Source organism: Actinomadura sp., from assembly GCF_044508335.1.
GTDB lineage: Bacteria > Actinomycetota > Actinomycetes > Streptosporangiales > Streptosporangiaceae > Spirillospora.
In genome coordinates this window covers 73,470-128,276 of the sequence record NZ_JBIQHY010000001.1, presented here as the reverse complement: position 1 = coordinate 128,276, position 54,807 = coordinate 73,470, and the positions used below count along the sequence as shown (strand labels likewise).

General features: G+C 72.6%; 55 protein-coding genes and 1 pseudogene (2 of these 56 running past the window's edge). 34 read left to right on the top strand and 22 right to left on the bottom strand.

Annotated features, from left to right (window positions below):
• Positions 1-582, bottom strand: the 5' portion of a protein-coding gene (gene pdhA / locus ACIWVC_RS00615) for a pyruvate dehydrogenase (acetyl-transferring) E1 component subunit alpha (RefSeq protein ID WP_396445317.1). Its footprint begins 528 nt before the window's first position; 582 of the gene's 1,110 nt are visible here — the first part of the coding sequence; the start codon lies at positions 580-582; its stop codon lies off the left edge, out of view.
• Between the two features lie 151 nt (positions 583-733).
• Here pdhA and ACIWVC_RS00610 point away from each other — a divergent pair, with 151 nt between their 5' ends.
• Positions 734-1,363, top strand: coding sequence for a GntR family transcriptional regulator (locus tag ACIWVC_RS00610; RefSeq protein WP_396445318.1), 630 nt, complete (start codon positions 734-736; stop codon positions 1,361-1,363).
• A 23-nt stretch (positions 1,364-1,386) separates the two neighbouring features.
• On the opposite strand, the gene ACIWVC_RS00605 is transcribed toward ACIWVC_RS00610, so the two are convergent.
• Complete coding sequence (locus ACIWVC_RS00605) at positions 1,387-2,076, bottom strand: GntR family transcriptional regulator (RefSeq protein WP_396445319.1); 690 nt, start codon at positions 2,074-2,076, stop codon at positions 1,387-1,389.
• A 130-nt stretch (positions 2,077-2,206) separates the two neighbouring features.
• Between ACIWVC_RS00605 and ACIWVC_RS00600 the strand changes: the two genes are divergently transcribed.
• The 13 genes from ACIWVC_RS00600 to ACIWVC_RS00540 all read left to right on the top strand — a co-directional run bounded on the left by ACIWVC_RS00600 (position 2,207) and on the right by ACIWVC_RS00540 (position 19,468).
• Entirely contained in the window at positions 2,207-3,436 is a 1,230-nt protein-coding gene (locus ACIWVC_RS00600; protein WP_396445320.1) for an NRAMP family divalent metal transporter, read from the top strand.
• Positions 3,437-3,439: 3 nt separating this feature from the next.
• Positions 3,440-4,039 carry an allophanate hydrolase subunit 1 gene (locus tag ACIWVC_RS00595; RefSeq protein ID WP_396445321.1) on the top strand — a complete coding sequence of 200 codons (600 nt, stop codon included), beginning with the start codon at positions 3,440-3,442 and terminating at the stop codon, positions 4,037-4,039.
• Positions 4,036-4,926, top strand: a complete 891-nt coding sequence (locus ACIWVC_RS00590; protein WP_396445322.1) for a biotin-dependent carboxyltransferase family protein — start codon at positions 4,036-4,038, stop codon at positions 4,924-4,926. The genes ACIWVC_RS00595 and ACIWVC_RS00590 overlap by 4 nt, the downstream gene beginning before the upstream one ends.
• Complete coding sequence (locus tag ACIWVC_RS00585; RefSeq protein WP_396445323.1) at positions 4,923-5,714, top strand: putative hydro-lyase; 792 nt, start codon at positions 4,923-4,925, stop codon at positions 5,712-5,714. The genes ACIWVC_RS00590 and ACIWVC_RS00585 overlap by 4 nt, the downstream gene beginning before the upstream one ends.
• Before the next feature lie 21 nt (positions 5,715-5,735).
• A complete protein-coding gene (locus ACIWVC_RS00580; RefSeq protein WP_396445324.1) occupies positions 5,736-7,241 on the top strand; it encodes a cellulose binding domain-containing protein in 1,506 nt (501 codons plus the stop codon).
• A 168-nt stretch (positions 7,242-7,409) separates the two neighbouring features.
• The gene (locus tag ACIWVC_RS00575) at positions 7,410-8,699 is read left to right on the top strand and encodes an ABC transporter substrate-binding protein (protein ID WP_396445325.1); all 1,290 of its coding nucleotides are present in this window, start codon (positions 7,410-7,412) and stop codon (positions 8,697-8,699) included.
• A complete protein-coding gene (locus ACIWVC_RS00570) occupies positions 8,696-9,613 on the top strand; it encodes a carbohydrate ABC transporter permease (RefSeq protein WP_396445326.1) in 918 nt (305 codons plus the stop codon). Before ACIWVC_RS00575 ends, ACIWVC_RS00570 begins: the two co-directional genes overlap by 4 nt.
• Positions 9,610-10,500 (top strand): carbohydrate ABC transporter permease, encoded by an 891-nt coding sequence (locus ACIWVC_RS00565; RefSeq protein ID WP_396445327.1) that lies wholly within the window; start codon positions 9,610-9,612, stop codon positions 10,498-10,500. The genes ACIWVC_RS00570 and ACIWVC_RS00565 overlap by 4 nt, the downstream gene beginning before the upstream one ends.
• Positions 10,500-12,791, top strand: a complete 2,292-nt coding sequence (gene yicI, locus ACIWVC_RS00560; RefSeq protein ID WP_396445328.1) for an alpha-xylosidase — start codon at positions 10,500-10,502, stop codon at positions 12,789-12,791. The genes ACIWVC_RS00565 and yicI overlap by 1 nt, the downstream gene beginning before the upstream one ends.
• Positions 12,791-14,158: a GH1 family beta-glucosidase gene (locus tag ACIWVC_RS00555; protein WP_396445329.1), complete on the top strand. Its 1,368-nt coding sequence runs from the start codon at positions 12,791-12,793 to the stop codon at positions 14,156-14,158. Before yicI ends, ACIWVC_RS00555 begins: the two co-directional genes overlap by 1 nt.
• Positions 14,155-15,387, top strand: a complete 1,233-nt coding sequence (locus ACIWVC_RS00550) for an MFS transporter (RefSeq protein ID WP_396445330.1) — start codon at positions 14,155-14,157, stop codon at positions 15,385-15,387. The genes ACIWVC_RS00555 and ACIWVC_RS00550 overlap by 4 nt, the downstream gene beginning before the upstream one ends.
• Positions 15,371-16,378, top strand: coding sequence for a LacI family DNA-binding transcriptional regulator (locus ACIWVC_RS00545; RefSeq protein WP_396445331.1), 1,008 nt, complete (start codon positions 15,371-15,373; stop codon positions 16,376-16,378). The genes ACIWVC_RS00550 and ACIWVC_RS00545 overlap by 17 nt, the downstream gene beginning before the upstream one ends.
• Before the next feature lie 102 nt (positions 16,379-16,480).
• Entirely contained in the window at positions 16,481-19,468 is a 2,988-nt protein-coding gene (locus ACIWVC_RS00540) for a glycoside hydrolase family 3 C-terminal domain-containing protein (protein ID WP_396445332.1), read from the top strand.
• A gap of 42 nt (positions 19,469-19,510) precedes the next feature.
• On the opposite strand, the gene ACIWVC_RS00535 is transcribed toward ACIWVC_RS00540, so the two are convergent.
• Positions 19,511-20,185 (bottom strand): anti-sigma factor family protein, encoded by a 675-nt coding sequence (locus tag ACIWVC_RS00535; RefSeq protein ID WP_396445333.1) that lies wholly within the window; start codon positions 20,183-20,185, stop codon positions 19,511-19,513.
• Positions 20,178-20,723, bottom strand: coding sequence for an RNA polymerase sigma factor (locus ACIWVC_RS00530; RefSeq protein ID WP_396445334.1), 546 nt, complete (start codon positions 20,721-20,723; stop codon positions 20,178-20,180). Before ACIWVC_RS00530 ends, ACIWVC_RS00535 begins: the two co-directional genes overlap by 8 nt.
• Before the next feature lie 79 nt (positions 20,724-20,802).
• Here ACIWVC_RS00530 and ACIWVC_RS00525 point away from each other — a divergent pair, with 79 nt between their 5' ends.
• The 5 genes from ACIWVC_RS00525 (at position 20,803) to ACIWVC_RS00505 (ending at position 23,349) form a co-directional block, all read left to right on the top strand.
• Positions 20,803-21,297, top strand: coding sequence for an Ig-like domain-containing protein (locus ACIWVC_RS00525; RefSeq protein WP_396445335.1), 495 nt, complete (start codon positions 20,803-20,805; stop codon positions 21,295-21,297).
• 37 nt (positions 21,298-21,334) lie between these two features.
• Positions 21,335-21,997, top strand: coding sequence for a cytochrome b/b6 domain-containing protein (locus ACIWVC_RS00520; protein WP_396445336.1), 663 nt, complete (start codon positions 21,335-21,337; stop codon positions 21,995-21,997).
• Positions 21,994-22,191: an anti-sigma factor family protein gene (locus ACIWVC_RS00515; RefSeq protein ID WP_396445337.1), complete on the top strand. Its 198-nt coding sequence runs from the start codon at positions 21,994-21,996 to the stop codon at positions 22,189-22,191. Before ACIWVC_RS00520 ends, ACIWVC_RS00515 begins: the two co-directional genes overlap by 4 nt.
• A gap of 367 nt (positions 22,192-22,558) precedes the next feature.
• Positions 22,559-22,951, top strand: coding sequence for an SSI family serine proteinase inhibitor (locus tag ACIWVC_RS00510; protein ID WP_396445338.1), 393 nt, complete (start codon positions 22,559-22,561; stop codon positions 22,949-22,951).
• Positions 22,952-23,025: 74 nt separating this feature from the next.
• Positions 23,026-23,349 (top strand): hypothetical protein, encoded by a 324-nt coding sequence (locus tag ACIWVC_RS00505; RefSeq protein ID WP_396445339.1) that lies wholly within the window; start codon positions 23,026-23,028, stop codon positions 23,347-23,349.
• Positions 23,350-23,364: 15 nt separating this feature from the next.
• On the opposite strand, the gene ACIWVC_RS00500 is transcribed toward ACIWVC_RS00505, so the two are convergent.
• From ACIWVC_RS00500 to ACIWVC_RS00450, 11 genes are all read right to left on the bottom strand, one after another.
• Positions 23,365-23,847 (bottom strand): nucleoside deaminase, encoded by a 483-nt coding sequence (locus tag ACIWVC_RS00500; RefSeq protein ID WP_396445340.1) that lies wholly within the window; start codon positions 23,845-23,847, stop codon positions 23,365-23,367.
• Positions 23,848-23,861: 14 nt separating this feature from the next.
• Positions 23,862-24,872, bottom strand: a complete 1,011-nt coding sequence (locus ACIWVC_RS00495) for a LacI family DNA-binding transcriptional regulator (protein WP_396445341.1) — start codon at positions 24,870-24,872, stop codon at positions 23,862-23,864.
• Positions 24,873-24,909: 37 nt separating this feature from the next.
• Entirely contained in the window at positions 24,910-26,334 is a 1,425-nt protein-coding gene (locus ACIWVC_RS00490) for a GH1 family beta-glucosidase (RefSeq protein WP_396445342.1), read from the bottom strand.
• Entirely contained in the window at positions 26,331-27,230 is a 900-nt protein-coding gene (locus ACIWVC_RS00485) for a carbohydrate ABC transporter permease (protein ID WP_396445343.1), read from the bottom strand. The genes ACIWVC_RS00490 and ACIWVC_RS00485 overlap by 4 nt, the downstream gene beginning before the upstream one ends.
• Positions 27,227-28,216: a carbohydrate ABC transporter permease gene (locus ACIWVC_RS00480; protein ID WP_396445344.1), complete on the bottom strand. Its 990-nt coding sequence runs from the start codon at positions 28,214-28,216 to the stop codon at positions 27,227-27,229. Before ACIWVC_RS00480 ends, ACIWVC_RS00485 begins: the two co-directional genes overlap by 4 nt.
• Positions 28,217-28,331: 115 nt before the next feature.
• Positions 28,332-29,630: an ABC transporter substrate-binding protein gene (locus ACIWVC_RS00475; protein WP_396445345.1), complete on the bottom strand. Its 1,299-nt coding sequence runs from the start codon at positions 29,628-29,630 to the stop codon at positions 28,332-28,334.
• A gap of 176 nt (positions 29,631-29,806) precedes the next feature.
• The gene (locus ACIWVC_RS00470) at positions 29,807-30,853 is read right to left on the bottom strand and encodes a LacI family DNA-binding transcriptional regulator (RefSeq protein ID WP_396445346.1); all 1,047 of its coding nucleotides are present in this window, start codon (positions 30,851-30,853) and stop codon (positions 29,807-29,809) included.
• A gap of 10 nt (positions 30,854-30,863) precedes the next feature.
• Positions 30,864-32,489: a glycoside hydrolase family 13 protein gene (locus ACIWVC_RS00465; protein ID WP_396445347.1), complete on the bottom strand. Its 1,626-nt coding sequence runs from the start codon at positions 32,487-32,489 to the stop codon at positions 30,864-30,866.
• 34 nt (positions 32,490-32,523) lie between these two features.
• A complete protein-coding gene (locus ACIWVC_RS00460) occupies positions 32,524-33,348 on the bottom strand; it encodes a carbohydrate ABC transporter permease (RefSeq protein ID WP_396445348.1) in 825 nt (274 codons plus the stop codon).
• On the bottom strand, positions 33,345-34,358 hold the full coding sequence (locus ACIWVC_RS00455; protein WP_396445349.1) for a carbohydrate ABC transporter permease: 1,014 nt from the start codon (positions 34,356-34,358) through the stop codon (positions 33,345-33,347). The genes ACIWVC_RS00460 and ACIWVC_RS00455 overlap by 4 nt, the downstream gene beginning before the upstream one ends.
• 5 nt (positions 34,359-34,363) lie before the next feature.
• A complete protein-coding gene (locus ACIWVC_RS00450; RefSeq protein ID WP_396445350.1) occupies positions 34,364-35,665 on the bottom strand; it encodes an ABC transporter substrate-binding protein in 1,302 nt (433 codons plus the stop codon).
• Positions 35,666-35,874: 209 nt separating this feature from the next.
• Here ACIWVC_RS00450 and ACIWVC_RS00445 point away from each other — a divergent pair, with 209 nt between their 5' ends.
• The 9 genes and pseudogenes from ACIWVC_RS00445 to ACIWVC_RS00405 all read left to right on the top strand — a co-directional run.
• A complete protein-coding gene (locus ACIWVC_RS00445) occupies positions 35,875-36,576 on the top strand; it encodes a DNA polymerase beta superfamily protein (protein WP_396453707.1) in 702 nt (233 codons plus the stop codon).
• Positions 36,573-37,319, top strand: coding sequence for a DNA polymerase beta superfamily protein (locus ACIWVC_RS00440; RefSeq protein WP_396453706.1), 747 nt, complete (start codon positions 36,573-36,575; stop codon positions 37,317-37,319). The genes ACIWVC_RS00445 and ACIWVC_RS00440 overlap by 4 nt, the downstream gene beginning before the upstream one ends.
• A 123-nt stretch (positions 37,320-37,442) precedes the next feature.
• Positions 37,443-38,105 carry a GTP cyclohydrolase II gene (gene ribA / locus ACIWVC_RS00435; RefSeq protein ID WP_396445353.1) on the top strand — a complete coding sequence of 221 codons (663 nt, stop codon included), beginning with the start codon at positions 37,443-37,445 and terminating at the stop codon, positions 38,103-38,105.
• On the top strand, positions 38,105-38,911 hold the full coding sequence (locus tag ACIWVC_RS00430; protein ID WP_396445354.1) for a CDP-alcohol phosphatidyltransferase family protein: 807 nt from the start codon (positions 38,105-38,107) through the stop codon (positions 38,909-38,911). The genes ribA and ACIWVC_RS00430 overlap by 1 nt, the downstream gene beginning before the upstream one ends.
• Positions 38,868-39,839 carry a zinc-binding alcohol dehydrogenase gene (locus ACIWVC_RS00425; RefSeq protein WP_396445355.1) on the top strand — a complete coding sequence of 324 codons (972 nt, stop codon included), beginning with the start codon at positions 38,868-38,870 and terminating at the stop codon, positions 39,837-39,839. Before ACIWVC_RS00430 ends, ACIWVC_RS00425 begins: the two co-directional genes overlap by 44 nt.
• A 40-nt stretch (positions 39,840-39,879) precedes the next feature.
• The gene (locus ACIWVC_RS00420; RefSeq protein WP_396445356.1) at positions 39,880-40,278 is read left to right on the top strand and encodes a 6-pyruvoyl trahydropterin synthase family protein; all 399 of its coding nucleotides are present in this window, start codon (positions 39,880-39,882) and stop codon (positions 40,276-40,278) included.
• Positions 40,275-41,348, top strand: coding sequence for a glycosyltransferase family 4 protein (locus ACIWVC_RS00415; RefSeq protein ID WP_396445357.1), 1,074 nt, complete (start codon positions 40,275-40,277; stop codon positions 41,346-41,348). The genes ACIWVC_RS00420 and ACIWVC_RS00415 overlap by 4 nt, the downstream gene beginning before the upstream one ends.
• Positions 41,345-42,139: an SAM-dependent methyltransferase gene (locus tag ACIWVC_RS00410; RefSeq protein ID WP_396445358.1), complete on the top strand. Its 795-nt coding sequence runs from the start codon at positions 41,345-41,347 to the stop codon at positions 42,137-42,139. The genes ACIWVC_RS00415 and ACIWVC_RS00410 overlap by 4 nt, the downstream gene beginning before the upstream one ends.
• A pseudogene (locus ACIWVC_RS00405) lies at positions 42,136-42,900 on the top strand (lysylphosphatidylglycerol synthase transmembrane domain-containing protein); the annotation flags it as partial. The gene ACIWVC_RS00410 and the pseudogene ACIWVC_RS00405, both read left to right, overlap by 4 nt.
• Positions 42,901-42,903: 3 nt before the next feature.
• On the opposite strand, the gene ACIWVC_RS00400 reads toward ACIWVC_RS00405, so the two are convergent.
• The 4 genes from ACIWVC_RS00400 to ACIWVC_RS00385 form a co-directional block, all read right to left on the bottom strand.
• Positions 42,904-43,665: a creatininase family protein gene (locus ACIWVC_RS00400; protein ID WP_396445359.1), complete on the bottom strand. Its 762-nt coding sequence runs from the start codon at positions 43,663-43,665 to the stop codon at positions 42,904-42,906.
• A 40-nt stretch (positions 43,666-43,705) separates the two neighbouring features.
• A complete protein-coding gene (locus tag ACIWVC_RS00395; protein ID WP_396445452.1) occupies positions 43,706-44,854 on the bottom strand; it encodes a homoserine O-acetyltransferase in 1,149 nt (382 codons plus the stop codon).
• Between the two features lie 2 nt (positions 44,855-44,856).
• On the bottom strand, positions 44,857-46,185 hold the full coding sequence (locus tag ACIWVC_RS00390; RefSeq protein WP_396453705.1) for a bifunctional o-acetylhomoserine/o-acetylserine sulfhydrylase: 1,329 nt from the start codon (positions 46,183-46,185) through the stop codon (positions 44,857-44,859).
• Positions 46,186-46,519: 334 nt separating this feature from the next.
• A complete protein-coding gene (locus ACIWVC_RS00385) occupies positions 46,520-47,308 on the bottom strand; it encodes a phosphatase PAP2 family protein (RefSeq protein ID WP_396445361.1) in 789 nt (262 codons plus the stop codon).
• Between the two features lie 148 nt (positions 47,309-47,456).
• Here ACIWVC_RS00385 and ACIWVC_RS00380 point away from each other — a divergent pair, with 148 nt between their 5' ends.
• Genes ACIWVC_RS00380 through ACIWVC_RS00370 form a run of 3 tightly spaced genes read left to right on the top strand, consistent with a single transcriptional unit; the run spans position 47,457 to position 49,468 of the window.
• Positions 47,457-48,020 (top strand): DUF1349 domain-containing protein, encoded by a 564-nt coding sequence (locus tag ACIWVC_RS00380; RefSeq protein WP_396445362.1) that lies wholly within the window; start codon positions 47,457-47,459, stop codon positions 48,018-48,020.
• A gap of 55 nt (positions 48,021-48,075) precedes the next feature.
• Complete coding sequence (locus ACIWVC_RS00375; RefSeq protein WP_396445363.1) at positions 48,076-49,041, top strand: alpha/beta hydrolase; 966 nt, start codon at positions 48,076-48,078, stop codon at positions 49,039-49,041.
• Between the two features lie 43 nt (positions 49,042-49,084).
• Positions 49,085-49,468, top strand: a complete 384-nt coding sequence (locus tag ACIWVC_RS00370) for a VOC family protein (protein ID WP_396445364.1) — start codon at positions 49,085-49,087, stop codon at positions 49,466-49,468.
• 42 nt (positions 49,469-49,510) lie between these two features.
• Here ACIWVC_RS00370 and ACIWVC_RS00365 read toward each other — a convergent pair whose 3' ends face one another.
• Both ACIWVC_RS00365 and ACIWVC_RS00360 read right to left on the bottom strand, forming a co-directional pair.
• Entirely contained in the window at positions 49,511-50,038 is a 528-nt protein-coding gene (locus ACIWVC_RS00365; RefSeq protein WP_396445365.1) for a hypothetical protein, read from the bottom strand.
• A complete protein-coding gene (locus ACIWVC_RS00360; protein ID WP_396445366.1) occupies positions 50,035-50,298 on the bottom strand; it encodes a YbaB/EbfC family nucleoid-associated protein in 264 nt (87 codons plus the stop codon). Before ACIWVC_RS00360 ends, ACIWVC_RS00365 begins: the two co-directional genes overlap by 4 nt.
• A 154-nt stretch (positions 50,299-50,452) precedes the next feature.
• On the opposite strand from ACIWVC_RS00360, the gene ACIWVC_RS00355 reads away from it, so the two are divergent.
• Positions 50,453-50,875: a hypothetical protein gene (locus ACIWVC_RS00355; protein ID WP_396445367.1), complete on the top strand. Its 423-nt coding sequence runs from the start codon at positions 50,453-50,455 to the stop codon at positions 50,873-50,875.
• 70 nt (positions 50,876-50,945) lie between these two features.
• On the opposite strand, the gene ACIWVC_RS00350 is transcribed toward ACIWVC_RS00355, so the two are convergent.
• The gene (locus ACIWVC_RS00350) at positions 50,946-52,067 is read right to left on the bottom strand and encodes an ROK family protein (protein ID WP_396445368.1); all 1,122 of its coding nucleotides are present in this window, start codon (positions 52,065-52,067) and stop codon (positions 50,946-50,948) included.
• Positions 52,068-52,215: 148 nt separating this feature from the next.
• Here ACIWVC_RS00350 and edd point away from each other — a divergent pair, with 148 nt between their 5' ends.
• Positions 52,216-54,027 carry a phosphogluconate dehydratase gene (gene edd, locus ACIWVC_RS00345; RefSeq protein WP_396445369.1) on the top strand — a complete coding sequence of 604 codons (1,812 nt, stop codon included), beginning with the start codon at positions 52,216-52,218 and terminating at the stop codon, positions 54,025-54,027.
• A gap of 31 nt (positions 54,028-54,058) precedes the next feature.
• Positions 54,059-54,807, top strand: partial view of a glucokinase gene (gene glk, locus ACIWVC_RS00340; RefSeq protein WP_396445370.1) — the 5' portion only. The gene runs 229 nt beyond the window's last position; 749 of the gene's 978 nt are visible here — the first part of the coding sequence; the start codon lies at positions 54,059-54,061; its stop codon lies off the right edge, out of view.

Sequence of the window (54,807 nt, the reverse complement as noted above, 5' to 3'; positions counted from 1 at the left end):
CAGGCCCGCGATGTTCAGCGACTCGTGGAACGCACCGATCGCGGCCGTCCCGTCGCCCATCTGGCACATGACGACCTCGTCGCCGCCCTTGTAGGAGACGGCGAGCGCCGCGCCGGTCGCGAGCGGCAGCTGGCCGCCGACGATGCCGTACCCGCCGAGCAGCCGCGTCTCGGTGTCGAACAGGTGCATCGACCCGCCCCACCCCTTGGACACGCCGGTGGACCGCCCGTACAGCTCGGCCATGACGCGGTCGGCGCCGATGCCCTTGGCGATCGCGTAGCCGTGCTCGCGGTAGTTCGCGAACAGGTAGTCGGTGGGGCGCAGCGCGGCCAGCAGCCCGACGACCGTGGCCTCCTCACCGAGGTTCAGGTGGCAGTAGCCGCCGATCTTCGCCTCGGTGTACGCGCGGGCGGCCCGCTCCTCGAACCGCCTGATCAGCAGCATCTGCCGGTAGTAGCCGACGAGCGTCTCGGCGTCCTCCGCCGGGACCTTCGGCGGCGCCGCGGCGGCCTCGGGCTCGGCGCCCTTGCCGCCGCGCGTTCTCCGGCCTCGCGCCGGAGCGGCCTTGACGGTCTCAGCCATCGGCGACCCTTCCTCTGTCCGGGGCAGCGCCGTAGGATCGCCACAGCACTCCCGATCATCGTTGATCTATGATCGATCATATTCCACGGAGTCAGGATTCGCCTACCCCATCACGAGGTACTTACCCATCGTGGCGCTACGATCGAGTTTCGTGAACCCGCCCGCCCAGCTGCTGCGCACCGGACTCGCCGACCAGATCCGGGAGTTCATCGTGGAGGGCATCAGCTCGGGCCGGTGGGAGCCGGGCGAACGCGTCGTCGAGCGCCGCATCGCCGCCGAGCTGGGGGTCAGCCAGGGGCCGGTCCGCGAGGCGCTGCGCCAGCTGGAGGCGCAGCGGCTGATCGAGTCGCTGCCGAACCGCGGCGCCCGCGTCCGCGACTTCACCGAACGCGACCTCGCCGAGATCTTCCCCGTCCGCGCCGGGCTGGAGCGGACCGCCGTGGAGCTGGCGCTGCCCAGCCTGGCCGGCTGCGTGGACGCCCTGGAGGAGCGCAACGACCGGCTGGCCCGCGCCGCGCGGGACGGCGACCTGCAGGAGCAGCTGCGGCTGAGCATCGCGTTCCATCGCGAGATCGTCGAGTCGGCCGGGAACCGGCTGCTCGTCTCGGTGTGGGAGGGCCTCGGCATCGAGCTGTGGACGACCCTGTCCCTGCGCCTCCACCACACGGAGATCTACTCCAAGTCGGCGGAGCACGCGGAGCTGATCGAGGCGTTCCGCCGCGGCGACCCGGAGGCGCCGCAGCTCCTGCACGACCACGTGATGAACTACGCGCCCCAGTGATCGGACGCCGGTAGCGGGCGCGGTCACTCCGCCGCGCGGTACGCCTTCGTGAGCTGCGCCTCCGCGTCGTCCAGGTAGGAGCGCAGCTCGCGCTCGGCCGCCGCGGTGTCGCCCCGCGCGATCAGCTCGCAGAGGGACCGGTTGCGGGCGAGGTACGGCTCGTGGAACTCGCGCGGCGAGCCCATCTCGTGGAAGACGAGCCGCATCTCGGCGAGCAGGTGCCGGATCATCTCGTCCACCCGGGGGCTGCCCACCAGCGCGGCGAGGGCCTGGTGGAAGCGGATGTCGGCGGTGCCCACGTCGGCCCAGCGGCCCGCCGCGGCGGCGCGCTCGCCGTCCAGCACCGCCGCCTCCAGCCGGGCGAGGGCCTCGCGCGGCGCGTCCGGGGCGCAGCGCACCCCCTCGCACTCCAGGATCCGCCGGACGCGGTACAGGTCGGCGAGGCCGTCGGCCGTGACGCGGCGCACGAACACGCCGCGGTTGAACTCGTGGACGAGCAGCCGCTCCTGGACGAGCAGCCGGAACGCCTCGCGCATCGTGTTGCGGGACACCTTCACGGCGCGGCACAGGTCCTCCTCGGGGAGCCGCGCGCCGGGCACCAGGCGCCCGTCGGTGATCTGCTCGCGGAGCAGGTCGGCGACCCGCGCCGCGGTGCTCGACCGGTCCAGGCCGTGCCGCGCCGCCGCGATCTCGTCCAGCCAGGACTCCGCCATCGACCGCCCTCCCGCAGGTGTGAGGGCCAGGGTATCCCATCGCGCGGAAAATCTCTCAACAAGGGGATTGATGGATTGTTGAACAATCTCTACTCTGACGGAAATGCCGACCCCCGGAAGGGCCACCTCCATGACGGACCGGACCACCCTCGACACGACCCCGGCACCACCCGTCACCTCCCGCCGCGGCGCGCTGATCGGCGCCATGTTCCTGATGGCCACCAGCGCCATCGGCCCCGGCTTCATCACCCAGACCACCGTGTTCACCGCCCAGATCGGCGCCGCGTTCGCGTTCGCGATCGTCGTGTCCGTGCTGGTGGACATCGCGATCCAGCTGAACGTGTGGCGCGTCGTCGGCGTGTCCGGGATGCGGGCCCAGGAGCTCGGCAACCGCGTGCTGCCCGGCGCCGGCTACGGCCTCGCCGCCCTCGACGTCTTCGGCGGGCTCGTCTTCAACATCGGCAACATCGCCGGCACCGCGCTCGGGCTGAACGCACTCCTCGGCCTGGACGTCAAGATCGGCGGCGGGCTGTCCGCGCTGGTCGCCATCGCGATCTTCCTGATCCGCCGCGCGGGCGTCGCGATGGACCGGATCGTCGTCGTGCTCGGCGGCGCGATGATCCTGCTGACGCTGTACGTGGCGATCGTGTCCGACCCGCCGCTCGGCGACGCGCTGAAGCAGAGCGTCGCGCCCGAGACCCTCGACTTCCTGATCATCACCACCCTCATCGGCGGGACGGTCGGCGGCTACATCACCTACGCGGGCGCCCACCGGATGATCGAGTCGGGGCTGACCGGCGCCGGGCACGTCCGGGAGATCAACCGCAGCGCCGTCACCGGCATCCTCGTCACCGGCGTCATGCGGGTGCTGCTGTTCCTCGCCGTCCTCGGCGTCGTCGCCGGCGGGTTCACGCTCGCCAAGGAGAACGCCCCGGCGTCGGCGTTCGAGCACGCCGCCGGCGAGGCCGGGCTGCGCGTCTTCGGGCTGATCATGTGGTCGGCCGCGATCACCTCGGTGATCGGCGCGTCCTACACCTCGGTGTCGTTCCTGGTCTCGTTCTCCTCGTTCGTCGAACGGCACCGCAACCGCCTGGTCGTGGCGTTCATCCTCGTCTCCGCGAGCATCTACCTCGCGATCGGCACCGCGCCGGCCAAGCTGCTCATCCTCGCGGGCGCGCTCAACGGGCTGATCCTGCCGTTCGGCCTCGCGGTGCTGCTGTGGGCCGCCGGGCGCCGCCGCGACCTGCTCGGCGGCTACCGGTACCCGGCCTGGCTGCTCGCCCTCGGCGCCGCCGCCTGGCTGCTGTCCCTCTACCTGGGCTGGAACTCGCTGTCCGAACTCGGCGACCTGTGGAGCTGACGGGTGCGGATCCTCCCGAACGGCGACGCGGCGCTGCTGGTCGAACCACCGGACCCGGCGGGCCTGTACGCGGCGCTGGCCGCGTCCCCGCCGCCCGGCGTCGCCGACGTCGTCCCGGCGGCCCGCACGCTGACGCTGCTGCTCGACCCGTCCGCCGACCCGGCCGCGGTCGCCGCCGCCGTGCGCGCCGCCCGGCCGGGCACGGCGGGCGGCGGCGCCGGCGCCGTCGAGATCCCCGTCGTCTACGACGGGGCGGACCTCGCGGAGGTCGCCGGCCGCACCGGGCTCACCCCGGCGGAGGTCGTCGCCGCGCACACCGGGGCCCCGTGGCGGGTCGCGTTCACCGGGTTCGCGCCCGGCTTCGGCTACCTGGAGGGCGGCGACCCGCGGCTGGACGTCCCGCGCCGCGCCGTCCCGCGCGTCCGCGTCCCGGCGGGCGCGGTCGGCCTCGCCGGACGCTTCAGCGGCGTCTACCCGGCCGAGTCCCCGGGCGGCTGGCAGCTCATAGGGCGCACGGAGGCCGTCCTATGGGACCTCGACCGCGACCCGCCGGCCCTGCTCCGCCCCGGAATCTCGGTTCGTTTCGTCGAGCGGGAACCATGAAGCGGGGATTGGACGTTCTCAGCACAGGGCCCCTGGCGACAGTCCAGGATCTGGGCCGACCGGGTCACGCGGCGCTCGGCGTGGGGGTGTCGGGCGCCGCGGACCCGGTTTCACTTCGCCTCGCCAACCGCGCCGTGGGCAACCCCGCCGGCGCCGCCGCGATCGAGGTCACCTTCGGCGGGCTGCGCGTCCGCTGCCGCGGCGCGATCTTCGCCGCGGTCACCGGAGCGCCCGCCCCGCTGCTGGTGGACGGGCGTCCCGAGGCGCCCTACTCGGTGCTCCGCCTCCCGGACGGCGCCGAACTCCGCATGGGCGTGCCGCCGTCCGGCCTGCGCAGCTACCTGGCGGTGCGCGGCGGGGTCGCCGTCCCGCCCGTCCTCGGCTCCCGCTCCACCGACACGCTCGCCGGCCTCGGCCCCGGCCCGCTCAAGCCCGGCGACCTGCTCCCGGTCGGCCCGCCGCCCCGCGCGGCCCCGCTGCTGGACGTCCTGCCCGTCCGCCCGCCGCCGTCCGGCGACCTCGAACTCCGCGCGGTGCCCGGCCCGCGCGCCGACTGGTTCGCGCCCGGCGCGCCGGGCACGCTCTTCACCGCCGCCTACACGGTGACCAGCGACGTCGACCGCGTCGGCATGCGCCTCGACGGCCCGGTCCTGGCCCGCGCGGAGCACGGCGAGCTGCCCAGCGAGGGGACGGTCACCGGGGCGCTCCAGGTGCCGCCGTCCGGGCGGCCCGTGCTGTTCCTCGCCGACCACCCGCTGACCGGCGGGTATCCCGTCATCGCGGTGGTCGCGTCCGCCGACATCGGGCGCGCCGCCCAGGCCCGGCCCGGCCAGCGGCTCCGCTTCCGGCCGCACCCGGCCCCGACCCTCGGAAAGGACCTGCCATGACCGCACCCATCGACCCGGGCCCGCTCAGCCCCGGCCAGGCCAGGGCGCTGTTCCGGGCCGGCCTCCGCGTCCCCACCTCCGGCTGGTGCGCGGGCTGGACGCAGGCGAACCTGATCAGCGTCCCCCGCGAGTACGCCTACGACCTGCTGCTGTTCGCCCAGCGCAACCCCAAGCCGTGCCCGGTCCTGGACGTCACCGAACCCGGCGGGACGTCCGCCTCCCTGTTCGCCGGCGACCTGCGCACCGACCTGCCCGGCTACGTCGTCTACGAGCACGGCGAGCCGGTCGCGGAGGCGGCCGACGTGACCCGGTACTGGCGCGACGACCTCGTCTCGTTCCTCATCGGCTGCAGCTTCACGTTCGAGGACGCGCTGCGGGAGGCCGGCGTCCCCGTCCGGCACATCGAGCAGAACCGCAACGTCCCGATGTACCGGACGAACCGGATGTGCCGCCGCGCCGGCGAGTTCGGCGGCCCGCTCGTGGTGTCGATGCGCCCGATCCCCGCCGCGCAGGTGGCGGACGCCGTGCGGGTGACGGCCCGGTACCCGTCCGTGCACGGCGCGCCCGTGCACGTCGGCGACCCCGTCGAGCTCGGCATCGACGACCTGGACGCGCCCGACTTCGGCGATCCGGTCGATGTCCGGGTGGACGAGATCCCGGTGTTCTGGGCGTGCGGCGTGACCCCGCAGGCGGCGGTGATGGCGTCCCGCCCGAAGCTCGCCATCGGGCACGCGCCCGGCCACATGGCGATCACCGACGCCCGCGACACCCGGTACCTGGTTCCGTGACTCCGGCATAGGCTGCGTCCTATGCCCGAGACCGTCGCCCCCGGCGACCGCCTGGGGGACCGCTACCGCCTGGAGCGCCCCCTCGGCGCCGGCGGCATGGCGACCGTCTGGCGCGCGGTCGACCTCGTGCTCGACCGCGCCGTCGCCGTCAAGGTGCCCAAGGAGGGCTGGCCCGAGGAGTTCACGCGGCGGCTGCGCCAGGAGGCCAAGGCCGCCGCCGGGCTCACCCACCCCAGCATCACCGGCGTCTACGACTACGGCGAGCACCGGGCCGACCCGGAGCAGGAGCCGTCTGACGGGGCGCCCTCCCAGGAGGAGCAGGGTTCGGTGCCGTATGTGGTCATGGAGCTGCTGGACGGGGAGAGCCTCGCCGCGCGCCTGGCCCGCGGCCCCCTGCCCTGGGGCGAGGCGGCCGGAGTCTGCGCCCGCGTCGCCGACGCGCTGGCCGCCGCGCACGCCGCCGGCGTCGTCCACCGCGACATCAAGCCCGCGAACATCTTCCTCGCCTCGGTCGGCGTGAAGGTCCTCGACTTCGGCATCGCCTTCACCGGCCCGTCCACGGCCGGCGGCCCCGTCCTCGGCACGCCCGCGTACGTCGCGCCGGAGCTCATGACCGGCGCGCCGCCGACCCCGGCCGCCGACATGTACTCGCTGGGCGTCGTCCTCCGCGAATGCCTGCCCGACGACGCCGAAGTGCCGGACGAGGTCGCCGCCCTCACCCGGGACTGCCTGCACGAAGACCCGGAGACGCGGCCCACCGCCCGCGAGGCGGCCCGTGTTCTGGCCGACGCGGCCGGAGTCCAGCTGGTCCGGCCCCCTTCGTCCGGCGCCGCCGGCCTGCCCGCCGACCAGGGCCGCTGGGTGCTCGGGCGGCCGCAGGGCGGGGATGCGCCGGCCGCTGAGCAGGCGCGCGCCGGGGCAGCGGACGAGCCCGCCCCGGCCGGCGCTCCGCCCGGCGGGACGGCGGGGCCGCAGCCGACGCGCGTCCTGGACGAACCGCTGCCCGCCGAGCCGCCGCCCGCCGAGCCGCCGTCCGCGGACCCGGCGGTGTCCGCGCGGAAGCCGCTGATCATCGCGGGGGCCGCGGTCGGGGCGGTGGCGCTGGCGGCCGTGCTGCTGGCCGCGCTCGCGCCCGGTTCGCCCCGGGAGACCGCCGCGCGGCCGTCCGCGAACCCGTCCGAGAGCCCGTCCGGGAAGCAGCCCGCGGCGGTGGCGTGCTCGGTGTCCTACCGGGTCGACGGGACGTGGCCGCAGGGCTTCCAGGCGACGGTGCGCATCACGAACCTCGGCGACGGCGAGATCGACGGCTGGCGGCTCGGCTTCGAGTTCCCGGACGGCCAGGCGATCACGCAGCTGTGGAACGGCAGCCAGTTGCAGGACGGCTCCTCCGTGACGGTGACGGCGGCCGACTGGAACCGGTCGATCCCGCCGCACGGCACCGCCGAGTTCGGCTTCCTCGGCCGCCAGGACGGGGCGAACGGCGCACCCGAGAGGTTCACCCTGAACGGCGGCGAGTGCAGCGGCTGAGCCCCCACTGGGAGCGCTCCCAGATCGTTCGCGCAGGTCAGCGCCGATTTCTCCGAATTGATGCCGGGCGACCTATTGTGTCGCCCCTGGTCGAGGACTTAGCATCCGGATCAATCGAAGCGCTTCGACAATTCGACAGCCACGGCGGTCCCACCCCGGAGGAATCCCATGATCAAGGCAGGCAGGAGCGCGGCCGTCCTCGCCGCCCTCGCCGCGGCGGCGCTCTCGCTCACCGCGTGCGGCGGCGACGACGACGGCGGCGGCTCCGGCGGCAAGGAACTGAAGCTCTGGCACTACGAGTCCCCGGACAGCGCCATGGGCAAGGCGTGGAACGAGGCCATCAAGGAGTTCGAGGCCACCCACCCCGGCGTGAAGGTCAAGTTCGAGGAGAAGGGCTTCGAGCAGATCCAGAAGACCGCGCCGATGGTCCTCAACTCCAAGGACGCCCCCGACATCATGGAGTACAACAAGGGCAACGCGACCGCCGGCCTGCTGTCCAAGCAGGGCCTGCTGACCGATCTCACGTCCGAGGTCACCAAGCGCGGCTGGGACAAGCTGATCAGCCCCAACGTCCAGGTCACCGCCAAGTACGACGCCAAGGGCACGATGGGCGGCGACAAGTGGTTCGGGGTCCCGAACTACGCCGAGTACCTGCAGGTCTACTACAACAAGGACCTGTTCAAGAAGTACGACGTCGAGATCCCGACGACGTTCGACGAGCTGACCGCGGCGATGGACAAGTTCGTCGCGAAGGGCGTCACGCCGCTGACCAACGCGGGCGCCGAGTACATGGCCCACCAGTTCGTCTACCAGCTCGCCCTCGACAAGGCCGACCAGAACTGGGTGAGCGCCTACCAGCGCTACACCGGCAAGGTCGACTTCCACGACGCCGCCTGGACGTACGGGGCGAGCACCTTCGCCGACTGGGTGAAGAAGGGCTACATCGCCAAGAACTCGGTCAGCCTCAAGGCGGAGGACGCGGGCGTCGCGTTCATGAGCGGCAAGTTCCCGATGATGTTCTCGGGCAGCTGGTGGTTCGGCCGGGTCGCGGCCGAGGCGAAGTTCGACTGGGAGACCGCCGTGTGGCCCGGCGCGAAGATGACGCTCGGCTCGGGCGGGAACCTGTGGGTCGTCCCGAAGGGCTCGGAGAACAAGCAGCTCGCCTACGACTTCATCGACATCACGATGAAGAAGAAGGTGCAGAACATCCTCGGCAACGCGGGCGGCATCCCGGTCGCGGCGGACCCGTCCGCGATCACCGAGCCGAAGGCCGAGAAGCTCATCGAGGACTTCGACGGGCTCGCGCAGTCCGGCGGCCTCGCCTACTACCCGGACTGGCCCGTCGCCGGCTTCTACGACGTGTGGGTGTCGCAGACGCAGAAGCTGATGAACGGCGAGTCGCCGAGCAAGGTCCTGGGCAACGTCCAGAAGGAGTACGAGGAGGGCCTGCCCAAGTGACGGCGCAGGGCCGCGGCCGGTCGCGGGAGCAGTGGGGCTACCTGCTCTACCTGCTCCCCGGCCTGCTCCTCTTCACCGCCGTCATCGGCGTGCCGTTCCTGATGAACATCGGGACGAGCTTCACCGAGTGGACGGGCGTCGGAACCCCGTCCTGGATCGGCCTCGGCAACTACCGGGAGCTGGTGAAGGACGAGCAGTTCTGGGCGTCCTTCGGGCACAACGCGCTGATCATCCTGGGGATGGCGGTCATCCCGACGATGATCGGCCTGGTGCTCGCGGCCGCGCTGACCGACCTGATCGGCCGGCACTTCGGGCCGCGGACGGCGAGCGTCCTGCGCGCCTGCGTCTACCTGCCGCAGGTGCTGCCGATCGTCATCGCGGGCGTCGTGTGGAGCTGGCTGCTGGCGCCCGAGGACGGCGCGGTGAACGCGCTGCTCGGCAAGCTCGGCCTCGGCTCGCTGGCGCACGACTGGCTCGGCGACCCGGCGACCGCGCTGTGGAGCGTCATCGGGGTGATGGTGTGGATCCAGATCGGGTTCCCGCTGGTCATCTTCATGTCGGGGCTGCAGCGGGTCGACCCGTCGCTGTACGAGGCGGCGGAGATCGACGGCGCAACCTGGGGCCGGCGGTTCTGGCACATCACGGTCCCGCAGATCCGGCCGGAGATCTTCGTCGTGCTGCTGTGGACGACGATCGCCGCGCTGAAGGCGTTCGCGCAGATCTTCGTCTTGACGAAGGGCGGTCCGGGCGGCGCGACGAACGTCCCGTCGTACTACTCCTGGGTCAACTTCTTCGAGAAGTCGGACGTGGGCTACGGCTCGGCGATCGCGACCGTGCTGACGCTCGTCATCATCGCGCTGACCGTCGTCTTCCTCCGCATGCAGGGGCGCGATCTGGAGGAGGCCCCCCGATGACGGCGACGCTGACAGAGAAGGCGGGCGCGCCGCCGCGCACCGGGCGGGGCAAGGCGCGCCGCCGCCGGCGGGGTCCGTCCGCCTACGCGGTGCTGGTGGCGCTGACCGCGTTCGCCGGCGTGATGCTGATCCCGTTCGTGGTGGTGCTCTTCAACGCGCTGAAGACGCCGCAGGAGTACTCCACCGAAGGACCGCTGTCACCGCCGGACGGGTTCAACCTGGACGCCGTCCGCGCGTTCTGGGAGCGGACCGACTTCGGCAACGTCCTGCTGAACAGCGTGCTGATCAGCGGCTCCGTCGCCGTCCTCGCCGTCCTGCTGTCGGTGCTGAACGCCTACGCGCTCGGCATCGGCCGGATCAAGGGGCGGATGTGGGTCCTGGTCCTGCTGCTGATGGCGAACACCGTGCCGCAGGAGGCGCTCGTCTACCCGCTGTACTACCTCTCCAAGCAGGTCGGCCTCTACGACACGAAGCTCAGCGTGATCATCGTGTTCACGGTGATCCAGTCCGCGTTCGGCACCTACCTGCTCTCGTCGGTGCTGTCGGCGTTCCCGCGCCCGCTGCTGGAGGCGGCCCGCATCGACGGCGCCGGCCGCCGGCAGATCCTGTGGCGGGTGGTCGTCCCGGTCGTGCGGCCGACGCTGTCGGTGCTGCTCGTCTTCTTCTTCGTGTGGACCTGGAACGAGTTCCTCATCCCCATGACCTTCCTGATCTCCAATGAGAACCAGACGGTCTCGGTCGCGCTCGGCGTGCTGCAGGGCCAGCGGCTCATGGACGCCACCATGTCCAGCGCCGCGTCACTGCTCGGCCTTCTCCCGACCGTCGTCTTCTTCCTCATCTTCCAGCGCACCCTTGCGCGCGGACTCACTGCGGGGGCCATCAAATAATGAAGTTCAGCGACGGCTACTGGATGATGCGCGAGGGTGTGCACGCCTTTCATCCGGTGGAGGTCCTCGACGTCGACGCCGGGCCGAACTCGTTCACGGTGTACGCGCCCGTCCACCGCATCCGGCACCGGGGCGATCTGCTCAAGGGACCGGTGGTGACGGTGACGTGCGAGTCGCCGATGCCGGACGTCATCGGCGTCACCCTCACGCATTTCGCGGGGGAGAGGCGGCGCGGCCCGGATTTCGAGCTGGCCGCCGACCCGGCCGGGGAGGTGTCCGTCGACGGTGACGCGGCGACCCTCACATCCGGCGCGCTGTCGGTGCGCGTCGGGCGCGGGGAGGAATGGTGCGTCGACTTCCTCGCGGACGGGCGCCGGCTGACCGGCAGCTCGCCCAAGGCGCAGGCCGTCATCGACACCGACGACGGACGCCACTATGTGCGGGAGCAGCTCGACCTGGGCGTCGACCACTTCGTGTACGGGCTCGGCGAGCGGTTCGGGCCGCTGGTGAAGAACGGCCAGTCCGTGGACGTGTGGAACGCCGACGGCGGGACGGCCAGCGAGCAGGCGTACAAGAACGTGCCGTTCTACCTGACCAACGCGGGATACGGCGTGTTCGTCGACCATCCCGGGCGGGTGTCGTTCGAGGTGGCCTCGGAGGCCGTGGCCCGGACGCAGTTCAGCGTCGAGGGCCAGTCGATGCGGTACTTCGTCATCTACGGGCCGTCGCCGAAGGAGATCCTGCGCAAGTACACCGCGCTCACCGGCCGGCCCGCGCGGGTCCCGGACTGGTCGTTCGGGCTGTGGCTGTCCACCTCGTTCACCACGGACTACGACGAGGAGACCGTCACCTCGTTCATCGACGGGATGGCGTCGCGGAGGCTGCCGCTGAGCGTGTTCCATTTCGACTGCTTCTGGATGCGCGAGTTCCAGTGGTGCGACTTCGAGTGGGATCCGCGGGTGTTCCCCGACCCGGAGGGGATGCTGCGGCGGCTGCGCGAGCGCGGGCTGCGGATCTGCGTGTGGATCAACCCGTACATCGGGCAGCGGTCGCCCCTGTTCGAGGAGGGGCGCGCGCACGGCTACCTGCTGAAGCGTCCGAACGGCGACGTGTGGCAATGGGACAAGTGGCAGCCGGGACTCGCCGTCGTCGACTTCACCAACCCCGAGGCGCGGGAATGGTACGCGGGCAAGCTCGAAGCGCTCCTCGACATGGGCGTGGACTGCTTCAAGACCGACTTCGGCGAGCGCATCCCCACGGACGTCGTCTACCACGACGGCTCCGACCCGGAACGCGCCCACAACTACTACACCTATCTCTACAACCAGACCGTCTTCGATCTGCTGCGCAAGAAGCGGGGAGAGGGCGAGGCCGTGGTCTTCGCCCGGTCCGCCACGGCCGGGGGGCAGCGTTTCCCCGTGCACTGGGGCGGCGACTGCGAGTCGACGTTCGAGGCGATGGGGGAGAGCCTGCGCGGCGGCCTGTCCCTGGGCATGTCGGGCTTCGGGTACTGGAGCCACGACATCGGCGGTTTCGAGGGGACGCCCGATCCGGCGCTGTTCAAGCGGTGGATCGCGTTCGGCATGCTGTCCTCGCACAGCCGGCTGCACGGAAGCCACTCCTACCGGGTGCCGTGGCTGTTCGACGAGGAGTCGGTGGACGTCCTGCGCGACTTCACCCGGTTGAAGATGCGGCTCATGCCCTACCTGGCCGGCGCCGCCCGGCAGGCGTCCGAGGAAGGGCTGCCGATGATGCGGGCGATGGTCGTCGAGTTCCCGGACGACCCCGCCTGCACGCACCTGGAACGCCAGTACATGCTCGGCGACGACCTCCTCGTCGCACCGGTGTTCTCCTCGGACGGCGACGTCTCCTACTACGTGCCGGAGGGAGTCTGGACGCACTACCTCACCGGCGAACGCGTCGAGGGAGGCCGATGGGTTCGCGAACGGCACGGCTTCGGTAGTGTTCCCCTGCTCGTCCGTCCGGGTGCGGTCATCCCCGAGGGCGCGGTGGAGGACCGTCCCGAGTACGACTTCGCGCACGGCGTCACGCTGCGCGTCTATGAGCCGGCCGATGGGGCCGCCGTCGTCGTCCGGGCCGGCGACGCCGCGTTCACCGTGGTGAGAAACGGTGAAAACGTGCGCGTGACGGGCGAGGGAGCCTGGAACGTCCTTCTCGTCAACGCACGCGTGGCGGCCGTGCAGGGCGGCGAGCCTTCGGAGCATCCGCACGGTGTTCTCATCAAAGCGGCCGGCGGCGAGCTGGTCATGACTCTGGAAGAGGAGAACTGATGGGGTTCCCGGAAGGGTTCCTGTGGGGTGCGGCCACCGCCGCCTACCAGATCGAGGGAGCGGCACAAGAGGACGGCAGGGCGCCGTCCATCTGGGACACGTTCAGCCACACGCCGGGCAAGGTCCTCAACGGGGACACCGGCGACGTCGCGACCGACCACTACCACCGGTGGCAGGAGGACGTCGCGACGATGGCCGCGCTCGGCCTCGGCGCCTACCGGTTCTCGATCTCCTGGTCGCGCGTCCTGCCGGACGGCACGCCCAACCAGAAGGGCCTCGACTTCTACTCCCGCCTGGTCGACGAGCTGCTCGACCACGGCATCGCCCCGGTCGCGACCCTCTACCACTGGGACCTCCCGCAGGACCTGGAGGACGCGGGCGGCTGGCCGGAGCGCGACACCGCCCGCCGGTTCGCCGACTACGCCGAGCGGATCGGGCGCGTGCTCGGCGACCGCGTCCACACCTGGACGACGCTGAACGAGCCGTGGTGCTCGGCGTTCCTCGGCTACGCGGCCGGGGTGCACGCCCCCGGCCGCGTCGACCCGGCGGCCGCGCTCGCCGCCGCCCACCACCTCAACCTCGCGCACGGCCTGGCCGTGCGGGCGCTGCGCGGCGTGACCTCGCCGACCGCGCGGCACTCCGTCACCCTCAACCTGCACCACCTGCGCGGCGACGCCGAGGCCGTCCGCCAGGTGGACGCCGTCGCCAACCGCGTGTTCCTGGACCCGATGCTCGGCAACGGCTACCCCGCCGACCTGCTGGACGACACGGCCTCCATCACCGACTGGGGCTTCGTCCGGGACGGCGACGAGGCGATCATCGCCGCGCCCCTCGACGTGCTCGGCGTCAACTACTACTCGCCGACCCTCGTCCGGGTGTGGGACGGGACGTCGCCGCGCGAGCACGCCGACGGGCACCGGCAGGGCGCGGCGACGCCGTTCGTCGGCTGCGACCGCGTCGAGTTCGCCGAGCAGCCCGGCCCCTACACGGAGATGGGCTGGCCGATCGACGCGGCCGGCATGGAGGAGCTGCTGCTGCGGCTGCACCGCGAGTACCCGCACGTCCCGCTGATGGTCACCGAGAACGGCGCCGCCTTCGCCGACGAGGTGGAGGACGGCCGGGTCCGCGACCAGCGGCGCATCGCCTACCTGCGCGACCACATCGCGGCGGTGGAGCGGGCCTGCGCGGCCGGCGCCGACGTCCGCGGCTACTTCGCCTGGTCGCTGCTGGACAACTTCGAATGGGCCTACGGCTACTCCAAGCGGTTCGGCCTCGTCCACGTCGACTACGCGACCGGGAAACGCACGTGGAAGGACAGCGCCCACTGGTACCGGGACACCATCGCCACCCATCGCGGGAGCCCATGAACCGGACACGCGCGCGGACCGCGGTGCTGGCCCTGTCCCTCGCCGCGTTCTGCTTCGTCACGACCGAGAGCCTGCCGATCGGGCTGCTCCGCCTCATCGCGGACGACCTGGACGTCACGCCCTCGGCCGTCGGGATGCTCGTCACCGGCTACGGCGTCGTCATCGCCGTCGTCTCCGTCCCGCTCGTCCGGATGACGTCCCGGGTGGGACGGCGGCGCCTGCTCACCGGCGTGATGCTGCTGTTCGTCGTGATGTCGTTCGCGTCGGCGGCGGCCCCCGGCTACGGCGCGCTGATGGGCGCCCGCGTGGCCACCGCACTCGCCCAGGCGGTGTTCTGGCCGGTCGCCGCCGTCGCGGCGGCCGGGCTGTTCCCGCCGGAGCTGCGCGGGCGCGCCGCCGTCTACGTGTTCGCGGGCGGGTCGCTCGCCGTCGTCATCGGCGTCCCGCTCGGCACCTGGCTCGGCCGCGTCGCGGGCTGGCGGCCGTCGTTCGCCGCGCTCGGCGCGCTCTGCCTGCTGTCGCTCGCGGCCGTCGCCGCGCTGCTGCCCGGCGGCGACGCGGGCGGCGCGCACGCCGTCCCCGCGGCCCGCCCGGACGCGCGCCGCTTCCGGCTGCTGCTGGCGACGGTCGTGCTGGCCGTCGGCGGCGTGTTCACCTGCTTCACCTACATCACCGAGTTCCTCACCGGGGTCAGCGGCTTCCCCGGCTCGGCGATCAGCCCGCTGCTGCTCGCCAACGGCCTCGCCGACATCACCGGGCTGGCCATCGCCGGCGCCGTGGTGGACCGCGGCCCGCGCGCCCTGCTCGCCGCGGCGGCCGGCGTGCTCGCGGGCGGGATGCTGCTGCTGTTCCTGCTCGGCACGGCCGCGGTCCCGGCGGTCGGCGGGCTCGTCCTGCTCGGGCTCGGCCTGCCCGCCTTCGTGACCGCCATGCAGGCCCGCGTGCTGGAGTCGGCGCCCGGCGACACCGGCGTGGCCTCGGCCTGGACGGCGGCGGCGTTCAACGTCGGCATCGCCGGGGGCGCCCTGCTCGGCGGCGGGCTGCTGCCGCTGACCGGGGTGCGCGGCACGGCGCTCGCCGGCGGGCTGCTGGCGGCCGCGGCGATCGCCGTGATCGGCCTGGAGCGGCCGTCCCGGACGGCGGTCCGGCCGCCGCCGCCCGCGGCTAGCATCGAACCCGCTTTGAATCGCTTCGACGCTGACGGGACGGTCCGTGGTCAAGATCACTGATGTGGCGCGGCACGCGGGAGTGTCGCCGAGCACGGTCTCCTACGTGCTGAGCGGCAAGCGCTCGATCTCCGAGGAGACGCGCCGCCGCGTCCGGGAGAGCATCCGCGAGCTGGGCTACCGCCCGCACGCCGGCGCCCGCGCGCTCGCCAGCAGCCGCTCCAACGTGCTCGCGCTGATGATCCCGCTGCGCTCGGGCATCGCGGTGCCCGTCGTGATGCAGTTCGCGGTGTCCGTGGTGACCGCCGCGCGCCGGCACGACCACGACGTCCTGCTGCTCACCCAGGAGGAGGGCGAGGACGGCCTGCGCCGCGTCGCCGACAGCGCGCTCGTCGACGCGCTGATCGTCATGGACGTCCAGATGAAGGATCCGCGGCTGCCGCTGCTGCGCTCCCTGGACCGGCCGAGCGTGCTCATCGGCTTCCCCGCCGACGCCGACGACCTGACCTGCATCGACCTCGACTTCCACGCCGCCGGCGCCGTCTGCGTCGAGCACCTGGCCGAGCTGGGGCACCGCGAGATCGCGCTGATCGGGTCGCCGCCCGAGGTGTACGCGCGGCAGACCGGCTACGCGCAGCGCGTCGCGGACGGGTTCGCCGAGGCGGTGCGCGCGCACGGGCTGAGCGGGGACGTCCACCCGTGCGAGGCGACCGCGGACGCCGCCCGGGAGCTGGTCGGACGTTTGCTCGCCGAGCGTCCCGGGCTGACCGGCGTCCTGGTCCACAACGAGCCGGTCGTCGGCACGGTGGTCCGGGCGCTGCGCGCGGCGGGGCGGCGCGTCCCCGAGGACGTGTCCGTCGTCGCGATGTGCCCGGACGAGATGGCCGAGCACGCCGAGCCGCCGCTGTCGTCCGTCGCGATCCCGGCCGAGGAGGTCGGCGGCCGCGCCGTCGACCTGCTGATGGCCAAGCTGGAGGGCGCTCCCGTCCCCGCGGCGACCCTGCTCCCGCCGACCCTGACCCGGCGCGCCAGCAGCGCGCCCGCCGCTCACTGACCACGACCCGACACCGACGAAAAGGAGGGCACAGGGCCTTTCGCGGTCCGTTATCGAAGCGCTTCGATTAGTCACTCGGGGGCCGAGCCAAGAGGAGAATCGGTGCACAGACCCCATCGAAATCCCCGTACCCCCGGCCGGCGCAGCCGGTCGCTGACCCTCGTCCTGGCCGCCGTGCTGGCGGCGCCCGTCGCGTGGGCGGCGCCCGCCGCCGCCCGCGAGACCTACCCGTTCCGCGATCCCGGGCTGCCGGTGGACGCCCGGGTGGCCGACCTGCTCGGCCGGCTCACGCTCGACGAGAAGATCTCCCTGCTGCACCAGTACCAGCCCGCCGTCCCGCGCCTCGGCATCGGCCGGTTCAAGACCGGGACGGAGGCGCTGCACGGCGTCGCGTGGTCCACCGACGTCCACGACAGCGGCGCGGTGGTGACCGCGAAGGGCACCGTGTTCCCGCAGTCGGTGGGGCTCGGCGCCACCTGGGACCCGGCGCTGCTGAAGAAGATCGGCTCCGCCGTCGGGGACGAGGCCCGCGGCTACAACAGCGAGAACCCCGACGTGTGGGGGCTGCAGCTGTGGGCGCCCGTCGTCAACCTGCTGCGCGACCCGCGCTGGGGCCGCAACGAGGAGGGCTACTCCGAGGACCCGCTGCTCACCGGCCTGCTCGCCGCCGCCTACGGGCACGGCATGGAAGGCGACGACCCCGACCGCCTCAAGGCCGCGCCGGTGCTCAAGCACTACCTGGCGAACAACAACGAGATCCGCCGCGACCAGACCTCGTCCAGCCTGCGGCCCCGGGTGAAGAAGGAGTACGACGAGGTCCCGTTCAAGATCCCGATCTCGCGGGACGCGGCCACCGGGATCATGACGGCCTACAACCTGGTCAACGGCCGTCCCGCGACGGTCACGCCGGACGCCGGCGGCCTCGTCCGCTCGTGGACCGACCGGACGCTGTTCAACGTCACCGACGCCGGCGCGCCCAACAACATCGTCAACTCGCAGCAGTACTACCCCGACCTGGCCACCGGCGACGCGGCGATCGTGAAGGCGGGCGTGGACAGCTTCACCACCGACGACACGAACTCCTCCATCACCGTCAACGCGATCAAGGACGCGCTGTCGCGGGGGCTGCTGGCGGAGGCCGACGTCGACCGCGCCGTGCGGCACATCCTCAGCATCCGGGTGCGGCTCGGCGAGTTCGACCCGGGCGGCGGCCCCTACGGGAAGATCACCAAGGACGTGGTGGACAGCCCCGCGCACCGCGCCCTCGCCCGCAAGGCCGCGGCCGAGCAGATGGTGCTGCTGAAGAACGAGGGAAGGACGCTGCCGCTGTCGTCCGGCAAGGTCGCGGTCGTCGGGCAGCTGTCCGACACCCTCTACACCGACTGGTACTCCGGCTCGCTGCCGTACAAGGTCACACCGCTGGACGGCATCAAGAAGCGGGCCGGGTCGGTGACGTCCAGCGAGGGCGTCGACCGGATCGCCCTGAAGGACGTCTCCACCGGCAAGTACATCGCGGGCGGGACGGGCTCGGGCGCCGTCCTGAAGACCGGGCCGACCTCGGCCTCGGACGTGACGGCCCAGTTCGACGTATTCGACTGGGGCCAGGGCATCGTGACGCTGCGCAGCGCCGCCAACGGCAAGACCGTCGGGCGCTACAACTGGGGCGACACGTTCGCCAACGACCAGGACCAGCCGAACGGATGGTTCGTCCAGCAGATGTTCAAGCTGGAGAAGCAGGACGGCGGCGACTACCTGCTCCGGTACGCCGGGTACGAGAAGGCGTACGACTGGGCCGAGCCGGCCAAGACGTACGTGAAGGCGCAGGACGACGGGACGCTCGTCCTCACCACGAAGGACGACGCCTCCCGGTTCGCCAGGGACGTCGTCAGCAGCGGCATCGACTCCGCGGTGAAGGCGGCCGCCGGCGCGGACACCGCCGTCGTCGTGGTCGGCAGCATGCCGTTCATCAACGGCCGCGAGGACCACGACCGGACGACGATGGCGCTGGCCGAAGGGCAGTCGGAGCTCATCAAGGCCGTCCGGAAGGCGAACCCGAACACCGTCGTCGTGGTGGAGAACAGCTACCCGACGACGCTGAACTGGGAGCAGGAGAACGTCCCGGCGATCCTGTGGACGAGCCATGCGGGCGCCGAGACGGGCAACGCCCTGGCGTCCATCCTGTTCGGTGACGAGAGCCCGTCGGGGAAGCTTCCGCAGACGTGGTACCGCTCGGAGAGCCAGCTGCCCGACATCCTCGAATACGACATCATCAAGTCGGACCGGACGTACCAGTACTTCAAGGGGAAGCCGCTCTACCCGTTCGGGTACGGCCTCTCCTACACCACGTTCCGGTACGGCAAGCCGCGGCTGAGCAGCCACTCCGTGGGACGCGACGGAACGGTCACCATCACCGTGCCGATCACCAACACGGGCAAGAGGGCCGGCGACGAGGTCGTCCAGCTCTACACGCACCAGCGGACGTCGCGGGTGAAGCAGCCGTTGAAGACGCTGCGCGCCTTCGACAAGGTCCACGTGGCGCCCGGGAGGACGGTCACCGCGAAATTCCGGCTGGCCGCCTCGGACCTCGCCGTCTGGGACGTCACCCGCGGCAAGTGGACGGTCGAGAAGTCGAAGCAGGACCTGCTGATCGGCTCCTCGTCCGCCGACATCCGGCAGCGCGCCGCGCTCAACGTGCGCGGCGAGCGCATCCCCGACCGCGACCTGTCGAAGCCGACCCGCGCCGCCGACTTCGACGACCAGAGCGGCGTCCGGCTGGTCGACGAGACGAAGGTGCAGGGCGACGCGGTCGCCGGCGCGGCGGACTCCTGGCTGAAGTTCGCCGGCGCCGACCTGGGCCGCTCCACCGGCCGCATCACCGCGCGGGTCGCGGGCACGTCGGCCACCACGATCCAGGTCCGCCTGGACCGCCCCGACGGCCCGCTCGCCGGAACGCTGAACGTCCCGTCCACCGGTGACGAGTACGCCTACAAGGAGGTCAGCGCCGAACTGGAGCACGCCCGCGGCGACCACGACGTGTATCTGGTCTTCGGCGGCGAAACCCGCCTGAGCTCCTTCTCTCTCACCCGATGAATCCCTCGGCCCGCCCCGGCTCGTCCGGGGCGGGCCGGACCGTCAGCCGAACTGGGCGAGGAGGTCGCCGGACGGGCCGTGGAAGCGCATGACGACGATGTCGCGGATGGCGATCGGCACCGTCGTCCCCCAGGAGCCGCGCCCGTCCTTGACGGTCATGGACCCCAGCGTGACGTCCCGGCCCTCGCGGGTGGTGAGCGACACCCGGTACGCGCCCGGCCGGTCCACCGCCGTCATCGTGACGAACAGCCAGGCGGGCGAGCCCTGGTAGGCGAACACGTACCCGGCCGGCTCGGTGCTGACCCCGGTGACGGGGACCGTGCGCAGGTAGCTGCCGTGGGCGACGGCGAGAGCCCGGCGGTAGCCGTCGGCGAGCTGCCGGTCGCTCGCGGTCTTCTGCCAGACCGCGCCCCCGGCCGTCGCCGCGACGAGCACGGCCGCCGCGGCCAGCAGCAGGGCGTTGCGCAGGCGCTTCGGGCGGTGGCGGCGCAGCATGGGCGCGAGCGTGGCGGCCTCGAAGCCGGCGGGCGGCTGCCGTTCCGGGACGAGCCGGAGCAGTTCGTCGACGAGCGCCGTCTGCGCCTCCAGCTCGCGGTGGCACCGGCCGCAGCCGGCGAGATGGCGCAGCGCCGCGGCGCGCTCATCCGGGGAGGCGACGCCCGCCGCGAGCTCGGGCAGGACCTGCCGCGTCTGCGCGCATTCGGGACGGTCAGTCATGGGTAACTCCCAGCGCCTCGCGGAGTTTCGCGAGCCCTCGGCGGAGCCGGGTCTTGGCCGTCCCCAAGGGTATGTGCTCGCGCTCGGCGATCTCGCCCGCGGTGAGCCCGTAGTACACCGACAGCACGATGGGCGTGCTCTGCTCGGGCGGGAGCTCCCGCAGTGCCGCACGCAGCTCCTCGGCGTCCTCGTAGCTCGGGGACGCGGCGGTCCGCTCCGCGCCGGCCAGCGTGTTCAGCAGGATGTGCGGATCGACCGGATGATCGCCGCGCAGCCGCATCGCGTCCACCGCGAGGTTCCGGGTGATGGTCAGCAGCCAGGTGACCGCGCGGCCCTTGCGGGGGTCGTAGGCGCCCGCGTGCCGCCAGGCGCGCAGGAACGCCTCCTGCGCGACCTCCTCCGCTATCGCCGACGATCCGACCAGCGCGTACGCCAGTCCGTAGACGCGGGCCTGGTACCGCCGGACGAAGACGGCCGCCGTCTCGGTGTCGCCTGCGGCCATGCCGGTGAGCAGCGACTCATCGGAAAGTTCCCACATGTGCAATACGGCCGCGGGACCGAAAAGGGTTCACCGGACGGCGAATCTTTTCCGGCCGCCTCGCCGTATTACCGCTGTCATGCAGCACGACGAGGGGAGAGGCGTGAACACCAAGGCCATGATGGCGGGGCTCGCGGTGGCGGCGCTCGGGCTGAGCGCGTGCGGCGGAGGCGCGGAGGCCGCGGGCGGGGGCGGCGGCGGTCCGACGCTCACGATCGAGGCGCCGGCGCAGGGCGCGGACGTGCAGTCCCCGGTGACATTGAAGTTCAGCAGCAGCGAGGACATCGGTCCCGAGGAGTCCGGCAAGGACCACGTGCACGTCGTCATCGACGGCAAGACGAACGAGTACACGGTGGTGACGTCCTCGCCCTACCAGATCAAGGACCTTCCGCCGGGGCGGCACACCATCGGGGTGACGCTCCAGCACGCCGACCATTCCTCCGCGGGGGCCTCCGCCAAGGTCGACGTGAACGTCACCGGCGGGGGAACCGGCGGCTCCGACGGCTCCGACGGCGGCGGCTCCGACGGCGGCGGTTCCGGGGGCTCCGACGGCGGCGGGATCTATGGCTACTAGATCGCGGACGGCGCCCGCGAGCGGGACCCGGCGGCGCGTGGAGCGGTATCCGCGGTCGGCGCGGTGGTTCCACGCGGGCGTCTACGCGGGGGTGCTGCTGCTCCTGGCGACCGGCTGGTGGCTGCTGCTCGGGCATGAGGGGCGGCCGAGTCTTCTGGCCAGGCTGTCCGGGCTGCCCGACACCACCCTGCACAAAGACGTGGGCTGGGCGCTCACGGGCCTGGTCGCCGCGGGCCTGCTGCTGGGAGCGCGCGGGGTGCGCACGTTCGCGGCGGAGTCGCTGCGGTTCCGCAGGGGCGACGCGCGATGGTTCCTCAGCTGGCCCGCGGCGGCCGTGACCGGGCGGTTCGCCCGGCACGGCGGTCGTTTCGATCCGGGGCAGCGGGTCGCCAACATCCTCCTCACGGCGGGGCTGCTCGTCTTGATCGGGAGCGGTGTCGGACTGGTGACGCTGCACGGCGGTCCCGTCTTCGCGGTGCTGGCGCGCGTGCACAAGTGGGCCACCTATGTCTGCACGGTGCTCATCGCGGGGCACGTCGTCGTCGCGTCCGGGATCCTTCCCGGGTACCGCGGCGTGTGGCGGTCGATGCATCTCGGCGGCCGGCTGGACGAACGCGTGGCCGGGCGGCTCTGGCCCGCCTGGCTGGAAGGCGCCCGACGGGAAGGCCGAGACGCGCGGGAACGGCAAGACATGCGATGAACTGCCCGTACCGGCTGGAAACCGGGGCCTATGTCCTCGGCGTACTGTCCCCGGCCGACCGGAGCCGGATGCGCGCGCATCTGGAGGACTGCCCGTCGTGCCGGGCCGAGGTGGCGGAGCTGACCGAGGTCCTGGAGCTCCTCCGCGGACTGGTCATGCCGAGCCGTCAGCGGGGCGGAGGCGCGGGAACCTGAGAGGGGGCGTCCCGGCTCCCCGACCCGGCGTCACCCGGCGGCGGCCAGGCTGGTGAATCGCCATGAGGCGGAGGGGCAGGCCGGGGCGGCCCGCAGGACGGCGCAGCCGCCCCGGGGAATTGGAACGTGCTCGCGGCCGGCGCGCCCGGATACCACATGCGCGGGTCAATTTGCATTCAAGGCGCATTGCACAATCGGGCAGACTTGATTTAAGTATTCACCAGTGGCCAGGTTGGGACTTGATCTGCCCTTGTTTGTGGGAGTTTGCGGCGCCTAATGTCTGGATGCGGCGGGGCGCCCACCACAATGCGGCGCTCCGGCCGGCCCAGTGCCGCAGATCGCGGCGGGCGAATCCAGGGAGGAAGACATGCACATGTCGCGTGCCCGTTTCCGGTGGGCGGCCGTGCTGGCGGGAATCGCGGTCATCGCACAGGCCGCGCCCGCGCAGGCGGACGAACCGGCCGGCGCCTACCTGCTCGTGGTGGCGCCCCAGCAGGGACCCGTCACGGTGCGCAGCCTGTACTGCGACCCGGACGCAGGGACGCTGAAGGCCGCGTCCCAAGCCTGTGACCAGCTCGAAGCCGTGGACGGCGAGGTCGGGAGGATCCCCGCGCGCACGGGGCCGTGCACGCTGGAGTACGCCCCGGTGCGCGTGAGCGCGCACGGCAGGTGGCACGGCCGCCCCAGGCACTTCGAGCGGACGTTCCCGAACCGGTGCATCGCCGTGCGCGACACCGGCGGAATCCTTTTCAGCGAGTAAACCCACGGACCGCGGGCCGCCGGAATGGGGAAAGCGGGGTGCTGTCCGGCGGCCCGCATGAAAAGGAGACGTCAATGCTCGCTTTCACCGGGCCGGACGTGCTGGTCACCTACGAGCGCACCGGCGGATTCGCCGGAATTCAGCAGCGGGTGACCGTCCGCAATTCGGGAAACGCCCTCGTCAATGGCGAGTGGGTCGCGCTGGACGACGGCGAGCTGCGCGAGCTGCGCAGCGCGCTCGACGGCATCTACACCACGAGGTCGTCCAAGGCGGGGTGCCGGGTGGCCGACCACTTCACCTACACCCTCGACTACCGCGGGCACCGGGCGACGCGGTGCTGGCTGCCGTCCGACTGGCGCGCCGCCGTCGAGCGGCTGGAGGCGCTGACCCGGAGGTGAGGGACGTCGCCGCCCTCAGGCGCAGGCGCGGGTGTGCAGGTCGCGCATGGCCGCCTCGAGGGCGGCGACCGGCCCGTCCACCGGGACGCCCGGCACGACGTCCTGGATCGGGATGGCGTTGACCGGGCCGGGCGGGACGCCCAGCCCGGCGCGCAGCTCGGCCAGCTGCCGGGACGACATGATGTACACGATGCGGCCGAGCCCGACCCAGCCGTGCGCGGCCGAGCACATCGGGCAGTGCTCCCCGGAGGTGTAGACGGTCGCCGCCGCGCGCTCCTCCGGCGCCATGTTCGCCGCCGCCCAGCGGGCGATCTCGAACTCCGGGTGCCGGGTCTGGTCGCCGCCCGCGACCCGGTTGCGGTCCTCGAACAGGACCTTCCCGGACGCGTCGACCAGCACCGACCCGAACGGCTCGTCGTTCGCGGCGAGCCCCTCGGCGGCCAGCTCGACGCAGCGGTTCAGGTGGACGAGCTCCTCGTCCGTCGGTTCGTACGCCATGAGGCGATCGTAGATCAGGCGGACTCGCGCAGTACCAGGTGGGGCTGCAGGATGACCACCGGGTCCTCGACCGTCTCGCCGCGGATCCGCGACACCAGCAGCCGCGCCATCTCCACGCCCATCTCCTCCAGCGACTGGTGGACGGTGCTGAGCGGCGGGTCGGCGAGCGGCGCGGCGGACGAGTCGTCGAACCCGATCACCGCGACGTCGTCCGGGATGCGCCTCCCGCGCCGGTGCAGGATGCGCAGCGCGCCGAACGCCATCGGGTCGCTGGCCGCGAACACCGCGTCCAGCCGCGGCTCGGCGGCCAGCAGCTTCTCCGCGGCGGCCATGCCGCTGGCCTCGCCGAAGTCGCCGTACGCGACGTACTCCGGCAGGCCCGCGTCGGCGAGCGCCTCCCGGTAGCCGGCCAGCCGGTCGAGGCCCACCCCCATGTCCTGGGGGCCCGCGATCGTCGCGATGCGCCGCCGGCCGCCCGCGATCAGGTGGCCGACGGCCTCGCGGGCCCCGCTGCGGTTGTCGACGTCGACGTAGCTGACCGGCGCCAGGCCGGGCGGGCACCCGCCGAGGACGGTCGGCACGCCGTTCGCCTCCAGCTTCGCGGGGAGCGGGTCCTCGGCGTGCAGCGAGGTGAGGAGCACCCCGTCCACGTGCTGGGTGGTGAGGTACTCCTCCAGCCGCCCGTACTCGGCGGGGGAGCGGGCCATGGCGAGCAGCAGCTGCAGCCCGGTGTCGCCGAGCCCGTTGCTGATCCCGCGGATGATCCCGGCGAAGTACGGCTCGCCGAACAGCCGCTGGTCCGACTCGGCGACGACGAGCGCGACGGTGTCGGTGCGTCGGGTGACGAGCGTGCGGGCCGCCCGGTTCGGCACGTAGCCGAGCTCCTCTATGGCCCGCAGCACCGCCTCGCGGGCCTGCGGGCTGACCCGGGGCGAGCCGTTGACCACCCGTGACACCGTGCCGCGACCGACCCCGGCGCGCGCCGCCACCTCTTCCAATGTCGGACGCGTGCTCCTGCCCGCCATCCGGCCCCCTATCTTCCGTACCGTCCGCCGACCCCGGTCAAGCCCGCCCGGGCAGCCCGCCCTGCCGGATCACTCCGGCGTACCAGCGCGCGCTGTCCTTGGGCACGCGGCGCTGCGTGGCGTAGTCGACGTGCACCAGCCCGAAACGCTTCGAATAGCCCCAAGCCCACTCGAAATTATCCAGCAGCGACCAGGTGAAGTAGCCCCGCAGCGGAACACCTTCGGAGATGGCGTCGTGGCACGCGCGCAGATGGGCGTCCAGGTACGCGATGCGCTCCGCGTCCTGGACCGTGCCGTCCCCGTCAGGTGTCTCGTCGTAGCCGGCGCCGTTCTCCGTGATGTACAGCGGGACGGACGGGTACTCGCGGTGCAGCCGGGTCAGCACCTCGTGCAGGCCGCTCTCGTCGATCTCCCAGCCCATCCCGGTGACGGGGCGGCCGGCGGGGACGAACCGGACGTGGTCGCTGCCCACCCAGGGGGAGTGCGTCGAGAACGGCGACGACGCGGTCTGCGTCGCCTCGCCGGGGGTCCCGGCGACGGTGTGCCGCGAGTAGTAGTTGATGCCCAGCTGGTCGATCGGCCGGCTGATGACGGCCAGGTCCTCGTCCGGCGGGGTGAACCCGTACCGGGACGTGTCGGCGAGGACGTCCTCGGGGTAGCGGCCGAGCAGCAGCGGGTCGAGGAACAGCCGGTTCTGCAGTCCGTCGATGCGGCGCGCCGCGTCCACGTCGGCGGGGTCGTCCGTCGCCGGGGACACCGCGTACAGGTTGACGGCGGCGCCGAACTTGTTGCCGGGGCGCCGCGCCCGCATCGCGTCGACGGCGAGGCCGTGCCCGAGCATCAGGTGGTGCGCGGCGAGCAGCGACGCGGCGGGGTCACGGCGTCCGGGCGCGTGCTCGCCGCTCGCGTAGCCGAGGAACGCCGCGCACCACGGCTCGTTCACCGTCGTCCAGTGCTGGACGCGGTCGCCGAGAGCGGCGTGCACGTGCGCCGCGTAGTCGGCGAACCGGTGCGCGGTCTCGCGCTCCGGCCAGCCGCCCTTGTCCTCCAGCGGCTGCGGGAGGTCCCAGTGGTAGAGGGTCGGCCACGGCTCGATGCCGGCCTCCAGCAGCGCGTCGACCAGCCGCCGGTAGAAGTCGAGGCCCTCGGTGTTGAAGGCCCCGGCCCCGTTCGGCTGCACCCGTGGCCAGGAGATCGAGAACCGGTACGCGGTCAGCCCGAGGTCGGCCATGAGCGCCACGTCCTCGGCGAACCGGTGGTAGTGGTCCACGGCGACGTCGCCGTTCTCGCCGTTGAGGACCTTGCCGGGCATGCGGCAGAAGGTGTCCCAGATGGACGGTCCGCGCCCGCCCTCCCCGGCGGCTCCCTCGATCTGGTAGGCGGCAGTGGCGGCCCCCCAGCGGAACCCGGTCGGGAACGGTGCGGCGGGAGCCGCGCTGGTGTCGTCCTGTAGGGAGGTCACGCCTTCACTGCACCTTCCATGATTCCGCCGATGATCTGGCGGCCGAAAATGATGAACACGACGAGCAGCGGCAGGACCGCCACGGTGGTCCCGGCGAACATGAGCGTGTAGTCCTTGAAATAGGCGTTCGCCAGATTGTTGATGGACAGCTGCACCGTCGGGTTGTCGGGAGTGAGGACCGCGAGCGGCCACATGAACTCGTTCCAGGTCTGCATGAACGTGAACAGGCCGAGCACGCCCGCGGCGGGGCGCAGGGCGGGCAGCACGACGCGCCAGTAGATGCCGAACGTGGTGCACCCGTCGACGCGGGCTGCCTCGATCAGCTCGTCCGGCACCGCCTGGTCGGCGTACTGCCGCATCATGAACACGCCGAACCCGGTGACCAGGAACGGGACGATGACCGCCTGGAGCTGGTTCTCCCAGCCCAGCTTCACCATGATCATGTACAGCGGGATGATGCCCATCTGCACCGGGATCATCATCGTCGCGATGATGGTGAGCAGCAGCGCGTTCTTGCCGCGGAAGCGCAGCTTGGCGAACGCGAAGCCGGCCAGCGAGGCGAAGAAGACCGTGGAGATCGTCACCGCGCTGGAGGCGATCATCGAGTTCAGCAGGCCCTTGGCGAAGTAGGCGTCCGGGTTGTCGAACAGCCGGCCGACGTTGCCGGCGCCGTTCCCGCCGGGCAGCATCGGCGGCGGGACGTCCGCGACCACGCTGTTGGTGCGGGTCGCGACGATGATCATCCAGTAGATCGGGAAGACCGACAGCGCGAGCGCGACGATCAGTGTCAGGTAGGTCAGCGGGCTCGCGTTCCACAGGCCGCGGAAGCGGCCGGCGGGCGCGGCGTGCTTGGGGTCGGGGCGCCGGCTCCCGGGGCCGGCCAGGAGCGTGGTCACTTTGCGCCTCCGGTGCGCCGCACGGCCAGGAAGTTGATCAGGGAGAACACGATGATCAGCACGAACAGGGCCCAGGCGACGGCGGCGCCGTAGCCGTAGCGGTCATGGCCGAACGCGTTGTCGTACATGTACATCGTGATCGTCTGGAACTGGTGCAGCGGGCCGCCGTCCATCTTGTTCGGCGTGGCGACGCTGAACAGGACGGGCTCGGTGAACAGCTGCAGCCCGCCGATCGTCGAGATGATCACCGTGAAGAGGATGGTGGGACGCAGCAGCGGCACGGTGATCTGCCAGAACTGCCGGATCCGGGACGCGCCGTCGATCGCGGCGGCCTCGTACAGGTCCCTCGGGATCGCCTGCATGGCGGCCAGGTAGATCAGCGCGTTGTAGCCGGTCCAGCGCCAGTCGACCATGATCGCGATGGCGGCCCAGGACCAGCCGCGGCTGCTCGACCACTCGATCGGGTCGACGCCGAACAGCCCGATCGCCCAGTTGATCAGGCCCCAGTTCGTGTCGAACATCTGGGTGAACACGATGGCGACGGCGGCGGTCGAGGTGACCAGCGGGGCGACCATCCCGATCCGGAACATAGTCGGCAGCCGCATCCGCCGGTTCAGCGCGTTGGCGACGAACAGCGCGATGAGCAGCTGCGGGACGGTCGAGATGACGAAGATTCCGAGGGTGTTGACCGTGGCGTGCCAGAAGCCCTCGTCGGTCAGCAGGTAGTCGAAGTTGTCGAGCCCGATGAACTTGCGGGTCCCGGACGCCAGCTCCCACTGGTGCAGGGAGACCCAGAGCGTGTAGACGAGGGGGAACGCGCCGAAGATCAGGAAGACGATGTAGAACGGTGAGATGAAGGCGTAGGGGGCGCCTTTCACATCGAGCCGCGCCAGGCGGGCCCGCCAGGTGCGGCGGGGGGCCCGGTGGGTCTGCGCCGAAGTGGGTTGCGGCGGACCGTTCCGGCTGGGGCGCAGATCGGTGGTCATCGTCGTGCGCCTCCTTTCCGAGGACGGGGCGGGGCGGGCAGAAGCGGGTACGGCGGCGGCGCCGGCGGGGAGGTAGCGGCGCGGCGCCGCCGCCGTGGTCACATGTCCGGGGCGGTTACCGGGCGGCCCGCTCCGCTTCCTTGACGGACCGCTCCCAGGCGTCCTCCGGCTTCACCCTGCCCTGGCCGACGGACGTCAGCACGTTCTCCACCGCCGCACGCACGGCCTCGTTCTTCGGGCCGAGGTAGACGGGCTTCACGCTCGCCACCAGGCTGCCGAAGATCTGGCCGACCGGGGCGTTGTTGAAGTACTCGTTCTTCGCGCCCGCGACCGCCGGGTCCTGCGCGGCCTGCGGCGAGGACGGGAAGACGTTCGCCTCCTTGAACGCACCGACCTGGCCCTCGGGGGAGGTCAGGAACTTGACCAGCTCCGCGGCGGCCTTCTGGTGCTTGGACTGCTTGGGCACGGCCAGCCAGGAGCCGCCCCAGTAACCGGCGCCGCCGGGCGTGGTCGCGACGTCCCACTTGCCCTTGCCGTAGTCGCCGGAGAAGTCCTTGATGCCGCCGAGCATCCAGGACGGGCACGGCACGGTCGCGAACGTGTCGCGCTTGAGCGCCGTCTGCCACGGCGGCGTGAAGATCGACAGGTCGGCGGTGAGCTTGTTCTGCTCGAACTTCAGCGTCGTGTCGAACGCCTTCTTCACGGCCGGGTTGCTGTCGAAGACCAGGTTGTTCTGCCTGTCGAAGTAGCTGTAGCCGGGACCGGCGCCGGCCTCCTGCAGGACGGTGGCGCGGAGGATGGCGGGGGCGCCGTCCATCCACTTGGTCTTCGGCACCTTCTCCTGGAACTTCTGGCCGGTGGCGAGGAAGTCGTCCCACGTCGTCCAGAGCTGGCTGACCTTCTCGCGGTCGGTCGGCAGGCCGGCCTTCTTGAACAGGTCCTTGCGGTAGCAGATGGCGAGCGGACCGACGTCCGTGCCGAGCCCGACCAGCTGCTTGCCGTCCTGCGTCACGCCCATCTTCCACTTCCACGGCAGGAAGTTCTTCTCGAGGTCCCGGGCGCCGTAGTCGAACAGGTTGACGAACTTGTTCGCCTGCTGCATGTAGAGCGGCAGGATGCCCTCTTCCAGCATGACGACGTCGCCCGCGCCGCTGCCCGTGGCCATCCACTGCTGGATGCGCGGCATGAACGCGTCCAGGTTGTCGACCTTGCGCTGCTTGATCTTGACGTTGGGGTGGGACTGTTCGTACTGCTTGTAGAGCGCGTCGTAGCCGGGCGCGCCGAAGACGTCGACGGTGAGCTCGACCGGCCCGCTGTCGGAGTCTCCCTTGCTGTCGTCGCCGTCGCCGCCGCACGCGACGGCGAGGCTGCCGACGAGTACGGCCGCCATCGCCGTACTCAGTCCGCGCCGCATGATGGCCCTCATGGCGGACCCCTCTCAGGTTGTGTCTTGCACCGGTGTGGGAGCGCTCCCACGAAGGAAAGACCGTGACAGGGCTCACTGTCAATGCGCCGAAACCTAACCGTTACAACAACCTGGCCGCGGAGGCAGGATGGTCAGGCCCGTTCCGACACCGGGTAACCCCGGGGTCAGCCCTTTTCGGCCGGGGTCAGCCGGGCCGCCGCCGGAGCCGGCGCGGTGGACCGCCGGACCACGAGTTCCGGCCGGTAGAGCAGCTCCGTGCGGGGCGCGCGGGCGCCGCGGATCTCGTCCAGGACGGTGCTCACCGCGGCCATCGACATCTCCCGCACCGACTGCCGGATCGTGGTCAGCGGCGGGTCGAGGTAGGCGGTCAGGAGCGAGTCGTCCATGCCGGTCACGGACACGTCCCCGGGCACCTGGAGGCCGCGCGCCCGCGCCGCCCGGATCGCGCCGAGCGCCATGATGTCGTTGCCGCCGCAGATCGCCGTGCACCCCGCGTCGAGCAGCTTCGCCGCCGCGGCCTGCCCGCCCTCGACCGTGTACATGGTGTTGACGATCAGCTCGTCCACCTCGTCCGGCGCGAGGTCGGTGTGCGCCGCCATGGCGCGCCGGAACCCCTCGGTCTTGCGCCGCGTCGGCACGTACACGTCCTGCCCGATCGCCAGCCCGATCCGCCGGTGGCCCATTGCGGCCAGATGCGCGACGACCGCCTCCAGCGACGCCACGTCGTCGTTGGAGATGAACGGCGCGTCGATGTCGGGCCGGTAGCCGTTCACGAGGACGATCGGCAGCGCCTGCTCCAGCAGCCGCACGTACCGGGCCCGGTCGGAGTTGGCGTTGGCGTGCAGCCCGTTGACGAAGATGATCCCCGCGACGCCGCGCTCCAGCAGCATCTCGATGTAGTCGTCCTCGGCGACGCCGCCCGGCGACTGCGAGCACAGCACCGCCATGTACCCGTGCCGGGCCAGCGCGCTCTCGATGACCTCGGCGAACGCCGGGAAGATCGGGTTGGTCAGCTCCGGGATGATCAGCCCGATCAGCCCGGCCCGCCGCTGCCGCAGCCGGGCCGGGCGCTCGTAGCCGAGCACGTCCAGCGCCGTCAGCACCGCCTGGCGCGTGGTCGGGGACACGCCCGGCTTGCCGTTGAGCACGCGGCTCACGGTCGCCTCGCTCACCCCGGCATGCGCCGCGATGTCCGCCAGGCGCGTCGTCATGGGTTTCAAACTATCCCTCCTCGACGTCCCACCACAGAGCGGCGTCCGGGGGCAGCTCGGCGTGCCCGCCGCTCACGTGGACCGGTCCGCTCGCGAGGAGCGGGGCTCCGCGCAGGGGGACCCGGGCCGTGCGGCCGCCGGTGTTCACCGCGCACGCGAGCCGCCTCCCCCCGTTCTCCCGGACGAAGACAAGTGTGCCGGGTGGACCCGCCCGCCAGTGCAGATCGCCGTCGCCGAGGGCCGGATGCTCGCGGCGGACGCGCAGCGCCTCGCGGTAGAGGGCCAGCATGGAGTCCGGGTCGGCGGTCTGCGCGGCGACGGTCAGGTCGCGCCAGGCGGTGGGCATCGGGAGCCAGGGCGCGGCGCCCGCGCCGAAGCCGAACGGCGGCTCCTCGCCCTCCCACGGCAGCGGGACGCGGCAGCCGTCGCGGCCGGCGCCCTCGCCGCGCAGCCGCTGCGGGTCCTGCTGGAACTCCTCCGGCAGGTCGAGCACCTCCGGCAGGCCCAGCTCCTCGCCCTGGTACAGGTAGGCCGAGCCGGGCAGCGCGAGCGTCAGCAGCGCCGCCGCGCGGGCGCGCCGCAGGCCGGTCTCGCCGTCGCCGTACCGGGTGACGTGCCGTTTCACGTCGTGGTTGGACAGCACCCAGGTCGCGGGCGCGCCGACCGCGCCGGCGGTGCGCAGCGACTCGTCGATCACCGCGCGCAGCCCGCCGGCGTCCCACGGCGCGGTCAGGTAGTGGAAGTTGAACGCCTGGTGCAGCTCGTCCGGGCGGGTGTACCGGGCGAGCCGCTGCGGCGTGGGCGCCCACGCCTCGGCGACGGCGATCCGCTCGCCGCCGTAGGAGTCGAGCAGGCGCCGCCACTCGCGGTGGATGTCGTGGACGGCGTCCTGGTCGAAGTAGGGCAGGACGGCCGTGCCGAGCATCTCGACCTGGCCGGCGCGGCCGACGTCCGGCAGCCCCGGGGCCTTGGCCATGCCGTGGGCGACGTCGACGCGGAAGCCGTCCACGCCGAGGTCGAGCCAGAACTTCAGGATGTCCGCGAACTCGGCGCGGACCTCGGGGTTCTCCCAGTTCAGGTCGGGCTGCTCGGGTGCGAACAGGTGCAGGTACCACTGGCCGTCCGGCAGCCGGGTCCAGGCGGGGCCGCCGAACACCGACTCCCAGTCGTTGGGGGGCCGCGCGCCGTCCGGGCCCCGCCCGTCCCGGAAGATGTAGCGGGCGCGCTCGGCGGAGCCGGGCGGCGCGGCGAGCGCGGCCCGGAACCAGGCGTGCCGGTCGGACGTGTGGTTCGGCACGACGTCCACGATGATCCGCAGGCCGTGGGCGTGCGCGTCCTCGATCAGGCCGCGGGCGTCGGCGAGCGTGCCGAACAGCGGGTCGACGTCGCGGTAGTCGGCCACGTCGTAGCCGAAGTCGGCCATCGGGGAGACGTAGAACGGGGTCAGCCAGAGCGCGTCCACGCCGAGGCCGGCGAGGTAGGGCAGCCGGGACCGGACGCCGGGCAGGTCGCCGACGCCGTCGCCGTCGGAGTCGGCGAAGCTGCGCACGTACACCTGGTAGATGACGGCGTCGCGCCACCATCGGGTGCCCCCCTCCCGGCGGGAGGCGCGGGCGAGCAGGGTGTCCTGGGTCATGAACGTCCTTCGAATCGGGAGCCGTCTGCGTGCTTCACTTGACGCCGCCGGCGGTGAGGCCGGCGACGATCCGGCGCTGGAAGACCAGCACCACGACGATGAGCGGGACGGTCACGATCACCCCGGCCGCCATCTGGGTGCCGAACGGCTGGTCGAACCCGGAGACGCCGGTGAACTTGGAGATCGCGACCGTGGCGGTCTGCATCTCCTTCTTGTTGACCATGGACAGCGCGATGAGGAACTCGTTCCACGCGGCGATGAAGGTCAGGATCGCCGTCGTGAACACCCCGGGCGCCGCGAGCGGGACGATGATCTTGCGGAACGCCTGGCCGCGGGTGCAGCCGTCCACCATCGCCGCCTGCTCCAGCTCGAACGGGAGCTGCCGGAAGAACGCGGTGAGCAGCCACACCGACAGCGGCAGCGCGAACCCGAGGCTGGGCAGCACCATCGCCTGGTAGGTGTTGATCCACCCGATGTCCGTGAAAAGTTTCAGCAAGGGAACAAGCTGCGAGATTCCCGGGAACATGGTGGTCGCGATGATCAGTCCGAGCACCGCGTTCTTGCCCCGGAAGTCCAGCCTGGCCAGCGCGTACGCGGTGAACGTGCCGATCAGCAGGGTCAGCGCGGTCGTGCCGCCGGCCACGATGAGGCTGTTCAGCAGCGCGCGGCCGAACCCGTTGCCGCCGGAGAAGACCGCGGAGAAGTTCTCCAACGACCACCGCGCCGGGACGATCGAGTTGTCGAACTGGTCCTGCGGGCGCCGGAACGCCGAGATCGCCATCCAGTAGAACGGCGCCAGGCAGTACACCGTCACCGCGGCGAACCCGAGGTAGGGCAGCAGCCGCTTCGTCCGTGTCATGCCGCCTTCTTCCGCGCGCGCCTCGACCGCCGGCTCGACTGCCGGCTCGACCGCCGGCGGGCCTCGCCGATGATGTCGGCGCCGAGCAGTTTCACGAACAGGTACGCGATCAGCGCGATGTACAGGAACAGCACGGTCGCGTACGCGGCCGCCGACCCGTACCGCAGGTTGGACGCCTCGAACCAGGCGATCATCGTCAGCGTCTCCACCGACTTCTGGTTGACGCCGATCAGCACGGCGGGCAGGTCGAACATGCGCAGGACGTCCAGCATGCGGAACAGCACCGCGACCAGCAGAGCGGGCTTGACCAGCGGCAGCGTGATCCGGAAGAACTGCTGGACGGGCCCGGCGCCGTCGACCCGCGCCGCCTCGTAGACGTCCCGGGGGATCATCTGCAGCCCGGCGAGGACGAGCAGCCCGATGAACGGGGAGGTCTTCCACACCTCGGCGACGACGACGGCCATCTTGGCGGGGAACCCGTCGGCGGTCCACAGGATCTGCTGCCGCAGCACCGCGTTCGCGGCGCCGTCCGCCTGGAAGATCCACCGCCACAGCAGCCCGGAGATCGCGGTCGGGATCGCCCACGGGACGAGGATGCCGGCGCGCACGATCGCCCGCCCCCGGAACGCCTGGTGCATGATCAGCGCCATCGCGACGCCGATCAGCGTCTCCAGCACCACGGTCGTCAGCGTGAAGAACGTGGTGTTGGAGAAGGCGTTCCAGAACGCGTCGGCGCGGTCGCCCCGGAAGATCGCGGTGTAGTTGTCCAGGCCGACGAACCGGTCGCCCTCCACGACGAACCCCTGCGCGTCCAGGCCCTCGCCGCGCGCGTACAGCGACTCGCGGAACCCGGCGAGGACGGGGTAGCCGATGACCAGGGCGAGCACGAGCAGCGTGGGGGACAGCAGCAGCGCCGCGAGCCGCCTCGTCCCCTGCGCGTCGCGGCCGCGCCGGCGGGGCGCGTCCGCCGCGGGGGCGCCCGCGGCGGACGGCGTCTCGATCGCGGTCATGCCGCTCACTGCGCGGTCAGCGGCCGAAGCTTGGCCTGCAGGTCGGAAAGGGCCTGGTCGACGGGCTTCTTGCCGGTCACCGCGTCGTACATCTCGCCCTGGATCGCGGCGGTCACGTCGCCGTACTTCACCGCGACGGGCCGCGGCTCGGCGTTCGTGATGGCCTTCTTCAGCACCGGCAGGTACGGGAACTTCTTCACCATCTCGGGGTCGTCGTAGAGCGCGGCGATCGTCGGGGCCTGGGAGGTGGCGAGCAGGTTGTCGCGCTGCGCCTGCTCACCGGTCAGGTACCGGATGAAGTCGAGCGAGGTCGCCTTGTTCTCGGCGAACGCGGAGATCGCGAGGTTGTGCCCGCCGAGGTTGGAGACGCCGGGGCCGTCCGGGCCGGGCAGCGGCGCGACGGCGAACTTGCCCGCCACCTTGGACGAGCCGTCGTCGGAGTTGGCGAGCGCGTACTGGTAGGGCCACTGCCGCTGGAACACGAGCTTGCCGGACTGGAAGTAGCGGCGCCCGCCCTCGGTGTCGAGGGTGACGGCCTCCTTCGGCATGTGCTCCTTCTTGGCCTTCACGAGGAACTCGACGCCCTGCTTCGCCTGCGGGGTGTTCAGCGCCGGCCGGCCGTCCTCGCCGATGATCGAGCCGCCGGCGCTGCCGATCGCCTCGACCGCGCTGATCGTCATGCTCTCGGTCTTGTTGACCTCGGTGAAGAAGCAGTCGATGTCCTTGGCCCCGGGCAGCTTCCGGACCTTGGCGCAGTCGTCCCACATCTCGTCGTAGGTCTTGGGCGGCTCGGCGATCCCGGCCTTCTTGAGGAGGTCCTCGCGGTAGTAGAGCATCCCGGCGTCGGACGTGGACGGCACCGCGTACAGCCGGCCGCGGTACTGCCCGGTGGTGATCGTCGCCGGCAGCATCTTCGACAGGTCGATCCTGTCCTTGGGCAGCTCGGTCAGCCAGCGGTTCGCGGCGAACTCGGCGGTCCACACGACGTCGAGGTTCAGCACCGAGTAGGCGTCCGACTTGGTCGTGGCGTTCTGGATCATCTGCTGCCGCTGGTCGTTCGGCTCGTCCGGCAGCTCGATGACGCGGACCTGCTCCTTCGGGTGCTCGGAGTTCCAGGCGTCCACCTGCTTCTGCAGGTTGCCCGAGCGGTCCTTGCCGGTGACGAAGGTGATGGGGCCGCGGCCGTCCAGCGCCGCCGCGCCCGCGCCGCCCGCGGAGCCGCCGCCGTCATCGCCGCCGCACGCCGAGAGCGACAGCGCGAGGGCGGCGCACACGACCGTGCCGCCGATGAGGGGGATGCGCCGCATGGTGTCCTCCTTCGCGGGAGGGCCCTCGCCGGGGCCGCCGTCCCGCAGGTCCGTACTGGGGGTGACTGGACGGGGACGTTAGCAACGGGTTGCAGCCTCGTAAATGCCTTGCAGAAACTTTCTGCAAGGCTGTGGCCGATCTGTAACCGACTTGCAGCGGCCGGACAATCCGGTCGACGCGCCCGGAGACCCTGCGCCAGGCTTCACCCGTGACGATCTCCGACCACGGCGCCGGGCTCGACCTCGTCCGCGACCACACGATCCTGTCGGTGGTGACCGGGTCGCGAGCCTACGGGCTGGCGACCGATGCCAGCGACATCGACCGCCGCGGCGTCTATGCGGCCCCTGCCCCGCTGTTCTGGCGTTTCACCAAGCCGCCGGCCCATGTGGACGGCCCGCTGCCCGAGCAGTCCTCCTGGGAGCTGGAGCGGTTCTGCGCGCTGGCCCTCGGCGCGAACCCCACCGTCCTGGAGTGCCTGTGGTCGCCGCTGGTCGAGAAGGCGACCCCGGCAGGCGAGGAGCTGCTGGCCGTCCGGTCCGCCTTCCTGTCCCGGCACGCGCACCGCACGTTCCTCCGCTACGCCGAGGCGCAGTTCCGCAAGCTGGAAGGCGACTTGCGCAACGGCGGCGCGCCGCGCTGGAAGCACGTCATGCACATGCTGCGGCTGCTGGTGAGCGGCCTGCACCTCGTCCGGCACGGGGAGCCGCGGGTGGACGTCGGCGACCTGCGCGACCGCCTCCTCGCCGTCCGCCGGGGCGAGGTCGCCTGGGACGAGATCGAGACCTGGCGCGCCTCGCTCACCGCCGACCTGGACGGGGCCGTTGCGCGCAGCCCGCTCCCGCCCGAACCCGACCGGGCCGCGGTCGAGGATCTCCTCGTCTCCATCCGCCGCAGGAGCGTGAACCGGTGAGACTCCCCGAGGGCATGCTGGCCCGCTTCGCCGCCGACCATCCCTGGCCCCGCGCGTTCCTCACCGTCAGCGGCGCGCACCTGTACGGCTTCCCGTCCGAGGACTCCGACATCGACCTGCGCGGCGTCCACCTGCTGCCGCTGGAGGAGATCGTCGGCCTGGAGACGGGCGAGGAGACGGTCACGCTGATGTGGGACCACGGCGGCGTGGAGGCCGACGCGGTCACCCACGACCTCGCCAAGTTCTGCACGCTGCTGCTGAGGCGCAACGGGTACGTCCTGGAGCAGGTCATGTCGCCGCTGGTCGTGGCCACCTCGGAGGTGCACGACGAGCTGAAGGCGCTCGTGCCGGGGCTGGTGACGTCGAACCACGCGCACCACTACCTGGGGTTCGCGCGGTCGCAGTGGACGCTGTTCGAGAGGTCGCGCGAGCTGAAGCCGCTGCTCTACACGTTCCGGGTGCTGCTGACCGGGATCCACCTGATGCGGACCGGCGAGGTCGAGGCCGGCCTGACCCGCCTCGCCGGCGGCGGCCCGCCGTATCTGCCGGAGCTGATCGAGGCGAAGCGGGCGGCCGAGCACGGCGGCCTCCCGGACGGCGCTCCCGGCCTGCCCCGCCTGCGGGACGACGTCGCCGCGCTCACCGCCCGGCTGGAGGACGAGCGCGGCCGCAGCTGCCTGCCCGAGTTCCCCGCGGACCGCCGCGCCCTCCACGACTTGGTGGTTCGCGCGCGCCTAGGCTGAACCCTGCGGCGCCTCCCCTGCGTGCCACCGGTAGTACGGACCGTTTTGGACGCAACCACCCGGTGCGTTCGCCACGTACCAGTCAGTACGTACCAGGTGATCGCGGACCGAGGAAGGGGAGCGATGCGCGAGCAGGGCATCGATCGCAATGACATCGCGGAGGCGGATCTGCGGACGAGGCGCGGGGTGTTCCGCGCCGTCGCGTTCCGCGACCCGGTCGACGGGCACGAGCACATGGCGCTGGTGCGCGGCGACGTCGGGGAGCGGGGGGACGTGCTCGTCCGGATGCACTCCGAGTGCATGACCGGCGACATCTTCGGCGCGACCCGCTGCGAGTGCGGGGACCAGCTCGGCGCGGCGCTGGACGCGATCGTCCGCGAGGGCGCCGGCGTCCTGGTCTACCTGCGCGGGCACGAGGGGCGCGGGATCGGCCTCGTCGCGAAGGTGCGCACCCACATCCTGCAGGACGACCAGGGCCTCGACACCGTCGACTCCGCGACCGCCATCGGGCTGCCGGTGGACGTCCGCGACTACGGCCCGGCCGCGCGGATCCTGCGGCACCTCGGCGTCCGGTCGGTGCGGCTGATGTCGAACAACCCGGACAAGGTCCGGGCCCTGGAGTCCTACGGGGTGGTCGTCGCGGCGCGGGTGCCGCTGCTCGTCCCCGTCAGCGACGACAACATCCGCTACCTCACCGCCAAGCGCGACCGCCTCGGCCACGACCTGCCCCAGCTGGACGCCGCCGCCGCAGTCCTCGGTGAGGCGCCGGTCAGCGAGGTGCGCTGATGACCCGGCCGATGACGCTGACGCGGCCCGCGCTCCAGGCGCACGTGCCGCTGCCGCGCCGGCCCCGGCTGACCCGCGGCCCCGAGCTGGGTCTCGCGGTGGCGGCGCAGCTCGCGCTGCTGGCGGTGCTTCGTCCCGGCCACGCGGGCCTGGCCGTGGGCGTCGGATACGCGCTGGCGTCGTGGGCGGTCCTCGCCCGTGCGTTCCGCGGCAGGCGCGCGCTCGGACCGGCCGACCACGTGACGCTGGCCCGGGTCGTGCTCACCGGAGGTGTCGCGGCGCTGGTCGCGGGGCATCTCGCCGGTGCGGGGCACACCGCGGCGCTGGTCGCGGTCGCGTCGGCCGCGCTCGTCCTGGACGGGGTCGACGGGCAGGTCGCCCGCCGCACCGGGACGGTGTCCAAGCTCGGCGCGCGGTTCGACATGGAGGCCGACGCGCTCCTCGTGCTGGTGCTGAGCGTCGAGGTCGCGTGGACGGCGGGGGCCTGGGTGCTGGCGATCGGCGCCATGCGGTACGCGTTCGGCGCGGCGGCCTGGGCGGCGCCGTGGCTGCGCGCGGACCTGCGCCCGAGCGTCGCGCGCAAGGCCGTCGCGGTGGTGCAGGGCGTGGTGCTCGTCGTGGCCGCGTCGGGCCTCGTCCCGTACGCGGGCCTGCTGGTGGCGGCGGCGCTCGCGCTGCTGGTGTGGTCGTTCGGCCGGGACGTGCGGTGGCTGTTCGCGCGGCGCGACCGGCGCGGGGACGCGGTTCGGGGGAGGGGCACGGATGGAGCGCGACGCGCGCGCCTTCTGGATCCGGTCGCCCGGTAAGGGGGAGATCCGCGATCTCGTCCTGCCGGAGCCGGGGCCCGGCGAGGCGGTCGTCCGCACGCTGTACTCGGGCGTGAGCCGCGGCACGGAGGCGATCGTGTTCCGCGGCGGCGTCCCGCCGAACCAGCACGCGATCATGCGGGCGCCGTTCCAGGACGGGACGTTCCCGGGCCCGGTCAAGTACGGGTACCTGAACGTCGGCGTGGTCGAGCAGGGCCCGCCCGAGCTGGCCGGGCGCACGGTGTTCTGCCTGTACCCGCACCAGACCCGGTACGTGGTGCCGGCGAGCGCGGTCAGCGTCGTCCCGGACGACGTGCCGCCGGGCCGCGCCGTCCTCGCCGGGACCGTGGAGACCGCGGTCAACGCGCTGTGGGACGCGGCGCCGCTGGTCGGCGACCGCATCGCCGTGGTGGGCGCCGGGATGGTCGGCTGCTCGGTCGCCGGGGTCCTCGCGGGGTTCCCGGGCGGCCGCGTCCAGCTGGTCGACACCGACCCGTCCCGGGCGGCCGTCGCGGAGGCGCTCGGCGTGGAGTTCGCCCCGCCGGAGCGGGCGGCGGGCGGCTGCGACCTGGTCGTGCACGCGAGCGCGACCGAGGCGGGGCTGGCGCGGTCGCTGGAGCTGCTCGCGCCGGAGGGGCAGGTCGTCGAGCTGAGCTGGTACGGCGACCGGCGGGTCGGTGTCCCGCTGGGGGAGTTCTTCCACTCGCGGCGGCTCACGATCCGGGGCAGCCAGGTCGGCGCGGTGCCGCCGTCCCGCCGGGCGGGCCGGACGTTCGCCGACCGGCTCGCGCTGGCGCTGCGGCTCCTCGCGAACCCCGCCTTCGACTCGCTCATCACCGGGGAGAGCCCGTTCGCCGAGCTGCCGGAGCTGATGCCGCGGCTGGCGGGCGGGGAGCTCCCCGCGCTCTGCCATCGGATCGTCTACTGACCCGGATCTTCTGCTCGGATCTCTCTGGAGGAGGACGCTGTTGTTCGGTATCACCGTCCGCGACCACGTCATGATCGCGCACAGCTTCCGCGGCGAGGTCTTCGGGCCCGCGCAGCGGCTGCACGGCGCCACGTACGTGGTGGACGCGACGTTCCGCCGGGCCGATCTCGACCCGGACGGGCTCGTCGTCGACATCGGGCTCGCCACCCGCGAGCTGGGCGAGGTCCTGGGCGGGCTGAACTACCGCAACCTGGACGACGAGCCGGACTTCGCCGGGGTCAACACCTCGACGGAGTTCCTCGCCAAGGTCATCGCCGACCGGCTCGCCGACCGGGTCCGCGCCGGCGCGCTGGGCGAGAACGCGCGCGGCCTGTCCGGCATCACGGTGACGCTGCACGAGTCGCACGTCGCCTGGGCCAGTTACGAGCGCGACCTATGACCGCCCCGGAGATCCGCGTCGTCGTCCCCGGCGGCATCGACGACACCGCCGCCCCGAGCGGCGGCAACCGCTACGACCGGCGGCTGTGCGACGAGCTCGCCGCGTCCGGGCGCCCCGTCCGCGAGGTGGCGGTGCCGGGCGCGTGGCCGCGCCCGGACGAGCGGGACCGGGACGGCCTCGCCCGCGCCCTCGCCGAGTTCCCGGACGGGGCCGTCGTCCTCATCGACGGGCTGGTGGCGTGCGGGGTGCCGGACGTCGTCGTGCCGGAGGCGGGACGGCTGCGGCTGGCGGTCCTGGTCCACCTCCCGCTGGCGGACGAACCCGGGCAGGCCGACCTGAACGCCGGCGAACGGAAGGTCCTGGAGTCGGCCGGGGCGGTCATCGTGACCAGCCCTTGGGCCAAGGACCATCTCATCGCCCACCACGGGCTCGACCCGTCCCGCGTCCACGCGGTCGTCCCGGGCACCGACCCGGCGCCGCTCGCGTCCGGCACCGACGGCGCGACCCGCCTGCTGTGCGTGGCGTCGGTGACCCCGCGCAAGGGCCACGACGTCCTGGTGGAGGCGCTGTCCACGATCACGCACCTGCCCTGGCACTGCGAATGCGTCGGCCCCCTCGGCGGCGACCCCGGCTACGTGACCAAGCTGCGCCGGAGCATCGGCGGGCACGACCTCGACGGCCGCGTCGAACTGCGGGGGCCGCTCACCGGGAAGCGGCTGGACGACGCCTACGCCGCCGCGGACGTCCTCGTCCTCGCCTCCCGCGCCGAGACGTTCGGGATGGTGGTGACCGAGGCGCTCGCGCGCGGCGTCCCCGTCGTGGCGACGTCGGTGGACGGCGTCCCCGACACGCTCGGCTGGGACCCGACCGGCGCCGTCCCCGGCCTCCTCGTCCCGCCGGACGACCCCGGCGCGCTGGCCGCGGCGCTGCGCCGCTGGCTCGTCGAACCCGAGCTGCGGGGGCGCCTGCGCGCCGCGGCCCGGCTGCGCCGCGGCATGCTGCCCGGCTGGAACGACACGGCCCGCCGCATGGCGACCGTCCTGTCCCGGCTGCGGAGGGAGGCGCGATGAGCTACGACCCCGACTGGCTCGCGCTCCGGGAGGGCGCCGACGCCGCCGCCCGCGCCGCCGAACTGCTCGACCCGCTGCGCGCCGCGCTCCCGCCGGACGAGCCGCTGGTCATCTGGGACCTCGGCTGCGGCACCGGCTCGCTCGGCCGCTGGCTGTCCGGGCGGCTGCGCGGCCCGCAGCACTGGATCCTGCAGGACCGCGACCCCGCGCTGCTCGACCTGGCCCGCGCCTCCGCCTACACCACCGCCGACGGGCTGCCCGCGACGGTCGAGACGCGCGCCGGCGACCTGGCCGGGCTGCGCGCGTCCGACCTGGTCGGCGCGTCGCTCGTCACCGCGTCGGCGCTGCTGGACGTGCTCACCGCCGCCGAGATCGAGACGATCGCGGCCGCGGCCGGCTGCCCGGCGCTGCTCACCCTGTCGGTCGTCGGCCGCGTCCGGCTCACCCCGTCCGAGCCGCTCGACGCCGTGTTCGCCGCCGCCTTCGACGCCCACCAGCGCCGCGGCGGCCGGCTCGGACCGGACGCCGTCACCGCCGCGATCAAGGCGTTCGGGCGCCGCGGCGCGACCGTCGTCACCCGGCCGAGCCCGTGGCGGCTCGGCCCCGGCCAGTCCGCGCTCACCGAGGCGTGGCTGCGCGGCTGGGTCGGCGCCGCCGTCGAGCAGGACCCGGATCTGGCCGGGATCGCGGACGGCTACCTGGAGCGCCGCCTCGCCGAGTGCGCCGCGGGCCGCCTCTCCGCCGAAGTCCACCACCTGGACCTGCTCGCCATACCTGGGGGAACATCATGAAGCGGCTCTGGCCCTGGGGGCGCCTGCTCATCGGCCTGGGCATCCTCGGCGCGCTGCTGTGGTGGCACAGCACGGACGCGTTCGTGGCGGCGTTCCGCTCCATCGACCCCGGAGCCGTCGTCCTGGCGCTCGCCATCGGGCTCGTCACCACGGCGCTCAGCGCGGCCCGCTGGCGGCTGGTCGCCCGGCGCCTCGGCCTGCACCTGCCGCTGGCCGGCGCCGTCACCGACTACTACCGGTCCCAGTTCCTCAACGCCGTGCTGCCCGCGGGCGTCCTCGGGGACGTGCACCGGGCGGTGAGCCACGGCCACCGGTCCGGTGACGTCGCCCGCGGCGTGCGGGCCGTGTTCCTCGAACGGATCGCCGGCCAGGGCGTCGCCATCGTCGCCGGGGTCGCCGCCCTGTTCGCCTACCCGGCCCTGCTGTCGGCGATGGCCCCGGCCCTCATCCCGGTGGGGATCGTCCTGGTCGCGCTGCCGGTGCTGTGCCGCTGGCGGCATCCCGCCCTGGCGTCCACGTTCAGCGACCTGCGCGCCGCCGCGCGCGCCTGGCCGGGCGTCGTCGGCCTGTCGGCCGCGGCGCTGGGCGGCCACCTGGCGCTGTTCGTCGTCGCGGCCCGCCTGGCGGGCGCGACGGCGCCGGTCCTCACCCTGCTGCCGCTGATGCTGCTCGCGCTGCTGGCGATGGTGCTGCCCGTCAACGTCGGCGGCTGGGGGCCGCGCGAGGCCGTCCTCGCGCTGGCGTTCGGCGCGGCCGGGCTCGGCTCAGCGCAGGGCCTGACCGTCTCCGTCGTGTACGGGGTGCTGAGCTTCGTCGCCTGCCTGCCCGGCGCCGCGACCCTGCTGCTGAAGCACCGCGAGGACGTCCCCGAACGCCGCGACAAGGCTCCGCAGCGCGTCCCGGCCCTTGCCGGCGCGGGCCAGTGAGGGCCGCCCGATGACGCCCGACCGGGTGTAGGCGGCCATCCCGGCCGTCAGCAGATGCCGCCGGTCGCCGGCCAGGTGGTCGGCGGTGTCGTACCCGTCCCTGAGCAGCTCGGGATGCGCGTGCAGCAGGATCGACGCCTCCAGCTCGCCGGCGTGCATGTCGCCGTCCCCGGACGTCTCGACGCCCGCCGCCCGCCGCGCGTCCTCCCAGTCGTCGAAGCCCGGGAACAGCGCCATGTCGCCGTGCGCCTCCTGCACGACGTTGCCGAGGACGTAGTTGCCGCCGTGCCCGTTGACCAGCACCAGCTTCGGCACCCCGGCCCTGCGCAGCGACCCGGCGACGTCCCGGACCACCGCGTGCAGCGTCGCGGCGGAGATGCTCACCGTCCCGGGCCAGCCGGCGTGCTCGTGCGAGCAGGAGATCGTCACGGGCGGCAGCAGCCGCACCGGGTGCGCCTTCGCGATCTCCTCCGCGAGCGTGCAGGCGATCACCGTGTCCGTCGCGAGCGGCAGGTACGGCCCGTGCTGCTCGAAGCTGCCCACCGGCAGCACCGCCACGGGGACGTCCGGGACCTCGGCGCTCGTATGCATCGGCAACATGCCCCAACTCTGCCGCATCCCGCCGCGGCCCGGCGCCGGCTCACCCGCCGAGCAGCTCCCGGACGAGCCCGCCGACCTGCCCGGTCTCGGTGAGGAACCCGTCGTGCCCGGACGGCGACTCGATCACCCGCGGCCGGTCCGCGCCCGGGATGCCGGCCGCCAGCTCCTCCTGCTGGCGCAGCGGGTAGAGCCGGTCGGAGTCGACCCCGGCCACCAGCGTCCGCGCCGTCACCCGGCGCAGCGCGGCGGCCGTCCCGCCCCGCCCGCGGCCGACGTCGTGGCCGTTCATCGCCTCGGTGAGCACCACGTAGCTGCCCGCGTCGAAGCGCCCCACCAGCTTCCCCGCGTGGTGGTCGAGGTAGGACTCCACCTGGTAGCGCCCGCGCCGCCACGGGTCCTCGCCGTCCTGCGGCCGGCGGCCGAAACGGGCCTGCAGCTCCGGCTCGCTGCGGTAGGTGATGTGGGCGAGCCTGCGGGCCGTGCCGAGGCCGGCGTGCGGGCCGTCCCCCGGCGCGGCGTCGTGGTAGTCGCCGCCGCGCCAGCCCGGATCCGACCGGATGGCGTGCAGCTGCACGCTCGCCATCGCGATCTGCTCGGCGCTCGCCGCCGCCGCGGTGGCGAGCAGCAGCAGCGACGCCGTGCGCTCCGGATGCGTCACCGCCCACTCCAGGGCGCGCATGCCGCCCATCGACCCGCCGGCCACCATCGCCCAGCGGCCGATGCCGAGCTCGTCCGCCAGCCGCGCCTCGGCGGCGACCATGTCGCGCTGCGTCAGGTACGGGAACGACCCTCCCCAGGGCCGGCCGTCCGGGCGGCGCGAGGCCGGCCCGGTGCTGCCCTGGCAGCCGCCCAGCACGTTGGGGGCGACGATGAACCACCGGTCGGTGTCCAGCGGGCGGCCCGGCCCGACCAGGCCGTCCCACCAGCCGGGCGTGGGATGACCCGGCCCGGCCGGCCCGGCGACGTGGCTGTCCCCGGTGAGGGCGTGCAGCACCAGCACCGCGTTGGAGGCGTCGGGGGCGAGCCGCCCCCAGGTCTCGTACGCGAGCCGCACGCCGGGCAGCGCGCCGCCGGCCTCCAGCGGCAGCGGGCCGTCCAGGGCGAACCACTGCCGCCGCCCGGGCGGGTCCCCCTCCCGCCAGGCCCCGGAGGCCGGCGGGAGGGAGACCGGTGCGGTCTCGGCGCCGATGCTCAGGACGCTCCCTTCGCCGCGCGGAAGCCGGCCTCCAGGTCCGCCTTGAGGTCGGCGACGCTCTCGATCCCGATGCACAGCCGGACCAGGCCGGGGGTGACGCCGGCGGCGGCCAGCTCGACCTCGTTGAGCTGGCTGTGCGTCGTGGACGCCGGGTGGATGATCAGGCTGCGCACGTCCCCGATGTTGGCCAGGTGGCTGAACAGCTGGACGCCCTCCACGAACCGCCGTCCCGCCTCGCTGCCGTCGCGCAGCTCGAAGCACACGATGGCGCCCGTGCCGCGCGGCAGGTACCGCTCGGCGGCCCCGTTCCACGGGCTGGACGCGAGCCCCGGGTAGTGGACGGCCGACACCTCCTCGCGCCGCTCCAGCCACCGGGCCAGCTCCAGCGCGCTCGCGGACTGCCGCTCCATCCGCAGGCTGAGCGTCTCCACGCCCTGCAGCAGCAGGAACGCCGAATGCGGAGCGATGGCGGGGCCGAGGTCGCGCAGCAGCTGGACGCGCAGCTTGATCCCGTAGGCGCCGGGGCCGAGCGCCGGCCAGTACCGCAGGCCGTTGTAGCTCGGGTCCGGCTCGGTGAAGTCGGGGAACCGCTCGGGGTGCGCCCCGAAGTCGAACGTTCCGCCGTCGACCACGACGCCCGCGATGGTGGTGCCGTGCCCGCCGATGAACTTGGTCGCCGAGTGCACCACGATGTCGGCGCCGTGCTCGATCGGCCGCACCAGGTACGGCGTCGCGATCGTGTTGTCCACGATCAGCGGGACGCCCGCGGCGTGCGCGACGTCGGCGACGCCCCGGATGTCCAGCACGTTGCCGCGCGGGTTGCCGATGCTCTCGGCGAACAGCGCCTTGGTGTCCGGCCGGATCGCGGCGCGCCAGGCGTCCAGGTCGTCGGGGTCCTCGATGAAGGAGACCTCGATGCCGAACTTCGGCAGGGTGTGCTGGAACAGGTTGTGCGTCCCGCCGTAGATCGTCGAGCTGGACACGATGTGGTCGCCGGCGCGCGCCAGGTTCCAGATCGCCATCGACTCCGCGGCCTGCCCCGAGGCCACCGCGACCGCGCCGACCCCGCCCTCCAGCGCCGCGATGCGCTTCTCGAAGGCGTCCTGCGTCGGGTTCATGATGCGCGTGTAGATGTTGCCCGGCTCGGCGAGCGAGAACAGGTTCGCGGCGTGCTCGGTGTCGCGGAAGACGAACGACGTCGTCTGGTAGATCGGCACCGCCCGCGCGCCGGTGGCCGGGTCGGGCTCGGCGCCGGCGTGCACCTGCTTGGTCTCGAACGACCAGCCGGCCTCGGCGGACGTGGCGGGGTCGGCGTGTTCACTCATGGCTCTCCTAGGACTGGGGCGAGGAAGAAAGGGGTTTCCTGCCGGGTCGGCGCCATCACGGCCGTGCGGATGCGGTGGGCGCGGGTCGACGGGCGCCGGGGGCGCGCGGCGCGGGCGCGCCGGGCTTGCGGGACGGCGCCGGGCAGGGCGGCGGCGTCAGCGCGTCGTGCGGCGACAAGCGCAGCTGGTGACGCGCCCGTAGTCGACATGGCGGCGCGCCACGAGCATGGTCATTCGGGCAGTTTATCCTGGTCAGGACGGTTCTCCCGAGTAACGTGCATCACAGCCGAACGAGATTCGCCCTGCCCCGCCGCGGAGGCGCCGGGCCGCCCGCTCAGGCGGCGACGAGTTCCTCGTCGCGCTCGTCGCGAGCCTGGAGCGGGGCGGCGGTCACCGGGACCGGCCGCTGCCGCGCCCGCCGCACCCGCCGCACCCGCCCGGCCGCCGCGACCAGCGCCATGGAGCCGGCGAGCAGGACGGCGGCCACGATCCCGTCCAGCCAGTAGTGGTTGGCCGTCACGACCACCACGAGGACCGTGACCGGAGCGTGCAGCGCGACGACCCACCGCCAGCGGCTCCGCGACGTCCTGACCACCGCGACCGCGACGAGCAGCGCCCAGCCGACGTGCAGCGACGGCATCGCCGCGTACTGGTTCGCGATCCCGTCGGCCGCCGCCGGATAGGCCGACGGCCCCACGGCCAGCATCGTGTCGACGGCCCCGACGCCCGCCAGCCGCGGCGGCGCGAGGGGGAACAGCGTGTGCACGACCAGGCCCGCCGCCGTCAGCACCACCAGCTCGTTGCGCACCCTGCCGTAGGAGGGGCGGTGCCGTACGTACAGCCAGACCAGCAGCAGCGCCGTCCCGGGGAAGTGGACGCCCACGTAGTAGACGTTGGCCAGGAAGGCCGTGTGGTCCCACCCGAGCGCCCACCGCTGGAGATCGATCTCGCTGGGCAGCCATTGTCGCTCGAAGCCCCACAGCCGGTGCGCGTTCGCCATCGCCTGGCCGGGGCCGTGCTCGATGACCGTCCGCCCCCACTTGTAGAAGGCGAACAGGATCGCGAGCAGCCCGGCCTCGGTCGCCAGCGGGCGCAGCCTGCCCGTTATCGTCCCGCTCGCCATCGCGTGCCCCCTCCGTGCCGGTCGTCGTCCAATCACAACCCTCGCGTCCGACACTTCCGGGGACGATGGGCCCAGCCACCCGGTGGCGGGAGGAAAGGTCCATGGAAGAGGGTGGAGCTAACCCCACCCGTTCCGTAGATTTCGGGACATGATCTCCGGTGAATGGCTCAACCGGCCTCCCGCGTCCACCCAGGACGGACCGGCGCTCCTCGTCACCGCCGAGAAGGGCAGCGACTTCTGGCGGACGACGGCCTACGGCTACGACCGCGACAGCGGCCACGCCCTCCTGTCGCCCCTCGGCCCCGAGGCCGCGATCGAGGTCTCGTTCGTCGCCGACTACGACCAGCAGTTCGACCAGGCGGGCGTCCTCGTGCGCCTGGACGAGGAGACCTGGATCAAGGCGGGCGTCGAGTACTGCGACGGGGTCCTCCAGCTCGGCGCGGTCGTCACGCACAAGGTCTCGGACTGGTCGTCGGCCCCCGTCCCGTGGACGGGACGCGAGGTGACGCTCCGGGCCAGCCGCTCGGGCGACGCGGTGACGATCCGGGCGCGCGCCGGCTCCGACCCGTGGCGGATGATCCGCCTGGCCCCCTTCCCGCCGGGCGTCCCGGCGACGGCCGGGCCCTACTGCTGCGCCCCCGAACGCGACGGCCTCACCGTGCGCTTCACCCGCGTGTCCATGGGCCCGCCGGACGAGACGCTGCACAGCTAGATACCCAAGCACTTACTTGGTATCCTCCCGTCGGCGACCGACGGGAGGACGGCACATGGCGCTCGCACCGGTGATCGAGGAACGCGCGGGCTGCGGCCCGGCCGCCCGGGCGGCCGCCCGCATCGCCCGCCGGCTCGTCCGCCCGCTCGTCGCCCGCCTCCCGTGGACCCCGGTCACGCTGCGCCTCGCCCCGCTGATCGACCTGGGCGCCGCGCTGCTGCTCCCGCCGCGCGGCACGAAGGTCACCAAGGTCCGGAACCTCGGCTGCGGGGCCGAATGGGTCCGCGGCCGCGGCGTGCCCGCGGACTCCCGCCGGGCGATCCTCTACTTCCACGGCGGCGGCTTCGTCGCCTGCGGCCTGCGCACCCACCGCCGCATGATCGCCCGCATCTCGCAGGCCGCCGGCATGCCCGTCCTCTCCGTCGCCTACCGCATGCCGCCGCGCGTCCCCATCCGGACCACGATCGACGACTGCGTGGCCGCCTACCGCTGGCTCCTCGAAACCCGCGCGCCCGGCGACATCGTGATCGCCGGCGACTCGGCGGGCGGCTACCTCGCCTTCATGGCCCCGCTGCACGCTCTGCGCGCCGGCCTGCCCCGCCCCGCCGGCATCGCCGCGCTGTCCCCGTTCACCGACCTGGACATCGCCCCCAAGATCGCGCACGCCAACGCCCCGCTCGACCCGTTCATCCCGGCCCCGCGCATGTGGGACATGGTCCGCACCTGCTTCCCGGACGCCGAGTACACCGACCCCTGGCTGAGCCCCGTCCACGCCGACCTCGGCGGGCTGCCGCCCACGCTCATCCAGGCCGGCTCCATCGAGGTGATCCGCGCCGACGCCGAGCTCATGGCCGAACGCCTCGGCGCCGCGGACGTGCCCTGCACCCTCCAGATCTGGGAGGGCCAGATGCACGTCTTCCAGATCTTCGCCGACATCTCCCGCGAGGGCCTGCTCGCCATCAAGGAGATAGGCGCCTTCGCCCGCTCGGCCACCGCCGGCGCCCACTCCCAAGCCGCCTGACGAGCGCCCGGAATCCCCGATCTTGATCGGTTAGGGTGCCACCATGCACCGCAGCCGCCTGGTCGGAATCCTCATCGACACCCCCGCCGCGCAGGCGGGCGCGGAAGCGGACTTCTGGTCCGCGGCGCTCGGCGCCGAGCCCTACCCCGCGCCGGGCGAGGAGCAGTTCACCGTCCTGGTCGGCGCCGCCGAGAACCTGTTCACCGTCGTCCAGGCGGTCGACGACGGCGGCCCGCGCTACCACGTCGACATCGAGACCGACGACGTGGAGGCGGAGGCCGCCCGCCTGACCGCACTGGGCGCGGAGCCGGTGTCGAGCTGGAAGGAGGCCCGCACGCTGCGCACGCCGGGCGGCCACCTGCTCTGCGTGGTCCCGGTCCACAGCGCCCCCGAGACCTTCGCCGCCTCAGCCCGAACCTGGCCCTGACCCGCTGCACGCCGCTGGTTTGCCGAGGGCAGAACCCGCCCTTCAGAGGTCGATGCGGGCCTTGCCTTCGCCGGATATATCGACCCCTATCTCCAACTGCACGGGAGTCGCGCTGCTCGATATGTCGAAGAGCAGTGTCCCACTGTAGTGTTCGGCCGCCGGTACACGATCGGGAAGGGCATGCCCGCCGGATTTCCCTAGAGCCCACTCGACGCTGTAGTTCGCGTTACCGGCGTACAGGCCCGCATTCCATGATGCCGTCGAGTCGCTCGGATTGCGGACTTCCAGGGTGAGTTCGCAGAACTGCCCGTTCTCCGGTCTCTCCCGGGGCACGCCCGGCGCCGCGGAAAGCCCGCAGCGGACGCCGGTCAGACGGTACGCGAGCGTGCCGTCGGTCACCTCCTGCCTCATCCCTCCGCTGCGCGGAAGGTCCGGCCCGTCGTCACCGGAGAAGAAGATCACATAGGCGAGGAAGGCCAGGCTGAGGGAGGTGATGATGAACGACCCCAGCCTCAGCGGGAAGTCCCACCGCGGCCTGGTACGGGCTGCGCGCTCGGCGGGGACCATCATGCCCTCGGAGCGCAGCCCCGGGACAGCCCCGTGGGGTGCCTCCTGGTGATCTCCGCTACTTTCCGCTCGACATCCTGTCGAGCGGCGGTGACCGCAGTGACCATATCGGCCGCAAGGACCTCGGACCCCTTGTCGGCGTATTCGCGCGGGCTTACCTCGACCGAGCGGACGCTGCCACGTGAGTCGCACACCACTGTTACCAGGCCATCGGAGGATCGGCCGGTGAGATCCAGATCGGGTATCGCCCTTGATTCGCTCATCGCTGATCGTCCACCCAGAGTCCGGGATTATTCAGGTCCACCTTCACCGTGTGAGCAGTGACGTTACCCTTTCTTGAGGCTCTTGATGTCGTGGAACGGCTTGGTTCCGCTCCAATCCTCCAGGTTGCCGCCGAAGACGCCGAAGAGAGCGGAGATGGCGCTGACGATCACGCCGGCCGCGCCGACCGCCCCGGACAAGGCGGCAGCAGCTGCGATTTCGGTTCTGACCTGCTGTGATCATCGGGTGGCCCGGCCGGTGGCAGACGATGCCGGCGGATCCGGTGGGCCGGGCGGCGTGGAGGTGCAAGCGGGTGGAGACTCGACGGCGGTTCGGGGCGGCCCGGCTGGAGGGGCTTCGCCCGAACAAGCGCCCCTCGAGAGATGGCAGGCCACTCCCATCACGATCACCGGAGTCCCCGGCAATCCAGCAAGCGAAGAGGGCACCGTCCGCACATACGGCTGCGGCATCTGGGCCATGATCCCCGAACTCGCCCCTGGCCCGCACAAAGTGGCCATCCGCGGCACCAGCGGCAATTTCCGCACCTCAGTGACCTACGACCTGACCATAGCCTCCTAGCCGCAGTATTCGTGTCCTGCGGCACTGCATCGCCGGCGAGTTCGTGGGCGCGTTAGAGCGCTTCAGTTGGTTACGGGGTGGCGTCTATGGCTTCGGGGGAGAGGATGTTCGTCAGGACCATCGCGGCGCAGCCCGTCAGGCCCGCCTGTTCGCCCAGGCGGCTCGGTTCTATGCGCAGGTTGCGGGTGGCCAGGGCTGTGGAGCGCTGGTAGACGGTCTCGCGGAGGCCCGCTATCAGGGGTTCGTCGGCGCCCACAAGGTCGCCGCCGAGGATCACCAGGGCGGGGTTCAGGAGGTTGACGGCGGTCGCGACGACCTCGCCGATGCGGCGGCCGGCGTCGCGGAGGAGGGCGACGGTCGCCGGGTCGCCGGAGCGGGCCAGGGCGGCGAGGCCGGGCAGGTCGTGCGCCGGTGAGCGGGCCAGGAGGGCGGTGCCGCCGGCGATCGCCTCGACGCAGTTGACGTTGCCGCAGCGGCAGGGGGCGTCGAGGTCGGACGGGACGGGCACGTGGCCGATCTCGCCGGCCGCGCCGAGCGCGCCCCGCTGGATGCGGCCGCCCGCGATGACGCCCGCGCCGATGCCGGTGGAGACCTTGACGAACAGGAGGTCGTCCACGCCGGGGTGGGCCCGGTGCTCGCCGAGGGCGGCGGCGTTGACCTCGTTGTCCAGGTAGGCGGGGACGCCGAAGCGGTCGGAGATCGGGCCGGTGATCTCCACGGCGTCCCAGCGGCCGGCGGCGTGCTCGACCGCGTCCGGGACGCCGAGGCCGGCGCCGCGGATCGACGACTCGTCGATGCCGGCCGAGGAGAGGAGCGACGTCCACTCGTCGAGGAGGCGGGGGAGGGTCTTGCCCGGGGACGTCTCCGCCGGGGGGCCGTCGGTGCGGGCGAGGATCGTCCCGGCGAGGTCGCAGACCGCCAGCTGCCCGCGGGACTGGCCGAGGTTCGCGACGAGGACCGTGCCGCCGGCGGCGTTGAACTCCAGGCGGGCCGGGGGCCGGCCGCCGGTCGACGGGCCGGCCGCGCGCTCGGCCACGAGGCCCCGGGAGATCAGGGACGCCACGCGGGACGCCACCGCGGGACGGGACAGGCCGGTGATGCGGCCCAGATCGGCGCGGGTGGCGACGCCGTCCTCGCGGATCAGGCGCAGGATGTCGCCGGCCGTTGAGGAACGGTTGACGGGACGGGCCATCAGGCCAGTCAAGCATGGTCTTGTTCGGTGCGTCCAGTTGGCGCAAGAGGCGGACTTTTGTTAGTTGAAGTTCATAAGTGGGTTGAATGGATGACCTATGTCTCGGTAGCTTGCTGATCGAGACACCACCCCTGGTCTGGAGCGTCCAATGCCCGTACATCCCGCGCTGGAGGCAGTGACCCGGCGCGTCGCCGAACGGAGCGCCGAAACGCGCGGCGCGTACCTGAGCCGGATCCGGGACGCCCGGACGGAAGGCCCGGTGCGCACCGGCATGGGCTGCGCGAACCTCGCCCACGGCTTCGCGGCGTGCGGCGTCCAGGACAAGCTGTGGCTCCGCGGCGACGTCACGCCGAACATCGCGATCGTGTCGGCCTACAACGACATGCTCTCCGCGCACCAGCCGCTGCAGGACTACCCCGACATCCTGAAGGGCGCGATCCGGTCCGCGGGCGGGACGGCGCAGTTCGCCGGGGGCGTGCCCGCAATGTGCGACGGCATCACGCAGGGCCGCGCCGGCATGGAGATGTCGCTGTTCAGCCGGGACGTGGTGGCGATGGCGACGGCCGTGGCGCTGTCGCACGACATGTTCGACGGCGCGCTGCTGCTCGGCGTCTGCGACAAGATCGTCCCCGGGCTGGTGATCGGCGCGCTGTCGTTCGGGCACCTGCCGGTGATCCTGGTGCCGGCCGGGCCGATGGCGTCCGGGCTGCCGAACGGGGAGAAGGCGAAGGTCCGCAAGCAGTTCGCGGCCGGGGAGATCGGGCGCGACCGGCTCCTCGCCGCCGAGGCCGCGTCCTACCACTCGCCCGGCACCTGCACCTTCTACGGGACGGCCAACTCCAACCAGATGCTGATGGAGGTCATGGGCCTGCACCTGCCGGGGGCGAGCTTCGTCCCGCCGGGCACGAAGCTGCGGGACGCCCTGACCGAGGCGGCCGGCCGGCGCATCCTGAAGATCACGAACCTGGCGGACGAGTACACGCCGGTCGGCGAGCTGCTGGACGAGCGCGCGTTCGTGAACGGCATCGTCGCCCTGCTCGCCACGGGCGGCTCCACCAACCACACGCTGCATCTCGTCGCGATGGCCGCGGCGGCGGGCATCGAACTGACCTGGGACGACTTCGACGAGCTGTCCGCGGTGACGCCGCTGCTGACCCGGCTCTACCCGAACGGGACCGCCGACGTGAACCACTTCCACGCGGCGGGCGGCACCGCGTTCCTCATCGGCGAGCTGATCGACGCGGGGCTCCTGCACCCGGACGCGCGCACGGTCGGCGGCGGCGCCCTCGACGAGTACCGCAAGGTCCCGGAGTTCACCGGCGGCAAGGCCGAGTGGCGGGAGACCGTGACCGAGTCGGGCGATCCGGGCGTCCTGCGCCCGGTGGCGGAGCCGTTCGACACGCACGGCGGCCTGCGCACCGTGCGCGGCAACCTCGGCCGGGCGGTCATCAAGGTGTCGGCGGTGCGGCCGGAGCACCGGGCGATCGAGGCCCCGGCCCGCGTGTTCGGCTCGCAGGAGGAGCTCCAGGAGGCGTTCGCCGCCGGGGAGCTGGACCGGGACGTGGTGGCGGTCGTCCGCAACCAGGGCCCGCGCGCCAACGGGATGCCGGAGCTGCACCGGCTCACCCCGCCGCTGTCGGTCCTGCAGGACCGCGGCCACCGGGTCGCGCTCGTCACGGACGGTCGCATGTCGGGCGCCTCGGGGGCGGTGCCCGCCGCGATCCACGTGTCGCCGGAGGCGGCCGCGGGCGGCCCGCTCGCCCGCGTCCGCGACGGCGACGTCGTCCGGCTCGACGCCGACGGGGGAGTGCTGGAGGTCCTCGTCCCGGACGAGGAGTTCGCCGCCCGCGAGCCCGCCCCCGGCGCCCCCGAGCAGACCTACGGCACGGGACGCGAGCTGTTCCAGGCGTTCCGCGACGCGGTCGGCCCGGCCGAGCGAGGCGCGGGAGTCTTCACATGAGCGGAGCGGACCGGGGGGAGTGGGAACTCGCATGAGCGCCCCGTGGCTGGTGGCCGACGTCGGCGGGACCAATGCGCGGTTCGCGCTGGTGGACGGCCCGGACGGCGTCCCGTCCCAGGTGAGGTCGCTGCCCACCCGCGACTACCCGGGCCTGGCCGAGGCCGCCGCAGCGTACCTGGAGGACACCGGCGCCCGCCCGTCCGCCGCCTGCCTGGCCGTGGCCGGGCCGGTCGCCGGCGGGACGTACCACCTCACCAACGCGGGCTGGCCGAAGGGCACCCCGGAGGCGGTGCGCGCCCACCTGGGCCTGCCCCACCTCGACGTCATCAACGACTTCGAGGCGCTGAGCCTCGCCCTCCCGCGCCTCACCGCGGACGACCTGATCGTGATCGGCGAGCGGGCGCCGACCGGGGACGCGCCGCTCGCCGTGGTCGGGCCCGGCACGGGCCTCGGGGTCGCCGGGCTGGTACCGGCGCCGTGCGGCTGGGTGCCGGTGCCCGGCGAGGGCGGCCAGGTCGACGTCCCGGCGGCGACCGACCGGGAGATCGAGGTGACGCGGCTGCTGCGCGCCGAGAAGGGCGCGGTCCCCGCCGAGTACCTGCTCTCCGGCGCCGGACTGGCCCGCATCCACCGGTACCTGGCGGCCCTCGACGGAGAACGGGGCGAGGAGCTGACCGCCAAGCAGATCTGCGAGCGCCGCGACGACCCGCGGTGCGACGAGGCGCTGCGCATGTTCTGCGCGCTGCTCGGTTCGCTGGCTGGCAACGTCGCGCTGACGTT

Coding starts and splice junctions, on each gene's coding strand:
- ACIWVC_RS00525 (WP_396445335.1), top strand. CDS start 20,803: ATGCAGCACGACGAGGGGAGAGGCGTGAACACCAAGGCCATGATGGCG.
- edd (WP_396445369.1), top strand. CDS start 52,216: ATGCCCGTACATCCCGCGCTGGAGGCAGTGACCCGGCGCGTCGCCGAA.
- ACIWVC_RS00495 (WP_396445341.1), bottom strand. CDS start 24,872: ATGGCGGGCAGGAGCACGCGTCCGACATTGGAAGAGGTGGCGGCGCGC.
- ACIWVC_RS00515 (WP_396445337.1), top strand. CDS start 21,994: ATGAACTGCCCGTACCGGCTGGAAACCGGGGCCTATGTCCTCGGCGTA.
- ACIWVC_RS00500 (WP_396445340.1), bottom strand. CDS start 23,847: ATGGCGTACGAACCGACGGACGAGGAGCTCGTCCACCTGAACCGCTGC.
- ACIWVC_RS00455 (WP_396445349.1), bottom strand. CDS start 34,358: ATGACCGCGATCGAGACGCCGTCCGCCGCGGGCGCCCCCGCGGCGGAC.
- ACIWVC_RS00385 (WP_396445361.1), bottom strand. CDS start 47,308: ATGGCGAGCGGGACGATAACGGGCAGGCTGCGCCCGCTGGCGACCGAG.
- ACIWVC_RS00355 (WP_396445367.1), top strand. CDS start 50,453: ATGGCGCTGACGATCACGCCGGCCGCGCCGACCGCCCCGGACAAGGCG.
- ACIWVC_RS00470 (WP_396445346.1), bottom strand. CDS start 30,853: ATGACGACGCGCCTGGCGGACATCGCGGCGCATGCCGGGGTGAGCGAG.
- ACIWVC_RS00430 (WP_396445354.1), top strand. CDS start 38,105: ATGACCCGGCCGATGACGCTGACGCGGCCCGCGCTCCAGGCGCACGTG.
- ACIWVC_RS00565 (WP_396445327.1), top strand. CDS start 9,610: ATGACGGCGACGCTGACAGAGAAGGCGGGCGCGCCGCCGCGCACCGGG.
- ACIWVC_RS00600 (WP_396445320.1), top strand. CDS start 2,207: ATGACGGACCGGACCACCCTCGACACGACCCCGGCACCACCCGTCACC.
- ACIWVC_RS00415 (WP_396445357.1), top strand. CDS start 40,275: ATGACCGCCCCGGAGATCCGCGTCGTCGTCCCCGGCGGCATCGACGAC.
- ACIWVC_RS00375 (WP_396445363.1), top strand. CDS start 48,076: ATGGCGCTCGCACCGGTGATCGAGGAACGCGCGGGCTGCGGCCCGGCC.
- ACIWVC_RS00380 (WP_396445362.1), top strand. CDS start 47,457: ATGATCTCCGGTGAATGGCTCAACCGGCCTCCCGCGTCCACCCAGGAC.
- ACIWVC_RS00350 (WP_396445368.1), bottom strand. CDS start 52,067: ATGGCCCGTCCCGTCAACCGTTCCTCAACGGCCGGCGACATCCTGCGC.
- ACIWVC_RS00450 (WP_396445350.1), bottom strand. CDS start 35,665: ATGCGGCGCATCCCCCTCATCGGCGGCACGGTCGTGTGCGCCGCCCTC.
- ACIWVC_RS00410 (WP_396445358.1), top strand. CDS start 41,345: ATGAGCTACGACCCCGACTGGCTCGCGCTCCGGGAGGGCGCCGACGCC.
- ACIWVC_RS00535 (WP_396445333.1), bottom strand. CDS start 20,185: ATGACTGACCGTCCCGAATGCGCGCAGACGCGGCAGGTCCTGCCCGAG.
- ACIWVC_RS00555 (WP_396445329.1), top strand. CDS start 12,791: ATGGGGTTCCCGGAAGGGTTCCTGTGGGGTGCGGCCACCGCCGCCTAC.
- ACIWVC_RS00400 (WP_396445359.1), bottom strand. CDS start 43,665: ATGTTGCCGATGCATACGAGCGCCGAGGTCCCGGACGTCCCCGTGGCG.
- ACIWVC_RS00390 (WP_396453705.1), bottom strand. CDS start 46,185: ATGAGTGAACACGCCGACCCCGCCACGTCCGCCGAGGCCGGCTGGTCG.
- ACIWVC_RS00575 (WP_396445325.1), top strand. CDS start 7,410: ATGATCAAGGCAGGCAGGAGCGCGGCCGTCCTCGCCGCCCTCGCCGCG.
- yicI (WP_396445328.1), top strand. CDS start 10,500: ATGAAGTTCAGCGACGGCTACTGGATGATGCGCGAGGGTGTGCACGCC.
- ACIWVC_RS00480 (WP_396445344.1), bottom strand. CDS start 28,216: ATGACCACCGATCTGCGCCCCAGCCGGAACGGTCCGCCGCAACCCACT.
- ACIWVC_RS00605 (WP_396445319.1), bottom strand. CDS start 2,076: ATGGCGGAGTCCTGGCTGGACGAGATCGCGGCGGCGCGGCACGGCCTG.
- ACIWVC_RS00550 (WP_396445330.1), top strand. CDS start 14,155: ATGAACCGGACACGCGCGCGGACCGCGGTGCTGGCCCTGTCCCTCGCC.
- ACIWVC_RS00465 (WP_396445347.1), bottom strand. CDS start 32,489: ATGACCCAGGACACCCTGCTCGCCCGCGCCTCCCGCCGGGAGGGGGGC.
- ACIWVC_RS00460 (WP_396445348.1), bottom strand. CDS start 33,348: ATGACACGGACGAAGCGGCTGCTGCCCTACCTCGGGTTCGCCGCGGTG.
- ACIWVC_RS00505 (WP_396445339.1), top strand. CDS start 23,026: ATGCTCGCTTTCACCGGGCCGGACGTGCTGGTCACCTACGAGCGCACC.
- ACIWVC_RS00510 (WP_396445338.1), top strand. CDS start 22,559: ATGCACATGTCGCGTGCCCGTTTCCGGTGGGCGGCCGTGCTGGCGGGA.
- ACIWVC_RS00360 (WP_396445366.1), bottom strand. CDS start 50,298: ATGAGCGAATCAAGGGCGATACCCGATCTGGATCTCACCGGCCGATCC.
- ACIWVC_RS00475 (WP_396445345.1), bottom strand. CDS start 29,630: ATGCGGCGCGGACTGAGTACGGCGATGGCGGCCGTACTCGTCGGCAGC.
- ACIWVC_RS00370 (WP_396445364.1), top strand. CDS start 49,085: ATGCACCGCAGCCGCCTGGTCGGAATCCTCATCGACACCCCCGCCGCG.
- ACIWVC_RS00590 (WP_396445322.1), top strand. CDS start 4,036: ATGAAGCGGGGATTGGACGTTCTCAGCACAGGGCCCCTGGCGACAGTC.
- ACIWVC_RS00530 (WP_396445334.1), bottom strand. CDS start 20,723: ATGTGGGAACTTTCCGATGAGTCGCTGCTCACCGGCATGGCCGCAGGC.
- ribA (WP_396445353.1), top strand. CDS start 37,443: ATGCGCGAGCAGGGCATCGATCGCAATGACATCGCGGAGGCGGATCTG.
- ACIWVC_RS00580 (WP_396445324.1), top strand. CDS start 5,736: ATGCCCGAGACCGTCGCCCCCGGCGACCGCCTGGGGGACCGCTACCGC.
- ACIWVC_RS00585 (WP_396445323.1), top strand. CDS start 4,923: ATGACCGCACCCATCGACCCGGGCCCGCTCAGCCCCGGCCAGGCCAGG.
- ACIWVC_RS00365 (WP_396445365.1), bottom strand. CDS start 50,038: ATGATGGTCCCCGCCGAGCGCGCAGCCCGTACCAGGCCGCGGTGGGAC.
- ACIWVC_RS00425 (WP_396445355.1), top strand. CDS start 38,868: ATGGAGCGCGACGCGCGCGCCTTCTGGATCCGGTCGCCCGGTAAGGGG.